At 61.5% G+C, this 57,671-nt stretch carries 48 protein-coding genes, 1 pseudogene and 1 riboswitch (1 of these 50 only partly in view); of the genes and pseudogenes, 21 read left to right on the top strand and 28 right to left on the bottom strand.

Annotated features, from left to right (window positions below; genetic code table 11):
- Window positions 1-194: 194 nt before the first annotated feature.
- Window positions 195-2,108 carry a DEAD/DEAH box helicase gene (locus tag FDM28_RS15560; RefSeq protein WP_138516752.1) on the top strand — a complete coding sequence of 638 codons (1,914 nt, stop codon included), beginning with the start codon at window positions 195-197 and terminating at the stop codon, window positions 2,106-2,108.
- Window positions 2,109-2,196: 88 nt separating this feature from the next.
- Here FDM28_RS15560 and FDM28_RS15565 read toward each other — a convergent pair whose 3' ends face one another.
- On the bottom strand, window positions 2,197-3,066 hold the full coding sequence (locus FDM28_RS15565) for an NAD(P)-dependent oxidoreductase (RefSeq protein WP_138516754.1): 870 nt from the start codon (window positions 3,064-3,066) through the stop codon (window positions 2,197-2,199).
- A gap of 116 nt (window positions 3,067-3,182) precedes the next feature.
- Window positions 3,183-4,160, bottom strand: a complete 978-nt coding sequence (locus tag FDM28_RS15570; RefSeq protein ID WP_138516756.1) for a GMP reductase — start codon at window positions 4,158-4,160, stop codon at window positions 3,183-3,185.
- A 218-nt stretch (window positions 4,161-4,378) separates the two neighbouring features.
- Here FDM28_RS15570 and FDM28_RS15575 point away from each other — a divergent pair, with 218 nt between their 5' ends.
- Entirely contained in the window at window positions 4,379-6,838 is a 2,460-nt protein-coding gene (locus tag FDM28_RS15575; protein ID WP_138516758.1) for a UvrD-helicase domain-containing protein, read from the top strand.
- 28 nt (window positions 6,839-6,866) lie between these two features.
- Window positions 6,867-7,187, top strand: coding sequence for an antibiotic biosynthesis monooxygenase family protein (locus tag FDM28_RS15580; RefSeq protein WP_138516760.1), 321 nt, complete (start codon window positions 6,867-6,869; stop codon window positions 7,185-7,187).
- A gap of 71 nt (window positions 7,188-7,258) precedes the next feature.
- On the opposite strand, the gene FDM28_RS18005 is transcribed toward FDM28_RS15580, so the two are convergent.
- The 6 genes from FDM28_RS18005 to FDM28_RS15610 form a co-directional block, all read right to left on the bottom strand.
- Window positions 7,259-7,885: a choice-of-anchor C family PEP-CTERM protein gene (locus tag FDM28_RS18005; RefSeq protein WP_138516864.1), complete on the bottom strand. Its 627-nt coding sequence runs from the start codon at window positions 7,883-7,885 to the stop codon at window positions 7,259-7,261.
- Window positions 7,886-7,912: 27 nt separating this feature from the next.
- Window positions 7,913-8,548: a choice-of-anchor C family PEP-CTERM protein gene (locus FDM28_RS18010; protein ID WP_138516762.1), complete on the bottom strand. Its 636-nt coding sequence runs from the start codon at window positions 8,546-8,548 to the stop codon at window positions 7,913-7,915.
- A 226-nt stretch (window positions 8,549-8,774) separates the two neighbouring features.
- Window positions 8,775-10,703 carry a PhoX family protein gene (locus tag FDM28_RS15595; protein ID WP_138516764.1) on the bottom strand — a complete coding sequence of 643 codons (1,929 nt, stop codon included), beginning with the start codon at window positions 10,701-10,703 and terminating at the stop codon, window positions 8,775-8,777.
- A 147-nt stretch (window positions 10,704-10,850) separates the two neighbouring features.
- Window positions 10,851-11,612: a FecR family protein gene (locus FDM28_RS15600; protein ID WP_138516765.1), complete on the bottom strand. Its 762-nt coding sequence runs from the start codon at window positions 11,610-11,612 to the stop codon at window positions 10,851-10,853.
- The gene (locus FDM28_RS15605; protein ID WP_138516767.1) at window positions 11,609-12,388 is read right to left on the bottom strand and encodes a BPSS1780 family membrane protein; all 780 of its coding nucleotides are present in this window, start codon (window positions 12,386-12,388) and stop codon (window positions 11,609-11,611) included. The genes FDM28_RS15600 and FDM28_RS15605 overlap by 4 nt, the downstream gene beginning before the upstream one ends.
- Window positions 12,385-13,380, bottom strand: a complete 996-nt coding sequence (locus tag FDM28_RS15610) for a homoserine kinase (RefSeq protein ID WP_138516769.1) — start codon at window positions 13,378-13,380, stop codon at window positions 12,385-12,387. Before FDM28_RS15610 ends, FDM28_RS15605 begins: the two co-directional genes overlap by 4 nt.
- A gap of 154 nt (window positions 13,381-13,534) precedes the next feature.
- On the opposite strand from FDM28_RS15610, the gene polA reads away from it, so the two are divergent.
- The 11 genes and pseudogenes from polA to dmeF all read left to right on the top strand — a co-directional run bounded on the left by polA (window position 13,535) and on the right by dmeF (window position 28,935).
- A complete protein-coding gene (gene polA, locus FDM28_RS15620; protein ID WP_138516771.1) occupies window positions 13,535-16,336 on the top strand; it encodes a DNA polymerase I in 2,802 nt (933 codons plus the stop codon).
- Window positions 16,337-16,448: 112 nt separating this feature from the next.
- Window positions 16,449-18,218, top strand: a complete 1,770-nt coding sequence (locus tag FDM28_RS18140; RefSeq protein ID WP_170211814.1) for a methyl-accepting chemotaxis protein — start codon at window positions 16,449-16,451, stop codon at window positions 18,216-18,218.
- Window positions 18,219-18,307: 89 nt separating this feature from the next.
- Window positions 18,308-19,216 carry a dienelactone hydrolase family protein gene (locus FDM28_RS15630; protein ID WP_138516775.1) on the top strand — a complete coding sequence of 303 codons (909 nt, stop codon included), beginning with the start codon at window positions 18,308-18,310 and terminating at the stop codon, window positions 19,214-19,216.
- Window positions 19,213-20,013, top strand: a complete 801-nt coding sequence (locus FDM28_RS15635; protein ID WP_138516777.1) for a ZIP family metal transporter — start codon at window positions 19,213-19,215, stop codon at window positions 20,011-20,013. Before FDM28_RS15630 ends, FDM28_RS15635 begins: the two co-directional genes overlap by 4 nt.
- Window positions 20,014-20,028: 15 nt before the next feature.
- On the top strand, window positions 20,029-20,430 hold the full coding sequence (locus FDM28_RS15640; RefSeq protein ID WP_138516778.1) for a hypothetical protein: 402 nt from the start codon (window positions 20,029-20,031) through the stop codon (window positions 20,428-20,430).
- A gap of 64 nt (window positions 20,431-20,494) precedes the next feature.
- Window positions 20,495-21,229 (top strand): CerR family C-terminal domain-containing protein, encoded by a 735-nt coding sequence (locus FDM28_RS15645; protein WP_138516780.1) that lies wholly within the window; start codon window positions 20,495-20,497, stop codon window positions 21,227-21,229.
- Window positions 21,226-22,665 (top strand): efflux transporter outer membrane subunit, encoded by a 1,440-nt coding sequence (locus FDM28_RS15650; protein WP_138516782.1) that lies wholly within the window; start codon window positions 21,226-21,228, stop codon window positions 22,663-22,665. The genes FDM28_RS15645 and FDM28_RS15650 overlap by 4 nt, the downstream gene beginning before the upstream one ends.
- Window positions 22,666-22,738: 73 nt before the next feature.
- Window positions 22,739-23,932, top strand: a complete 1,194-nt coding sequence (locus FDM28_RS15655; protein WP_138516784.1) for an efflux RND transporter periplasmic adaptor subunit — start codon at window positions 22,739-22,741, stop codon at window positions 23,930-23,932.
- Between the two features lie 91 nt (window positions 23,933-24,023).
- Complete coding sequence (locus FDM28_RS15660) at window positions 24,024-27,146, top strand: efflux RND transporter permease subunit (protein ID WP_138516786.1); 3,123 nt, start codon at window positions 24,024-24,026, stop codon at window positions 27,144-27,146.
- 1 nt (window position 27,147) lies between these two features.
- A riboswitch (yybP-ykoY riboswitch) is annotated at window positions 27,148-27,320 on the top strand.
- 6 nt (window positions 27,321-27,326) lie between these two features.
- Complete coding sequence (locus FDM28_RS15665; protein WP_138516788.1) at window positions 27,327-27,905, top strand: TMEM165/GDT1 family protein; 579 nt, start codon at window positions 27,327-27,329, stop codon at window positions 27,903-27,905.
- 21 nt (window positions 27,906-27,926) lie between these two features.
- Window positions 27,927-28,935: pseudogene (gene dmeF, locus FDM28_RS15670) on the top strand (CDF family Co(II)/Ni(II) efflux transporter DmeF).
- Here dmeF and FDM28_RS15675 read toward each other — a convergent pair.
- The 4 genes from FDM28_RS15675 to FDM28_RS15690 form a co-directional block, all read right to left on the bottom strand.
- The gene (locus FDM28_RS15675) at window positions 28,932-31,112 is read right to left on the bottom strand and encodes an ATP-binding protein (RefSeq protein ID WP_138516790.1); all 2,181 of its coding nucleotides are present in this window, start codon (window positions 31,110-31,112) and stop codon (window positions 28,932-28,934) included. The pseudogene dmeF and the gene FDM28_RS15675 sit on opposite strands and share 4 nt — an antisense overlap.
- A gap of 23 nt (window positions 31,113-31,135) precedes the next feature.
- Window positions 31,136-32,005, bottom strand: coding sequence for a sulfurtransferase (locus tag FDM28_RS15680; protein WP_138516792.1), 870 nt, complete (start codon window positions 32,003-32,005; stop codon window positions 31,136-31,138).
- A 3-nt stretch (window positions 32,006-32,008) separates the two neighbouring features.
- Window positions 32,009-32,896 carry a DMT family transporter gene (locus FDM28_RS15685; RefSeq protein ID WP_138516794.1) on the bottom strand — a complete coding sequence of 296 codons (888 nt, stop codon included), beginning with the start codon at window positions 32,894-32,896 and terminating at the stop codon, window positions 32,009-32,011.
- 81 nt (window positions 32,897-32,977) lie between these two features.
- Entirely contained in the window at window positions 32,978-34,159 is a 1,182-nt protein-coding gene (locus tag FDM28_RS15690; protein WP_138516796.1) for an aromatic ring-hydroxylating oxygenase subunit alpha, read from the bottom strand.
- Window positions 34,160-34,358: 199 nt separating this feature from the next.
- Between FDM28_RS15690 and FDM28_RS15695 the strand changes: the two genes are divergently transcribed.
- From FDM28_RS15695 to FDM28_RS15710, 4 genes are all read left to right on the top strand, one after another.
- Window positions 34,359-34,616, top strand: coding sequence for an exodeoxyribonuclease VII small subunit (locus FDM28_RS15695; protein ID WP_138516798.1), 258 nt, complete (start codon window positions 34,359-34,361; stop codon window positions 34,614-34,616).
- On the top strand, window positions 34,613-35,560 hold the full coding sequence (locus FDM28_RS15700; RefSeq protein WP_138516799.1) for a polyprenyl synthetase family protein: 948 nt from the start codon (window positions 34,613-34,615) through the stop codon (window positions 35,558-35,560). Before FDM28_RS15695 ends, FDM28_RS15700 begins: the two co-directional genes overlap by 4 nt.
- Window positions 35,561-35,624: 64 nt before the next feature.
- Window positions 35,625-37,520, top strand: coding sequence for a 1-deoxy-D-xylulose-5-phosphate synthase (gene dxs, locus FDM28_RS15705; protein ID WP_138516801.1), 1,896 nt, complete (start codon window positions 35,625-35,627; stop codon window positions 37,518-37,520).
- 204 nt (window positions 37,521-37,724) lie between these two features.
- Complete coding sequence (locus FDM28_RS15710) at window positions 37,725-38,804, top strand: TRAP transporter substrate-binding protein (protein WP_138516804.1); 1,080 nt, start codon at window positions 37,725-37,727, stop codon at window positions 38,802-38,804.
- A gap of 94 nt (window positions 38,805-38,898) precedes the next feature.
- Here the strand turns inward: FDM28_RS15710 and FDM28_RS15715 are convergent, their stop codons facing one another.
- From FDM28_RS15715 to FDM28_RS15725, 3 genes are all read right to left on the bottom strand, one after another.
- Entirely contained in the window at window positions 38,899-39,411 is a 513-nt protein-coding gene (locus tag FDM28_RS15715; protein WP_240792038.1) for a hypothetical protein, read from the bottom strand.
- Between the two features lie 84 nt (window positions 39,412-39,495).
- Window positions 39,496-41,043, bottom strand: coding sequence for a TRAP transporter large permease (locus FDM28_RS15720; protein ID WP_138516806.1), 1,548 nt, complete (start codon window positions 41,041-41,043; stop codon window positions 39,496-39,498).
- A gap of 57 nt (window positions 41,044-41,100) precedes the next feature.
- Window positions 41,101-41,640, bottom strand: coding sequence for a TRAP transporter small permease subunit (locus FDM28_RS15725; protein ID WP_138516808.1), 540 nt, complete (start codon window positions 41,638-41,640; stop codon window positions 41,101-41,103).
- A gap of 223 nt (window positions 41,641-41,863) precedes the next feature.
- Here FDM28_RS15725 and FDM28_RS15730 point away from each other — a divergent pair, with 223 nt between their 5' ends.
- On the top strand, window positions 41,864-42,277 hold the full coding sequence (locus FDM28_RS15730) for a universal stress protein (RefSeq protein WP_138516810.1): 414 nt from the start codon (window positions 41,864-41,866) through the stop codon (window positions 42,275-42,277).
- A gap of 43 nt (window positions 42,278-42,320) precedes the next feature.
- Here FDM28_RS15730 and crcB read toward each other — a convergent pair whose 3' ends face one another.
- The 13 genes from crcB to gyrA form a co-directional block, all read right to left on the bottom strand.
- Window positions 42,321-42,716 carry a fluoride efflux transporter CrcB gene (gene crcB / locus FDM28_RS15735; protein WP_138516812.1) on the bottom strand — a complete coding sequence of 132 codons (396 nt, stop codon included), beginning with the start codon at window positions 42,714-42,716 and terminating at the stop codon, window positions 42,321-42,323.
- Window positions 42,716-43,030: a ComEA family DNA-binding protein gene (locus FDM28_RS15740; RefSeq protein ID WP_138516814.1), complete on the bottom strand. Its 315-nt coding sequence runs from the start codon at window positions 43,028-43,030 to the stop codon at window positions 42,716-42,718. Before FDM28_RS15740 ends, crcB begins: the two co-directional genes overlap by 1 nt.
- Before the next feature lie 22 nt (window positions 43,031-43,052).
- Window positions 43,053-44,075 carry an ADP-glyceromanno-heptose 6-epimerase gene (gene rfaD / locus FDM28_RS15745; protein WP_138516816.1) on the bottom strand — a complete coding sequence of 341 codons (1,023 nt, stop codon included), beginning with the start codon at window positions 44,073-44,075 and terminating at the stop codon, window positions 43,053-43,055.
- Window positions 44,072-45,001 carry a D-glycero-beta-D-manno-heptose-7-phosphate kinase gene (rfaE1, locus tag FDM28_RS15750; protein ID WP_138516818.1) on the bottom strand — a complete coding sequence of 310 codons (930 nt, stop codon included), beginning with the start codon at window positions 44,999-45,001 and terminating at the stop codon, window positions 44,072-44,074. The genes rfaD and rfaE1 overlap by 4 nt, the downstream gene beginning before the upstream one ends.
- Window positions 45,002-45,034: 33 nt before the next feature.
- The gene (gene lapB / locus FDM28_RS15755) at window positions 45,035-46,192 is read right to left on the bottom strand and encodes a lipopolysaccharide assembly protein LapB (protein ID WP_138516820.1); all 1,158 of its coding nucleotides are present in this window, start codon (window positions 46,190-46,192) and stop codon (window positions 45,035-45,037) included.
- Window positions 46,182-46,496, bottom strand: coding sequence for a LapA family protein (locus FDM28_RS15760; RefSeq protein ID WP_138516822.1), 315 nt, complete (start codon window positions 46,494-46,496; stop codon window positions 46,182-46,184). The genes lapB and FDM28_RS15760 overlap by 11 nt, the downstream gene beginning before the upstream one ends.
- Window positions 46,497-46,524: 28 nt before the next feature.
- A complete protein-coding gene (locus FDM28_RS15765) occupies window positions 46,525-46,836 on the bottom strand; it encodes an integration host factor subunit beta (RefSeq protein ID WP_138516824.1) in 312 nt (103 codons plus the stop codon).
- 83 nt (window positions 46,837-46,919) lie between these two features.
- Window positions 46,920-48,593: a 30S ribosomal protein S1 gene (rpsA, locus tag FDM28_RS15770; RefSeq protein WP_138516826.1), complete on the bottom strand. Its 1,674-nt coding sequence runs from the start codon at window positions 48,591-48,593 to the stop codon at window positions 46,920-46,922.
- A 116-nt stretch (window positions 48,594-48,709) separates the two neighbouring features.
- A complete protein-coding gene (locus tag FDM28_RS15775; RefSeq protein WP_138516828.1) occupies window positions 48,710-50,707 on the bottom strand; it encodes a bifunctional 3-phosphoshikimate 1-carboxyvinyltransferase/cytidylate kinase in 1,998 nt (665 codons plus the stop codon).
- Entirely contained in the window at window positions 50,707-51,582 is an 876-nt protein-coding gene (locus FDM28_RS15780; RefSeq protein ID WP_138516830.1) for a prephenate dehydrogenase, read from the bottom strand. The genes FDM28_RS15775 and FDM28_RS15780 overlap by 1 nt, the downstream gene beginning before the upstream one ends.
- Before the next feature lie 20 nt (window positions 51,583-51,602).
- Window positions 51,603-52,685 carry a prephenate dehydratase gene (gene pheA / locus FDM28_RS15785; protein WP_138516832.1) on the bottom strand — a complete coding sequence of 361 codons (1,083 nt, stop codon included), beginning with the start codon at window positions 52,683-52,685 and terminating at the stop codon, window positions 51,603-51,605.
- 8 nt (window positions 52,686-52,693) lie between these two features.
- Window positions 52,694-53,833, bottom strand: coding sequence for a 3-phosphoserine/phosphohydroxythreonine transaminase (serC, locus tag FDM28_RS15790; protein WP_138516834.1), 1,140 nt, complete (start codon window positions 53,831-53,833; stop codon window positions 52,694-52,696).
- Between the two features lie 70 nt (window positions 53,834-53,903).
- Window positions 53,904-56,558: a DNA gyrase subunit A gene (gene gyrA, locus FDM28_RS15795; protein WP_138516836.1), complete on the bottom strand. Its 2,655-nt coding sequence runs from the start codon at window positions 56,556-56,558 to the stop codon at window positions 53,904-53,906.
- Window positions 56,559-56,794: 236 nt separating this feature from the next.
- Here gyrA and ompA point away from each other — a divergent pair, with 236 nt between their 5' ends.
- The gene (gene ompA, locus FDM28_RS15800) at window positions 56,795-57,436 is read left to right on the top strand and encodes an outer membrane protein OmpA (protein ID WP_138516838.1); all 642 of its coding nucleotides are present in this window, start codon (window positions 56,795-56,797) and stop codon (window positions 57,434-57,436) included.
- 69 nt (window positions 57,437-57,505) lie between these two features.
- A protein-coding gene (ubiG, locus tag FDM28_RS15805) for a bifunctional 2-polyprenyl-6-hydroxyphenol methylase/3-demethylubiquinol 3-O-methyltransferase UbiG (protein WP_138516840.1) crosses the window boundary here: on the top strand, window positions 57,506-57,671 show its beginning. The gene runs 548 nt beyond the window's last position; only the first 166 of its 714 coding nucleotides appear in the window; it begins with the start codon at window positions 57,506-57,508; the stop codon falls past the right edge of the window.

Below are 57,671 nucleotides of genomic sequence, written 5' to 3' on the forward strand. Positions count from 1 at the left end.
AACGCTAGTTAGCGGCTTGCGAGATTTGTACATCTCCCTTCATTCACCGGGCACGCTTTTTCAAAGCGATATACGCCCCCAGCACTGAAATACACCCCTTGGCGGGTCAGAGCAGGTTCCGTTTGATGGTTGATGTTTTTTAACCATTGACGGAGCAGCCGCACAACTTGCGGTGCTTTCGTGTGAGAAAAAATATGACTGACGCTTTTGAAGTGACAGGCGAATTCGCGCCTGCCGAAAACCTTTCCGTTTCCGCAACTTCTGTGGAATCCAACGCACCCACCGCCGTGGAAACAGAGGCTGTTGAAGCTGCTGCCCCTGAGGCTCCCAACGGTTTTGTGGAGCTGGGTCTGGCCCCCGCGCTGGTGCAAGCTTGTAAAGATCTGGGCTACACCCAACCTACCACCGTGCAACAAAAGGCCATTCCTTTGGCCATGGCCGGTGTGGGTTCCGAAAAAGCTGGCAAGTTTGTCGACCTGATGGTGTCCAGCCAGACCGGTTCCGGCAAGACCGCTGCGTTCCTGTTGCCCGTGTTGCACACTTTGTTGACCCAGCAAGCCGAAGCGGAAGAAGCTGAGCGCGCTGAATACGAACAAGCTTGCGCTGACGCTGCCGCCAAAGGCGAGCCTGCTCCCAAGCGCGCCAAGCGCAAAGACCCCACCAACCCCCGCAACTTCAAGGCTCCTACTCCTGGCGCCCTGATCGTTTGCCCCACCCGTGAACTGGCCCAGCAAGTCGCGCACGACGCCATCGACCTGGTGCAGCACTGCCGTGGTCTGCGCGTGGCCAACATCGTGGGCGGCATGCCTTACCAGTTGCAAATTGCCAAGCTGCAAAACGCCAACCTGGTGGTGGCGACTCCCGGCCGTTTGCTGGACCTGCAACGCTCCATGCAAATCAAGCTGGACCAAGTCCAGTTCCTGGTGGTGGACGAAGCCGACCGCATGTTGGACCTGGGCTTCTCCGATGACCTGGCTGAAATCAACCAGCTCACCATCGACCGCAAGCAGACCATGATGTTCAGCGCCACGTTCGCGCCCCGCATTCAGCAACTGGCTGCCCGCGTGATGCGTGAACCCCAGCGCGTGACTATCGACAGCCCGCAAGAAAAGCACGCCAACATCAAGCAAGTGCTGTTCTGGGCTGACAACGCCCAGCACAAGCGCAAGCTGTTGGACCACTGGTTGCGTGACACCACCATCAACCAAGCCGTGGTGTTCGCCAGCACCCAAATCGAGTGCGATGGCTTGGCCAACGACCTGCAGCAAGACGGCTTCTCTGCAGTGGCCCTGCACGGCGCCCTGAGCCAGGGTCTGCGCAACCGCCGCCTGATGGCTTTGCGTCAAGGCCAAGTACAGATTCTGGTGGCGACTGATGTGGCTGCCCGTGGTATCGACGTGCCTACCATCACCCACGTGTTCAACTTCGGTCTGCCCATGAAGGCGGAGGACTACACCCACCGTATCGGCCGTACCGGTCGTGCGGGCCGTGATGGTCTGGCTGTGACATTCGCTGAGTTCCGCGATCGTCGCAAGATTTTCGACATCGAAGCCTACAGCCGCCAGCCGATCAAGCCCGAGACTATTCCCGGCTTGGAACCCCAGCAGCGCGCTCCTGAGTCACGCCCCAGCTTTGGTGGCCGTGGCCGTGGCGGCGACTTCCAGCCTCGCGAACGCAAGTTCGGCGGCCCACGTGAAGGCGGCTTCGGTGGCGGTCAGCGCGATGGCGCTCCCCGTGAAGGCGGTTATGGCCAAGTGCGTGGTTTCGGCGGACGCCCTGAAGGCGGTGGCAACCGTGGCTTTGGCGAAAACTCCCGCGACTTCGGTGGTGCAGCCCGTGAAGGCTTCAGCTACGAACGCAAGGGTGGTTTTAACGACCGTTTTGCCGGCCAAGGCGCTCCCCGCGGTGATGCACGTCCTCCCCGTGGTGACTTCCAACCCCGTGGCGATTTCGGCGCTCCTCGCGGTGACTTTGGTGCACCCCGTGGTGATTTCGCAGCCCGCAAGCCCGCTTTCGGCAAGCCCGCCGGTTTTGCCAAGCCTGGCAATGGCGGCAAGGTGTTTGTGCCCCGTGACGCCAAAAAGCGCCCTGCACGCAACTTCGATTAATCTGACATTCGTCGGATAACAAAAAAGCCCCGCGGCGCAAGCCGGCGGGGCTTTTTTACATCAGTCCCCGCTCGTGCGGGCGCAAGGGTCAGGCCATGCCGTTGCGGCTGGCCAGCTCCACAAACAAGCCGGCATGGTCCAGGTCCGACAGGCCGTGCTCAATGCCGTCGGCATACAGTTTTTCAAACAAAGCGGTAATCGGCGCGTCAAAGCCCACCTCGGCGGCAGTGGCCAAGGCGTTACGCAAGTCCTTGATTTGCACCGTCATGCGCGCGCGCGGGGCAAAGTCGCGGTCCACCATGCGCTGGCCATGCACTTGCAGGATGCGGCTGTCTGCAAAACCGCCGGTAATGGCTTCTTTCACCTTGCCCATATTCGCGCCGCCGCGTTCACAGAGCAGCAGGGCCTCCGCCACGATGCCGATGGTGGCCCCCACAATCATCTGATTGGCGAGTTTGGTGAGTTGACCCGAGCCGATGGGGCCCACATGGGTGGGGCGGCCGAAGATTTTGAGCACCGGCATGGCACGCTCAAAGTTGGCTGCCTTGCCGCCGGCCATGATGGCGAGCGTGCCTTGCTCGGCCCCCAGCGTGCCGCCGGAGACGGGAGCGTCCAGGTAGTCCACGCCCCGCTCGCTCAGGCGGGCGGCATGGTCGCGGGCTTCCACAGGCTTGATGGATGACATGTCGACCAGCAGCGTGCCATGCCGGATGGCGTCTGCTGCGCCCATGTCAAACAGCACATGGCTGACGACACCGCCGTGGTCCAGCATGGTGATGACCATATCGGCTTCGGCGACGGCATGGATGGGGGAGGTGTGAACGGTAGCGCCGAAAGCAGAGAGCCGCTCGGCTTTGGCAGGGGTGCGGTTCCACACATGGACGGTGTGCCCGGCTTCACAGAGGCGGCGCCCCATGGGAAACCCCATGAGACCGATGCCGAGAAGTGCTATTTTCATGGTGTCAGTGTGCTCCTGCACCTGAGAATAGCGCCGCCCTGTGGGAGGGGCAGAGGGTTTGTACCGTGAAGGCTGTCGAGGCGCTGACAGCCCTCACGGCGGGCGGCCCAGCCGCCTTACATCAACAGGTGCTCGCCTGCGTTGTCGCCACCGAGCGTGACATAGTTCACCTTGCGGATGTCCATGAGCTTCTTGCCGCCGGCGTAGCTGATGGAGCTCTGCACGTCCTGCTCCATCTCAATCAGCGTGTCGGCCAGCTTGCCCTTGATGGGTTCCAGAATGCGCTTGCCTTCGACGTGCTTGTATTCGCCCTTGTTGAAGTCGCTGGCCGAGCCGTAGTACTCCTTGAACATGGCGCCATCCACTTCCACCGTTTTGCCGGGGGACTCTTCGTGGCCCGCAAACAGGGAGCCGATCATGACCATGCTCGCGCCGAAGCGGATGCTCTTGGCAATGTCACCATGGCTGCGGATGCCGCCATCGGCAATGATGGGCTTGGTGGCCACACGGGCACACCACTTGAGCGCGCTGAGCTGCCAGCCGCCGGTGCCGAAACCAGTCTTGAGTTTGGTGATGCACACCTTGCCCGGGCCCACGCCGACTTTGGTGGCATCCGCACCCCAGTTTTCGAGGTCGATCACCGCCTCGGGTGTGGCCACGTTGCCGGCAATCACAAAGCTGCCGGGCAGGTGTTTCTTGAGGTAGATGATCATGTCGCGCACGCTGTCGGCATGGCCGTGGGCGATGTCGATGGTGATGTACTCGGGCGTCAGGCCCAGGGCCACCAGCTGGTCGACAGTCGCGTAGTCCGGTTTTTTGACGCCCAGAGAGATGGAGGCGAACAAGTCTTTGGCGTGCATGTCCTGCACAAACTTGACGTTGTCCAGGTCAAAGCGGTGCATCACGTAAAAGTAGCCGTTTTGGGCCAGCCATTCGCAGATGGACTCGTCCACCACGGTTTTCATGTTGGCAGGCACCACCGGCAGGCGGAACTTGCGGCTGCCCAGCTCCACGCCGGCATCGCATTCAGAACGGCTCTCCACCCGGCATTTGCGGGGCAGCAAGAGGATGTTGTCGTAGTCAAAAATTTCCATGGTTCCCAAGCTCCTATCCAAAGTTTCAATACAAAACACTGAGCACTTGGACTGGCACCGGCCATAAAAAAACCGGGTGCCAATTGCTTGGGCCCGGTGCTTGATTGTAGAAAGGTTGCGGCCAGCGCGGTATATGAATTTGCATATGGCCACTACAACGCCATGCGCAAGAGCCAGTGGAGGGCCGGTGGCAGCGCCGGCCTTTCTACAATCGCTGCATGCATTCTTTAGCCGCCGCTGGCACCACTCCCCCCCTGTTACACAACCTGAACCCCGAGCAGCTGGCCGCTGTGACGCTGCCGGCTGAGCACGCGCTCATTCTGGCGGGGGCTGGTTCCGGCAAAACGCGGGTGCTCACCACCCGCATCGCCTGGCTGCTGCAAAACGGCTACGTGTCGCCGGGTGGCATTCTGGCGGTGACGTTTACCAACAAAGCCGCCAAGGAAATGATGACGCGGCTCAGTGCCATGTTGCCGGTGAATGTGCGCGGCATGTGGATAGGTACCTTCCACGGCTTGTGCAACCGCTTCCTGCGTGCACATTACAAAAACGCCGGCCTGCCGCAGGCCTTCCAGATTCTGGATACGCAAGATCAGCTCTCCGCCATCAAGCGGCTGTGCAAGCAGTACAAGATCGACGACGAGCGCTTTCCCCCAAAGCAAATGGCCTGGTTCATTGGCAACTGCAAGGAAGAGGGCCTGCGCCCCAAGGACGTAGTGGCCAGCGATCCGGATACGCGCAAGAAGATCGAGATTTACCAGCTCTACGAAGACCAGTGCCAGCGCGAAGGCGTGGTGGACTTTGGCGAGCTGATGCTGCGCTCTTACGAGCTGCTGCGCGACAACGCGCCTATCCGCGAGCACTACCAGCGGCGCTTCCGCCACATCTTGATCGACGAGTTCCAGGACACCAACAAGCTGCAATACGCCTGGATCAAGATGATCGCTGGCGTGGGGCAGGGCGGTAGTTTTGAGGGCGGTGGTTCGGTGCTGGCGGTGGGCGATGACGACCAGAGCATTTACGCCTTCCGCGGCGCGCGCGTCGGCAATATGACGGACTTTGTGCGCGAGTTCGCGGTGCGCCAGCAGATCAAGCTGGAGCAGAACTACCGCAGCTACAGCAACATTCTGGACAGCGCCAACGCGCTCATCAGCAATAACAGCCGCCGCCTGGGCAAGAACTTGCGCACCGACCAAGGGGCGGGTGACCCGGTGCGGGTGTATGAGGCGCCCAGCGACTTTGCCGAGGCGCAGTGGATGGTGGACGAGATGAAGCAACTCATCCGCGACGATGTGCCGCGCTCGGAAATTGCCGTGCTCTACCGCAGCAACGCGCAAAGCCGGGTGATTGAAACCGGGCTGTTCAATGCCGGTATTCCCTACCGTGTGTATGGCGGACTGCGCTTTTTCGAGCGGGCTGAAATCAAGCACGCGCTGGCCTACCTGCGCCTGTTAGAGAACCCCAACGACGACACCAGTTTTCTGCGGGTCGTGAACTTCCCGGCGCGCGGCATCGGTGCGCGCAGCATCGAGCAGTTGCAGGACCTGGCCCGCGCCACGGGCTGCTCGCTGCACGATGCGGTGAGCACACTCACTGGCCGCCCCGGCGCCGTGATTGCCGGCTTTGTGGCCAAGCTGGACGTGATGCGCGAGCAGACGGCCAACCTGAATCTCAAAGACATCATCAAGCTCATGCTGGAACACAGCGGCCTGCTGGAGCACTACCGTAACGAGCGCGAAGGCGAAGACCGCGTCGAGAACTTGGACGAACTGGTCAATGCTGCCGAAAGCTTTGTCATGCAGGAAGGCTTCGGCCGCGAAGCCCCCGGCATGGCGCCGCTGGTCAGCAGTCCCGAGGCCTTGTTGAGCCAGAGCCCGGCCAGCCAGGGTTTGAGCGGCGATGCACTGGCAGCTACGCCAGATGAATTCGGCGACACCGGCGAAACCCTCTCGCCCCTGCAGGCCTTCCTGACCCACGCCGCGCTTGAAGCGGGCGACAACATGGCCGCCGCCGGGCAGGACGCCATTCAGCTCATGACGGTGCACTCCAGCAAGGGCCTGGAATTTGACTGCGTGTTCATCACCGGCATGGAAGAGGGCCTGTTCCCCCACGAAAACTCCATGAGCGACCACGACGGTCTGGAGGAAGAGCGCCGCCTGGCCTACGTGGCCATCACCCGCGCGCGCAAGCGCCTGTACCTCAGCCACTCGCAGACGCGCATGCTGCACGGGCAGACGCGCTACAACCTCAAAAGCCGCTTCTTCGACGAGCTGCCCGAGGAATGCCTCAAGTACCTCACGCCCAAGCAGCAGGCCATGCCCTCAGGTGCCGGTATGGGTGGTGGCATGGGCGGCGGTTTTGGCGGTGGAGGCTATGGCGGCTCCGGCAACAGCTGGGGTGGCGGGGGCTATGCTACAAATTCAGGAGCTGCTCGCGCATATTCCACGGGCGCAAGAAGCACTTTTGGCACTTATTCTGCCCCGCAGAAGGAAGTGGTGCGCAAAGAAGAACCCACCGGCCTGCGCAAGGGGCAAAAGGTGTTCCACGCCAAGTTCGGCGAGGGCACCGTGCTCACGCTGGAAGGCGCCGGCGACGACGCACGCGCGCAGATCAACTTCCCCCGCCACGGCACCAAGTGGCTCGCCCTGAGCGTGGCCAAACTCACGCCCCTACCGTGACACTTTCCTTGACTTTCTGGAGGCCCCGATGAGTCCGGACATTGCCAGCACCCCACCGGCGCCGTACTACGCTGTCATCTTCACCAGCCTGCGCACTGCTGTTGATGAGGGCTATGGCGACATGGCCGAGAAGATGGTGGCACTCGCCGCACAGCAGCCCGGCTTTCTGGGCGTGGAGTCCGCGCACGAAGGGCTGGGTATCACCGTGTCGTACTGGAAAAACCTCGAATCCATCCGCGCCTGGAAGGCCCATGCCGAGCACCAGGTCGCCCAGCAGCTGGGCCACGAAAAGTGGTACGCAGCCTTCAAGACCCGCATTGCCAAAGTCGAGCGGGATTACAGCTTTTAGCGATCTCTGCGCTGGAAATAAAAAAGGCCTGTCAAAGACAGGCCTCTCGCAACAAACAGCCGCTTCAGCGCTTAGCGGGCCTTGCGTCGACGCGCTACAGCACCCATCAGGCCTAGGCCTGCCAGCAGCAATGCATAAGTTTCTGGCTCGGGGACAGCGCTTACCGAAATGTTATCCAGTGCGGGGCCAGCCGCGCCGCTGGTCAGGCTGGCAAAGCTCAGGGTCGTGCTGGTGCTTACCGCAGCAAACTGGGTGGTGTAAGTGGTCCAGCCCATGTTGGCATAAGACTTCCCCGTGGTGTCAAAGGTGTAGGTGCCCGTGGGTCCCAAGTTGACCGACAGGCCTTTGATGGCTGGGCCAGCGGCAGCGTTGCCAGCTAAGTCAAAAGACAGGGAGTAGGTTTGGCCGATCACGGTATGCAGCACCTGCGAAATCACGCCTTTGCCGAGGCCGTTCAGATCCAGGCTGTTCCGGCCATTTGAAGCGGTCCACAAAGTGCTCACCAGGTCCACCGAGCGAAGATTCACTGTCCAGCCCGTAAGACCTTGTCCTGCAGATGTAAAGGTGTCAAAACCGTTGGCAGTGTTGACAACCGATTGGGCTTCAAAGCTGCCGTTCGCCACCAAATTGGTAGATTGAGCGTGGGCCGAACCGGCTACCAGCGCAACTGCCAGAGCGATCGAATGCAAATTTTTCATAGAGGTCCCTGAGTTTTTTAGAGGCGCTTAGAACGATGCAGCATTGCGCTTGCGGCGCACTGCGGCGCCGACCAGGCCCAAGCCTGCGAGCAACATGGCAAACGACTCTGGCTCTGGAACTGCGGAGACCGAGATGTTGTCTAGCGCCATGCCGTAAGGAGACTCTTGCAATCCAGTGAAATGCAAAGTGCTTTGACCGCTCACGGCTTGAAAGACAAAGGACTTGGTGGTCCAGCCCATGTTCGCGTGGTTTTTCCCTGTAGTGTCAAATTCGTAGATAGGCTGTTGGCTCATGCCCACTTGCAGATATTTGGTCGTGTCGGGGCCGTCCGGGTTGCCGGCCATGTCGAAAGACACCTTGTATGTTTGACCGACCACGGTCGCAAAACTCTGGGAGATCGTGCCATCGTCTGCACCGCTGAGATCCAGGCTGTAGTGGCCCTGGGAGGCAGTCCAGTACTTGTTGATCAGGTCCACGGAACCTGCAGCGATGGTCCATCCAGTCAAAGCATTGCTGCCAGCGGACAGCGTGCTGAAACTGCCTGTAAAGTTGAGGCTGTTCGACTCAAAACTGCCGTTGACAATGAGGTTAGGCGCTGCAGATGCAAAAGGTGCGAGAGCAACAAAGGCCACGCCAGCCAACCATTTTTTAGTACTGTTCATCGCTTATCCCTGAAAAGATGCGCGGCCGACGGCCACTTTTCTACCCCGTGATTGTCTCGCCAGTAACCCTCTATTGGCGATAGTCCGTCCGGACTACCTTTTGACGGGATGTGTCTGTAGGCACTGAAGATCTGCGTGTCTAGCTATAAAAAAATAGCGACCTGTCCGGGGGGAGGTCGCTATTTTGGAACGATGGGGCCGCTTGCAGCCCTGTGGACACGGTGGCTTAGCTGCCGATCACGCCGCCGTCCGCCTTGCGGATCACTACGGTGGCAGAGCGTGGGCGTCCGTTGGCCTTTTTCTCGGGCCAGTTGGACACGGCGCGCGGGTTCTTGGGGTCGCTCACTTCGTTGGCAGGCTCACCGGGGTGCTGGATGTTGACGAACATGGTTTTGCCGTCTGGTGTGCCGGTAGCACCGGTGATTTCGCAGCCTGCAGGGCCCACCAGGAAGCGGCGGGCTTCGCCAGTGCGCACGTCGGCGGCCAGCATCATGTTGTTGCCGAAGTTCTTCAGGTCGCCCTTGCCCATGGAGGAGGTGGACATGTCGCACTGGATCCACAGCACGCCACGGCCATCAACCCACAAACCATCCGGGCAGGAGAACATGTCGCCCTTGATGTTGCCCTTGGCATCTGCGCGCTCCAGGGAGGGGTCGCCAGCCATGATGAAGTGGTTCCAGGCGAAGGTGGTGCCAGCGAAGTCGCCATCTTCCTTCCAACGGATGATGTTGCCCTGGGTGTTGTTCACGCGGGGGTTGGCAGCGTCCACGCCGGGCTGTTTGTCGCCACCGCGGTTGCTGTTGTTGGTCAGCGTGGTGTAGACCCAGCCTTGCTTGTCGACGGCGATCCACTCGGGGCGGTCCATCTTGGTGGCGCCCAACAGGTCGCTGGCCTGGCGTGCCTTGATCAGCACTTCGCCCTGGTCGGCAAAGCCGTTGGCAGCTGTCAACGGGCCTTGGCCGTGGGTCAAAGCAATCCACTGACCCTTGCCGTCTGCATTGAACTTGGCCACGTACAGGGTGCCGTGGTCGAGCAGGGTGGCGTTGGCAGCAGCGCCGCCGGGTTTGATGGCGTCGCGGCTGACGAACTTGTAGATGTACTCAAAGCGGGAGTCTTCACCCATGTACACCACAGCACGGTTGTCCTTGGTGACAGCTACGGTGGCGCCTTCGTGGGCTGCGCGGCCCATGGCAGTGCGCTTCATGGGGGTGGAGCTGGGGTTGTAGGGGTCGATTTCCACGATCCAGCCGAAGCGGTTGGGTTCGTTCGGGGTCTTGGTGGCATCAAAGCGGGCGTCGTGCTGGTGCCAGTTGTAGCCGCCGCCACCTTTCTTCAGGCCCCAGCGCTTGTCGTGTTCAGTGAGGCTGTCGCCGCCGCTGAAATAGTTGATGAAGTTTTCTTCCGAGGTGAGGTAAGTGCCCCATGGCGTGATGCCGCTGGCGCAGTTGTTGATGGTGCCCAGCACCACACGACCGGAGGGGTCTGCCGCTGTCTTGAGCATGGCGTGACCGGCTGCAGGGCCGCTGAGTTCCATGCGGGTGTTGGAAGTGATGCGGCGTGCCCAGGGAGAGGGCTTGACCACTTCCCACTTGCCGCCTTTTTCTTCCACTTCAAAAATCGACACGCCATGGGCGGCCTGGGACTTGCGCACTTTTTCCAGGTTCCAGTTGTCGGTGCCGTCGGTGAACAGCAGGCCGTGGTCCACATACTCGTGGTTCATGGCCAGCAGGCCGCTCTTGGAGCCTTCTTGCACAAAGTAGTGGATACCGTCGTGGTTCATGCCGAACTGGGTTTCCTGGTGCGCGGCGGTGTTGCTGGCGTCGTCCTTGAACGCGTGGTTTTCGCCGGACATGCCGACCGGGTCGCCCCAAGGGGCAATCACTTGCACGGTGTAGCCCTCGGGCACGGTCACGGTGTCGGCCGTGGACACGGCCACGCTCTTGAAGCCCAGCACAGCGCCGCCGGCCATGCCGGTGGTGGCGCAGCCGGTCAGGGCCGCAGCGCCGCCAATGGCGCTCAAGGGGGCGAAAAAGCTGCCGGCCAATGCGCCCAGGCCACCGCGCAGGATGGTGCGGCGTGCTGGGTCAGACACTTCGTGAATGCTGGGGTTGGAAGAGCTGTTGCTGTCTTCCATCAAGGAAAAGTCTTTTGCCATCGTGGTGCTCACTGAAAGTGGAATAAACGGCTCTGCCGGATGGCAGGCTGCAGCCGAGTTTTTATCCGCGTCAGATGACGGTTCAGTGACAGACTTTTGACGTGCGCGCATCCGGATGCGGCACGTGCCTCACCCCAGAGGGGGTATTCAGGTGCCTGAGGAAACAGCCGCCGGGTGCATCTGCCCGGGCTTGTCTTCCATGTAGCCCTTGCCGTCTTTCACGCCCTTTTTGCCCATGCGTTGCCAGGCGGTTTGCTGGTTGACGAGTTGGGCCAGAAACTCCAGCTCCTCATCGGTGTGGTTGATGGCTTTGGCCGGGGTGAGCAGGCGGCCTTCTTTGGCTTGTACCTCGCCCCAGAAGGCCTGGTGGTAGTCCGAGCGGCTTGTGACGCGGTCGCGCCCGGCGCTCATATCTACCGTGCCATAGCAGTTGCAGAAGTAGCTGCGGTCGCCCTGGTCGGCAAACACCTCGGTGTACACCCCGGTGCCGCGAATGCCGGCGGTCAGGGTGGGGGTGATGATGCGGCGGTTGCTGCCGCTGCCCCACACACTGATGACGGCGCCGTTGATCAGGCGCAGCACGCTCACCAGATTGAGGCTGGCGCCGCGCTCGACCGACAAGGTGCTGTTTTGCCGCACATGGAACGAGGAGTTGCCGATCACAAAAATCAGGCTGGAACCCGGGCCGGTGGTGATCTCATCCCCGGTCTGGATGGCCTGCTCGGGCCGCAAGCGGCTGCCGTTCAGCAGGGCATCGCCTACCAGTTGCACGATGTTGCTGCGGTTTTGCGCGTGGGCTGCCGCAGCGCCCCCCATGGCGGTCCAGGCAGCAGCGGCCTGCAGAAAGCTGCGGCGCTGGAACCAGGTGACTTCCGCATCGCTGCGGCCGTGGAGGGTGTGCTGTGTCATGGGGTGTCTCCGGCAGGGGCTTGAAAGCAATCGCGGAAGGTGAAGTAAAACGAGGTGAAAAACATCGCCGCCATCGCCAGTCCGACGGGAAACAGTATCACGTTGATCAGCTCCACGTTGCCCAACAGGCTCACCAGCACCGCCACAGCGGTGGCTACGCCCAAAAAGGCCGCCATCCACACCAGGCCGAACACGGTGAACGCCCAGAAATTGCGCAAGCAGGCCACCGCGCTGAAAAACAAGCTTTTGACCGGCGAAATACCATGCCAGTGCACCAGGGCCGGTGCGTGCCAGAACAGCAGCGACAGCGGCAGGTACAGCACCATGGCCACCAAGGCGGCGGTTTGGAAGTCGCCTTGCATCACCACCTCGGGCGAGAGTTCGCCGCCCAGCAGGTACACCCGTGCGAACTGGCCCCCGTCTACCGTGGCAGAAATGCCCATCAGCAAAATAAAGCCCACGGCATACAGCACGCCCAGCACCACCATGGACTGCAGCCGCTCTTTGCCCGCCCGAAAGCCCGCCAGCAAGACTTGCGGCATGGGGAACTGGCCTTGCTCCGCAATCTCGGTCGCGGCCATGAGGCCCAGGGTGGCAGCCGGTAGCAGGGCGAGGGCGATGGGGGTACCGATAACCGGCAGCAGGCTCAACGCAGACACAGCGGCCATGAACATAAAAAACAGGCCGGTGAAGGCCAGCGGCTGCTTCAAGAAGGTGCGCACACCTTGCTGGAACCACACCACTCCTTGGCGGGCGGGAACAATCTGGAGTTTCATGCGCTCTGGGTTTCCGGGTTGAACAGGGTGTCCAGTGTCAGGGGATGTGCAATGCGCTGCTGCAGCACACGCTCAAAGTGGGTCGGGTCGTGGGGTTTGAGCATGCTGGCCTCGCGGGGTAAGTACCAGTCCCACAGGCGGGAGAGCCAGAAACGCAGCGCCCCGGCGCGCAGCATGGCGGGCAGCAGCTCACGCTCCTGGGCGCTGAGCTGGCGCACGCCTTCGTAGGCTTGCACAAAGGCGCGGCTGCGCTCCAGGTCCGCACGGCCGGTGGGCAGGTCGATGCACCAGTCGTTCAGGCACACCGCCAAATCAAACAGCCAAGTGTCGGTGCCGGCAAAGTAGAAGTCGAAGAAACCACTCAGGCGGGGCTCGCCAGCGATGGTTTCAAACATCACGTTGTCGCGGAACAGGTCGGCGTGGATGGCGCCACGGGGCAGGGCGGTGTAAGCGCTTTGAGCCGCCACGTGGTTTTGGTAGGCCAGCTCGCTCTGGATCAGTGCGGCTTGTGGCGCCTCCAAGTGGGGCAGCACCACGGGCACGGTGTCGTTCCACCAGGGGAGCGCCCGCAAGTTGGGCTGTTGCATGCCGAATTCCCGGCCGGCCAGGTGCATGCGCGCCAGCATGGCGCCGACCTGGCGACAGTGCTCCACGCCGGGTGCCAGTTCACTCTTGCCTTTGAGGCGGTTGACCACCGCTGCGGGCTTGCCATTGAGGCTATGGAGCACATCGCCATCGCGGTTGGCGGCCGGGTCCGGCACCGGAATGCCATGGAAGGCCAGGTGCTTCATCAGCCGCAGGTAGTAGGGCAGCTGCTCGGCCGTGAGCCGCTCAAACAGGGTCAGCACATAGGGCGCCTGGTCGGTGGTGACGAAGTAATTGGTGTTCTCAATGCCGCCGGAGCAGCCCTCCATGGTTTGGAGAGTGCCCAGTTGCAGGGAGGAGAGGAAAGTGCTGGCCTCGTCGAGCGAGACCTCTGTGTAAACCGCCATGCCGCTAATTGTAGGGTGCCGGGGCACTCCGGTTTGAGGGAGGCCTTGCCCTGCGCGGGGCACAATATCCGCCGCCGGGCCGCCCCAAGGCGGATGCGCCCCCTCGGGGGGCAGCGACCCGCGAAGTGGCGGAGCGTGGGGGCACAATACCTTTATGACCGAATCCAAGAAAACCCTGCTGCTGGTGGATGGCTCCAGCTACCTGTACCGTGCCTTTTTTGCTGGTGGCGACAGCATGAGCGTGACGCTGCCGGACGGCACTGCCCAGAAAACCGGTGCGGTGCGCATCATGATCAACATGATGAATAGCCTGCGCAAGGAATACCCGGCCGACTACGTGGCCTGTGTGTTCGATGCCAAAGGCCCCACCTTCCGGGACGAGATTTACCCCGAGTACAAAGCCCACCGCGACCCTATGCCCGACGACCTGCGCAGCCAGATCGCGCCCATCCACGAGATCGTGCGCCTGCTGGGTTGGAAGGTGCTGGATGTGCCCGGCGTGGAAGCCGATGACGTGATCGGCACGCTGGCGGCCACCGCCGCCTCGCAAGGCATTGAGGTGATTGTGAGCAGCGGCGACAAAGATTTGGCGCAGCTGGTGAACGAGCACATCACCATCATCGACACCATGAACGGCAAGCGCCGCGATCTGGCCGGGGTGGAAGCCGAGTTCGGCGTGCCCGCCCGCCTGATGTTGGACTACCAGACATTGGTGGGTGACACCGTGGACAACGTGCCTGGCGTGGCCAAGGTCGGCCCCAAGACGGCGGTGAAGTGGCTGCAGCAATACGGCTCGCTGCAAGGCGTGGTGGACAACGCCGCCAACATCGGCGGTGTGGTGGGCGAGAACCTGCGCAAGGCGCTGGACTGGCTACCCACTGGCCGCACGCTGCTCACCATCAAAACCGACTGCGACCTCACGGGTTGGGTCGAAGGTTTGCCTGCTATGGATTCGATAGCTGCTGGCGCACAGGATACGGGCGCTCTGCGTGCTTTTTATGAGAAATACGGCTTCAAGGGGCTGGCCAAGGCTGTGGGGGGCGGTGATACCGCTGCCGCACCCGTGGCAAGTGCAGCGGCGCCCCGCAATGCAGAGCCGGGTCTGTTTGACGAGCCTGTTGAGCCGGCAGGTGCCCCCACACCGCGTGCCAGTACGCTGGAATACGAAACCATCTTCACCTGGGAGGCGCTGGACGCTTTGCTGGCGCGATTGGGCAGTGCCGCACTGACCGCGCTGGATACCGAGACCACCTCGCTGGATGAAATGCGTGCCGAGATTGTGGGCATCAGCTTCAGCACCGAGCCCGGTAAAGGCGCTTACATCCCGGTGGCACACCGCTACCCTGGCGCGCCCGAGCAGTTGGACCGCAATGCGGTGCTGGCCAAGCTCAAGCCCTGGCTGGAGAATCCCGCTGCCCAGAAGCTGGGCCAGCACATCAAGTACGACCGCCACGTGTTTGCCAACCACGGCATCGAGGTGCAGGGCTACGCCCACGACACCATGCTGCAAAGCTATGTACTCGAAGCCGACAAACCGCACGGCCTGAGCAGCCTGGCCCAGCGCCACCTTGGCCGCAGCGGCATCAGCTTTGAAGACCTGTGCGGCAAAGGCGTGAACCAGATCAGCTTTGACCAGGTGGACATTGCCAAGGCCGCTGAATACGCTTGCGAAGACTCGGACCAGACGCTGGACGTGCACCTGGCACTCTGGCCGCAGATTGAGGCCAACGACAAGCTGAAATTCATTTACGAGCTGGAGATCGCCAGCAGCGAAGCCCTGTACCGCATTGAGCGCAATGGCGTGCTGATCGACGCGCCTACGCTGGCAGCCCAAAGCCACGAGTTGGGCCAGCGCATTCTGCAACTCGAGACCGAGGCCTACGAGATTGCCGGTCAGCCCTTCAACCTGAGCAGCCCCAAGCAGCTGGGCGAAATCTTCTTCGACAAGCTGGGCATGCCAGTGGTGAAGAAAACTGCCACCGGTGCGCGCAGCACTGATGAAGAGGTGCTGGAGAAGCTGGCCGAGGATTACCCCTTGCCCGCCAAGCTGCTGGAGCATCGCGGCTTGGCCAAACTCAAAGGCACGTACACCGACAAGCTCGCCCTACTCGCACTGCCGCGTACGGGGCGGGTGCACACCCATTACGCACAGGCGGTGGCGGTCACCGGGCGCTTAAGCAGCAACGACCCCAACCTGCAAAACATTCCGATCCGCACCGCAGAAGGCCGCCGCGTGCGCGAGGCCTTTGTGGCACCGGCAGGCTGCGTGATTGCCAGCGCCGATTACAGCCAGATCGAGCTGCGCATCATGGCGCACATCAGCGACGACCCGGCGCTCTTGCGTGCCTTCCATGATGGGCTGGACGTGCACCGTGCCACTGCGGCCGAGGTGTTCGGTGTGCCGGTGGACCAGGTCACCAGCGAGCAGCGTCGCTATGCTAAGGTCATCAACTTCGGCTTGATTTACGGCATGAGTGCGTTCGGACTGGCACGCAACCTAGGCATCGACAACACGGCCGCCAAAAACTACATCCAGCGCTACTTCGAGCGCTACCCGGGCGTGAAGACCTATATGGAAACCACCCGGGCGCTGGCCCGGCAGCAGGGCTATGTGGAAACCGTGTTCGGCCGGCGCTTGCAGTTGGCCGGCATCCAGTCGGCCAAGGGGGCGCAACTGGCGGGGCTGGAGCGGGCGGCGATCAATGCGCCCATGCAGGGCACGGCGGCTGACTTGATTAAGTTGAGCATGGTCAAGGTGCAGCAAGCTTTGGATGCACACAATCGGGGCATCAAGATGATCATGCAGGTGCATGACGAATTGGTGTTTGAAGTGCCGGAGGCGGAGGTGGACTGGTTGCGCACCAAAATTCCGCGTTTGATGGCGGGTGTGGCGGAGCTCAAGGTGCCTTTGTTGGCCGAAGTAGGGGTTGGCCCCAATTGGGACAAGGCCCATTAACGCCGAGTATGAGTTAAAGCACACTTTCAGCAAATATTTGTTGAAAGTGTTAAAAATTAGTAGATAATCGATGTATTCGATTTAATAGGGGTGTCGTATGAGACTCAGTGGAATGAAAATCGCGACCAAGCTCTGGTCGTTCATCGTGTTGACCATCGTGGCGATTTGCGCAGTGACCGTGGCAGGCCTGGCTCGTACTGCCACCAGCTTGACCGAGGCGCGTATCGAGCAGGGCAATGCGGAGAGCCTGGTGCAAATCACCACCGAGTGGAACGGCCTGACCATGACCAATGCGGCACGCACCACCGCGGTGCTCATGAGCCAGGGCACCACCATTCCCGACGCCTTCAAAGAGCCGATTGCCGCCACCACGGCCAAGGTGTCTGAGCTCCAAAAGAAGATCGAAGAAATGCCCTTGGGTGACGACGACAAGGCGCAGATGAAAAAAATCGCCGAGTTGCGCAAGGCCATGATTGCGGTGCGCGAAAAGGCCCGCGACGCCAAAAAGGCCGGCGACGAGGCCGGCGCAGCCCAAATGCTCAAAGCCGAGTTCGAGCCTGCCATGGCGGCCTACATTGCGGGGCAAGCGCAAATGGTGGAGCTGCAAAAGCAGCACCTGCAGCGCATCGACAAAGAGGTTCTGGAGCGCCGCACGGCCAACATCACCAGCATTTTGGTGAGCTTGGCGGTGATTGTGATTCTTGCCGTGGCGGCCACCGCGTGGCTGGTGCGCTCTATCCGCGAACCACTCGATTTGGCCAACAGCCTGGCTTCCCGCATTGCCGAGGGCGACCTGACCCACTCGGTGCACTCCGACCGTACCGACGAATTCGGCCAGCTGCTGCACTCCCTGGAGGCGATGAATATTTCTCTGGGCCGCATGGTGTCTGAAATCCGCGGTGGCACCGACAGCATCGCTATTGCCAGCGCCGAAATTGCCACCGGCAACAACGACCTGGCCCAGCGCACCGAGCAAACCTCCAGCAACCTGCAAGCCACCGCCTCCAGCATGGACGGTTTGACCAACACCGTGCAACACAGCGCTGAAAGCGCCCGCCAAGCCAGCTCACTGGCGGCCAACGCCTCCATGGTGGCGCAGCGTGGTAGCGAAGTGGTGACCCAAGTGGTGAGCACCATGCAAGAGATTGATGCCAGCAGCAAGAAGATTGCGGACATCATCAGCGTGATCGATGGCATCGCCTTCCAGACCAACATCCTCGCGCTGAATGCGGCGGTGGAAGCCGCCCGCGCAGGCGAACAGGGCCGTGGCTTTGCGGTGGTGGCATCGGAAGTGCGCTCGCTGGCCGGCCGCAGTGCTGAGGCTGCCAAGGAAATCAAGGCGCTGATCGGCACCTCGGTGGACAAGGTCGAGTCGGGCACTCTGTTGGTGAACGATGCCGGCTCCACCATGGAAGACATCATGCAATCCGTGCGCCGCGTGGCGGACGTGGTGGGTGAAATCACCGCCGCTGCCAATGAGCAGAGCAGTGGTATCTCTGGTGTGAACCAGGCCATCGGTAACCTCGACCAGATGACCCAGCAGAACGCTGCACTGGTGGAAGAGAGCGCCGCCGCTGCCGAGAGCCTGCGTGAACAGGCGGACCGCATGAAGCAGGCCGTCGCGGTGTTCAAGGTCAATGGCAGCATGGGAGGCCCCGTGATGGCGGCAGCGCCGGTGCGCTCCGGCAAGCCCAGCCCGGATTTCAAAGGCCCCGAGCGCCGCACTGGCCAGGCCAGCGGTCCCCAAGCCCGGGCCCCCAAAGCCACAGCACCGGCACCTGCCCCCAAAGCAGCCGTTGCACCAAGCTTGCAAAAACCTGTCGCCGTAGCCTCAAACCGCCCCACACCGGCTGGTGGAGACGACGATTGGGAAACCTTCTAATAGTGATTGCTCAAGTTTTCCTGTAGTCTGCATGAGGCCTCGCGAGTGCCTACACTCGCGGTTGGTTTTCTTAAAACATGGAGACACGCATGCTGGAAAATTTGAAGAGCGAATTGGATTCTTTGCGCCCCGGTCGCACCACAGAGGCCGGTGCGACACGCCGCACCGCCCTGAAGGCCGCACTCGGTGTGGGCTACGCAGCCACTGCGATGCCCATCATGGCGCAAACCGCCATCAAAACATCGGCAGATGGCCTCATCGCTGGCGAGCAAATTTACGATGTGGAGGGCTACACCGTGCCCTTCTACTACGCAGCACCCGCTGGCGGCACGGACTTGCCGGTAGTGCTGGTGGTGCAGGAAATCTTCGGCGTGCATGAGTACATTGCCGATACCTGCCGCCGCTTTGCCAAAGCTGGCTATCTGGCCATTGCTCCTGATCTGTATTCCCGCCAGGGCGATGCCTCCAAGTACACCGACATCGGCAAGTTGCTTGCAGAGGTCGTCTCCAAAGTGCCGGATGAGCAAGTCATGGCGGATCTGGATGGCGCGCTGGCTTGGGCTGCAGACAACGGCGGCAATTTGAAAAAATTGGCGATCACCGGCTTCTGCTGGGGCGGCCGCATCACCTGGCTCTACGCTGCGCACAACAAAGATGTGAAGGCCGGTGTGGCTTGGTACGGCCGCTTGGTGGGCACGCCCTCCGAGCTGACGCCCAAGAACCCCGTCGATATCGCCGCCTCGCTGCACGCACCGGTGCTGGGCTTGTACGGAGGTAAAGATACCGGTATCCCGCTGGACACCGTGAATGAAATGAAAAAGGCGCTGGCCGCAGCAGGCAAAAAGGGCAACAAAGCCGCCAAGGCTTCGCAGTTCGTGGTGTACCCCGATGCAGGCCATGCCTTCCACGCGGACTACCGCCCCAGCTACCGCGAAAAAGAAGCCGCCGATGGTTTCAAGCGCGCGCTGGCCTGGTTTAAAGCAAAGGGTGTTGTTTGATTCTTTTGGCTATTGTGGCCGGCACTTTGGTGGCCGGCATAGGGAGTGTGTGGCTGGCGGCGGCACTGAGTTTTGGTGCACTGGCCCGCTACACCCAGCATATGTTGAGCTTGGCGGCGGGGGCCTTGTTGGCCACCGCCTTCATGCATTTGCTGCCCGAAGCGTTCGAGAGCCAGGCTGGCGCCCATGATTTGTTTCTGGTGCTGCTGGTCGGGCTCGTGTTTTTCTTTTTGCTCGACAAGGCGGAGCTGTGGCATCACGGCCATGAGCACCACCATGGCGACCATGGTCATGGTCATGCGCACGAGGGCCATTCCCATGGGCATGCGCACGCGCATGACAAGCCCGCTGGCAGCTGGGCGGTCCTGACCGGTGACAGCGTGCACTGTTTTGGCGATGGAGTCTTGATTGCGTCTGCCTTTGTGGCGGATGTGCGCTTGGGAGCCATCGCGGCCTTGGCGGTATTGGCCCACGAGGTGCCGCACCACATGGGCGATTTGATCGTGCTGCGCGCGGGCTCAAGCAACAAGCGGGCGGCGCTGGTCAAGGTCACTCTGGCGGGTGCGGTGACTGCGCTGGGTGGCATCGTGGGCTACTGGCTGGTCGACCAGTTGCAAGACTATCTGCCCTACTTTTTGGCAGTGGCGTCCAGCAGCTTCATCTATGTGGCTTTGGCGGATTTGATTCCCCAGCTGCAAAAAAGGCTGACGGCCCGCGAAACGGCGGCGCAAATCGCGTGGCTGGGGGTGGGCATCGGGCTGGTCGCTTTGGTGAGCAGCCTCGGGCACGGCCACTAGGCCGCCTGCCTGCACATGGCACAGCCTGTGGTGTGGGAGATGGCGTTCGCGGACTCTGAGGTCCGCGCAGTGCAGCGCCATGGCGCCGATGTGCATCTGCTCCTTTCCGCCGCGTTTGCCACACAGCTGTTGCCCTCCGGCGAGCGCGTTTCCGGTTATTTGCAAGGCGTGAGTCTGGTGCTTCAGCAGTGTGAGCCCGTGCCGGCGCTGGATGGCTTGTTCGGCCGACTGCGGAGCGGTCGCGTGCGCCTTAATGCTGGTGAAAGCCTGGCCGTCATGGCGCTGCCGGGCACATGGCAACAGCCCCTGACCTTGGAGTTGGAGCCTGCGCAGGGCGGCTTGCGAGTAGTGCAAGCACAAGGCCTGGAATGCCGCATGGAGCCGGGCGGGGTGTTCCGCGAATCCTTGTTTTGTTGACCTGATATCCTGATGCGGGTCATAGTTTAATCAAACGTTTGATTTAACTGGTTAGAATCGGCGCATGTCGATTCCTTCTCCCGTGACCTCTGAGGCCCCCGCGCCCAAGCCCATGCGCAGCGATGGCGTGGAGGCGCGCAACCGCCTGCTGGATGCCGCGTTGGCTCTGTTTGCCGAGCACGGCTTTTCCAAAACGTCCATCCGTGAAATTGCCCAGGCCGCGCAGGCCAATGTGGCCGCCATCAGCTACTACTTTGGCGACAAAGCGGGTTTGTACCGTGCCGTGTTTTCCGATCCGCGCACCAACCCGCCGGTGCCTCCCGAGGCCCTGGAGGGCGAGGGCGTGTCGCTGGAGCAGGGCTTGCGCGGCATGTACCTCAGCTTTCTGGAGCCCTTGAAGCAAGGCCATGTGCGCCAGCAGCAGTACATGAAGCTGTGCTTTCGCGAAATGCTGGAGCCCACGGGCGCCTGGCAGCATGAAATCGAGGCCAACATTGCCCCGGCCCACCACGCGCTCACGCGCACGCTGTGCCGCCATGCAGGGGTTGCGGAGGTGGATGACGATATCCACCGCCTTGCCTTCACCCTCAGTGGCTTGGGGGTCATGCTGCATGTGGGCAATGACTTGTATGCGCAGATACGTCCCGGCCTGGTGAACACCCCCGAGGCACTCGATGTGTACCTGGACCGGCTCGTGTCCTACGCGCTGGTGCTGGCAGATGCCGAAGCTCTGCGTCGCCGCGCGGTAACCCCGGCTTCCCCCCATTCCCCTGTATCCACCTCATCCCACGCCCCATGAAACCCATGCACTTACGAACCCTCGCGACCGCATCCGTGGCACTGGCGCTCAGCGCTTGCGCCATCGTTATGCCGCCTGCCAAAGTAGACGCCGCGCCCGCCATGCAGTGGCAGGCCCCCTTGCCTCACCAAGGCGCCGTAGGCTCGCTGGCCCAGTGGTGGCAGCAGCAGGGCGATCCGCTCTTGGTGGAGCTGATTGATGCCGCACAAGCTGTCAGCCCCAATGTGGCCCAGGCACTGGCGCGGGTAGAGTCCGCCCGCGCGCAGCGCACCACCGCCAATGCCGCCTTGCTACCCAAGCTGGATGCGAGCGTCAGCGCCAGCCGTGGTGTGAGCCAGCCCGATGTGCCGGTGGCCACCAGCCAGTCAGTGGGCCTGCAAGCCAGCTGGGAGCTCGACCTGGTGGGCGCCAACCGCGCCGTCAGCAATGCGGCGGACGCGCAGTTTCAGGGCACCCAAGCCCAGTGGCACGATGCCCGCGTGTCGGTAGCCGCCGAGGTCGCCAACACCTATTACAGCTACGCCACCTGCACCCAGTTGCTCGGTGTGGCGCGCAAAGACGCAGCGTCCCGCCAGGAAACCGCACGTCTGACCGAGCTCAATGCCAAAGCCGGTTTTGCGGCACCTTCGGTAGCCGCCTTGGCTCGCGCCAGCGCTGCCGATGGCAGCAGCCGCGTGACCCAACAACAGGCTGCCTGCGACTTGGATGTGAAAGCCCTGGTGGCCCTGACCGGCTTGTCGGAGCAGGATTTGCGACAAAAATTGGCTGTGGCGCCCATGGAGCGTGCGCAAGCAGCTCCTGTTTCCATAGCAAGCGTGCCGGCGCAAACCCTGACCCAACGTCCCGATGTGTTTGCAGCTGAGCGCGACGTTATCGTCGCCAGCGCCCAAGTGGGCAGTGCCAAAGCCCAGCGTTACCCGCGCCTGACCCTGAGCGGTTCGGTGGGTGCGCTGCGCTACAGCAGCATGGGCCGCGAGACGAATCTGGACACCTGGTCCTTTGGCCCCTTGGCGGTCACACTGCCCTTGTTTGACGGCGGCCAGCGCAAGGCCAATGTGGTGTCTGCCGAAGCGGCCTATGCGCAAAGCGTCTCGGTTTACCGCGGCAAGGTGCGCCAGGCCGTGCGCGAGGTGGAAGAGGCACTGGTCAACCTGCAAAGCACCGATGCCCGCAAGCAAGATGCTGCTGTGGCCACCGCCGGCTACGCCGAGTCGCTCGCAGCCACCCAGGCCCGCTACGGCCAGGGCTTGGCCAGCTTGGTGGAGCTGGAAGATGCACGCCGCAATGCGCTGGCTGCGGAGTCGGCCCAGCTCTCACTGGGGCTGGAGCGCAACCGCGCTTGGGTGTCGCTCTATCGCGCTCTGGGGGGCGGCTTCGAGCCGGACCGCCTAAACGCGGACGCCACCTCAAGCGCCGCCGATCAGCCACGCCCCTAACCCCCACATAACTCGCGCACAGCTCCCGCATAACCCCCCGATTTTTTGTTGTCACCTCTTTGAGAGCAAAGCCATGAACCAACTTCACTTCAAACCCCTGACCCTGGGTCTCCTGACCGCCAGTGTGCTGACTCTTGCCGGCCTTGGCCTGTTTGCCACCCGCACGCAGGCGGCTGATGCCCCCAAGGCCGCTGCGGCGCCCAAAGCCGCGCTGACCGTATCCACGGTGCAGGCCAAGAGCAGCCAGCTGCCCGTCAAGCTGTCCGCCAACGGCGGTGTCGCCGCTTGGCAGGAAGCCAGCGTGGGCTCAGAGGCCAGCGGCCTGCGTGTGGCCGAGCTGCACGTGGGCGTGGGCGATAGCGTGAAGCGCGGCCAGGTGCTGGCGACCTTTGCCTCTGAAAGCGTGCAAGCCGATGTAGCACTGGCACGTGCCAGCCTCAACGAAGCGCAGGCCAATGCGGCGGAAGCGCTGGCCAACGGCGACCGTGCGCGTGCGGTGCAGGGCACCGGCGCCATCAGCGCCCAGCAAATCAACCAGTACCTCACGCAAGAGGCCACCGCCAAGGCGCGCGTGGCGTCTGCCCAGGCGCAGCTGGACGCCCAGCTGCTGCGCCTGAAGCAAACCCAATTGCTCGCGCCCGACAGCGGCATCATCTCTGCCCGCAGCGCCAGTGTGGGGGCAGTGGTGGGTGCTGGCACGGAGATGTTCAAGCTCATCCGCCAAGGGCGGCTGGAGTGGCGGGGTGAAGTGACCTCGGCGGAGTTTGCCCGCATCAAACCCGGCATGACGGTGCTGGTCACCTCTCCCGGTGGCGTGCAGGCCAAAGGCAAGGTGCGCATGCTGGCGCCTACCGTGGATGCTGCTACCCGCAACGGCCTGGTGTATGTGGACTTGTTGGCAGCATCGACGGCCGGCCAGTCGCTGGGTGGCGCATTCAAGCCCGGCATGTATGCCCGTGGTGAGTTTGAGTTGGGCAGCACCGGCGCATTGACGGTGCCACAAACCGCAGTCGTCGTTCGCGACGGTTTCAGCTACGTGTACCGCGTGGGCACTGACAGCAAAGTCAGCCAACTCAAGGTGCAGACCGGCCGCGTGGTGGGTGAGCAGATCGAAATCCAAAGCGGCGTGAAGCCCGAAGACAAGCTAGTGGTCAGCGGTGGCAGTTTCCTGAGTGAAGGCGACACCGTGAAGGTGGTGGACGCTGCAGATTCCAAGCCAAAAGCGGCTGTAGCGCCCGCAGCGCCTGCGCAAGCAGCTACGAAATAAGGAGCAAGCACATGAGCCCCCACATTCACTTGCGTTCATTGCCCCCCGAGGGGGCGCCCGCCTCCTTTGAGGCGGCTCGGCAGGAGGCGGTATGAACGTCTCCTCGTGGTCGATCAAAAACCCCATACCGGCGGTCATGCTCTTTGTGATGCTGACCTTCGCCGGCATGCTGGCTTTCAACAGCATGAAGGTGCAGCAGTTCCCGGATCTGGAGCTGCCCAACATCACGATCTCGGCCAGCCTGCCCGGCGTAGCGCCGGCCCAGCTGGAAACCGAAGTGGCCCGCAAGCTGGAAAACGCGATTGCGTCCATCCAGGGCCTGAAAAACATCTACACCAAGGTGCAGGACGGCGGGGTTTCCATCACCGCCGAATTCCGCTTGGAGAAGCCTACGCAAGAAGCGCTCGACGAAGTGCGTAGCGCCGTGCAGGGCGTGCGCAGTGAGCTCCCCAGCGATGTGCGCGATCCGGTGATCAACAAGGTGAACCTGTCGGGCGCGCCCATTCTGGCGCTCACCATCCGCTCGTCCAAGATGGATGACGAAGCGCTGAGCTGGTTTGTGGACAACACTGTTTCACGCCGCTTGCTGGGTGTGAAAGGCGTGGGCTCAGTGGTGCGCGTGGGCGGGGTGACCCGCGAGGTGGAGGTCGCCCTCGACCCCATGAAGCTGCAAGGTCTGGGCGCTACCGCTGCCGACATTTCGCGCCAACTCAAACAGGTGCAAACCGAGAGCGCAGGTGGCCGCGCTGACCTGGGTGGTAGCGAGCAGCCCATGCGCACACTGGCTACCGTCAAAACCGCTGAAGAGCTGGCCAATCTGGAGTTGACACTGTCCAACGGACAGCGTGTGCGCCTCGACCAAGTAGCCACCGTCAAAGACACGATTGCCGAGCCCCGCGCAGCCGCGCTGCTCAACGGTGTGCCGGTGGTGGGATTTGAGATCACCCGCAGCAAAGGTGCCAGCGAGGTGGAAGTCGGAGCCGCAGTGAATGCAGCTTTGGACGAACTCAAGGCCCAGCACCCCGACATCGAGCTGACCCAAGCCTTTGACTTTGTGAAGCCGGTGGCTGAAGAGTTTGATGCCTCCATGACCATGCTCTACGAAGGCGCTTTGCTGGCGGTGATTGTGGTGTGGCTGTTTTTGCGCAACGTCCGCGCAACCTTTGTGTCCGCCGTGGCCTTGCCGCTCTCGGCCATTCCGGCCTTCATCGGCATGGCGTACCTGGGCTTTTCCATCAACACCGTGACGCTGCTCGCGCTCTCATTGGTGATCGGCGTGCTGGTGGACGACGCGATTGTGGAGGTCGAAAACATCGAACGCCACCTGAACATGGGCAAGACGCCGTACCAAGCGGCCATGGAAGCGGCGGACGAGATCGGCTTGGCCGTGGTGGCGACGACCTTCACCCTGATTGCAGTGTTTTTGCCCACCGCCTTCATGAGTGGTATTCCGGGCAAGTTCTTCAAGCAGTTCGGCTGGACGGCCGCACTCGCGGTGTTTGCCTCGCTGGTGGTGGCCCGGGTGCTGACGCCCATGATGGCCGCTTACATCATGAAGCGCAGCCCGCGCGAACACAAAGACCCGTTCTGGATGGGCGCCTACATGCGTGCCAGCCGTTGGGCGCTGAGCCACCGATGGATCACCATGGGTGCAGCCGCAGCATTCTTTGTGGGCTCCATCATGCTGATCCCCCTGTTGCCCACCGGCTTCATTCCGCCGGACGACAACTCGCAGACGCAGGTCTATATCGAGTTGCCACCGGGCTCGACCTTGAAGCAAACGCGCGATGCGGCGGAGCATGCCCGCCAGTTGCTGGGCAAGGTTGATCACATCCAGAGCATTTACACCACCATCGGTGGTGGTGCAGCAGGCTCCGACCCTTTCGCGCCTCCGGGAACCACCGAGGTCCGCAAGGCCACGCTCACGGTGTTGCTGACAGAGCGCGGCAAGCGCCCGCGAAAACAAGGCATTGAAAACGCCATCCGCGCGGCCATGGCCGAAGTGCCCGGCATCCGCAGCAAGGTGGGCTTGGGCGGCAGTGGCGAGAAGTACCAGCTGGTGCTGACCGGCGAAGACCCTCTGGCCTTGGCCAGTGCTGCCGCTGCGGTGGAGCGCGATTTGCGCACCATTCCCGGCTTGGGCAGCATTACCTCCAGCGCGAGCTTGATCCGCTCTGAAATCGCAGTGCGCCCCGACTTCGCCAAGGCTGCGGACTTGGGTGTCACCAGTGCCTCTATTGGCGAGACCTTGCGCATTGCGACGGTGGGTGACTACGACACATCACTGGCCAAGCTCAACCTTAGCCAGCGGCAAGTGCCGATTGTGGTGAAGCTGGATGACTCCGCGCGACAGGATCTGGACTTGCTGGGCCGGCTCGCGGTGCCAGGCGTCAAAGGGCCTGTCATGCTGAGTCAGGTGGCGACGCTCGAAGTGGCCGGTGGCCCCGCGGTGATCGACCGCCTGAACCGCTCACGCAACATCACCTTTGAAGTCGAGCTCTCCGGCGCGCCGCTGGGCGATGTGACAGAGGCCGTGCAAAAGCTGCCCTCGATCACCAACCTGCCGCCCGGCGTGAAGCAGTTGGCGCTGGGTGATGCCGAAGTCATGGGCGAGCTGTTTGCCAGCTTCGGCCTGGCCATGCTGACCGGGGTGCTGTGCATTTACATCGTGCTGGTCTTGTTGTTCAAGGACTTCTTGCAACCCTTCACCATTCTGGCGGCGCTGCCACTGTCCTTGGGTGGCGCGTTTGTGGGCTTGCTGGTGGCCAATCAGAGCTTCTCCATGCCGTCCCTTATCGGGCTCATCATGCTCATGGGCATTGCGACCAAGAATTCCATCTTGTTGGTGGAGTACGCGATCCTGGCGCGCCGGGGTAGCGATGGCAGTGATGGTCACCCCGTTGCCGCGCCCATGAGCCGGTTTGACGCGCTCATTGACGCCTGCCACAAGCGTGCGCGGCCGATTGTGATGACCACCATCGCCATGGGCGCCGGCATGGTGCCCCTGGCCGTGGGCTGGGGTGCTGCAGACAGCAGCTTCCGCAGTCCAATGGCAGTTGCGGTGATCGGCGGACTGATCACGTCCACCGTGCTCAGCCTCTTGGTGATCCCATCGGTGTTCACGGTAGTGGACGATCTGGAGCACCTGCTGGGCCGCATCAAGCGCTGGGTGCTGCGCGAAAAGCCGGCGGCGGAAACGATGCCGCTACAATAGAGCCCTCGTCATTGGGGAGTAGCCTCTCTTGCACCGCAAGAGGCTCGCGTCAACATACTGGGTCCGCAGACCCTGGCGCCAGCAGTTCAGTCTTGGCAAGACCTTTGACCACCGCACATCCGCCTTGGCCGGTGATGTGCCGTGGTCATTTGTCTTTTACCGGCCTTGGAACTCGCTCTCATGGAATCCTTGCTCGTCTCTACCGGTGTGGTCGCTCTGGCCGAAATCGGTGACAAAACCCAACTCCTTGCCTTCATCCTCGCTGCGCGCTTCAAAAAGCCCTTGCCCATCGTGCTCGGCATTCTGGCGGCCACCATCGTCAACCACGGTTTGGCGGGCGCCCTGGGCGCCTGGATCACGTCAGCCATCAGCCCTGAGGTATTGCGCTGGGTGCTGGGCGCGTCTTTCCTCGGCATGGCTGTCTGGACAATGATTCCCGACAAAATTGAAGACGAAGAAACCCAGATCGCCAGCCGTTTCGGCGTGTTTGGTGCCACGCTGATCACTTTCTTCCTGGCCGAGATGGGCGACAAGACCCAAATTGCTACCGTGGCCATGGCCGCCCACTATGCTGCGCCGGTGATGGTGGTGATCGGCACGACCCTGGGCATGCTGATTGCCGATGTGCCTGCGGTGTTTGCGGGTGACAAGTTGGCCAACAAAATCCCGATGAAGCTGGTGCACTCGATTGCGGCCGGCATTTTCGCCTTGCTGGGTATTGCGACCTTGCTGGGAGCCGGCTCCCGTTTTGGTTTTTAAACACGACGGGGCATTGCAGCCATGAACCCTAACAACGCCGTGGGCCCCCTCCACGACCATGTGTTTGACGACAGCAATCCGGTCGCCGAGCGCAGCACCCGCATCGTGATGTGGATCACGCTGGCCATGATGGTCATCGAGATCGTGGCGGGCTGGTGGTACAACTCCATGGCTTTGCAAGCTGATGGCTGGCACATGAGCTCCCACGCGGTGGCCATTGGCCTGAGTGCCTTTGCCTATGCGGCCGCCCGGCGTTACGCCCGCGACCCGCGCTTTGCCTTCGGCACCTGGAAGATGGAGGTGCTGGGCGGCTTTGCCAGTGCCATCGCCCTGTTGGGGGTGGCCGGGGTGATGGTGGTGGGCTCGGTCCAGCGCTTGCTGGCGCCCGAGCCGATCCATTACCAGGAAGCGATAGTGGTGGCTGTGATCGGCTTGCTGGTGAACCTCGTTTGCGCGTGGATTCTGGGTCAGGCCCATCATCACGGGCACGAGCACGGGCATGGTGGCCATCACCACGGTCATCACGGACATGAGCACCTCCATGGACATGACCACGCCCACGGTGGATCGCATGCGGACCTGAATCTCCGGTCTGCCTACCTGCATGTGGTGGCGGACGCTGCGACCTCGGTATTGGCCATTGCAGCTTTGCTGGGGGGGCTGGATGTTCGGCTGGTCGTGGCTGGACCCGGTCATGGGTGTGGTGGGGGCAGTGCTTGTGGCGGTGTGGGCCAAGGGCCTGATTGCAGACACCGGCAAGGTGCTGCTGGACCGAGAGATGGACCACCCGGTGGTGGACGAAATCCGTGAAGTCATGGAGGCCGATGGCGGGCTCACCCGCGTTACCGACCTGCATGTGTGGCGCGTGGGTAAAAACGTTTACTCCTGTGCCGTGGCCGTTTACACGCAGGATGCGGGCTTGACGGTGGTGCAGCTGCGCGAGCGGCTGGCCGTGCATGAAGAAATCGTGCACAGCACGATTGAGATTCACCACCAGCCCGCCGCGACGGTGGCAGGGGCGAAGGCCTAGAGTTCGTCCACCCGGGGTTCGGGCGCCTGCAGGGGCAGGGTGATGGTGATGGTGGTGCCCTGACCCAGCACCGAGCTCACCTCCAGTTGCCCGCCCAGGGTGGTTTTGACGAGGTTTTCCACAATCGTCATGCCCAGGCCGGTGCCGCCGCGGCCGATGCGGGTGCTGAAAAAAGGCTGAAACATCTTCTCCAGCGTTTCCGGTGCAATGCCCCGCCCGTTGTCGGCACACACCAGCGTGACCCGGCTATCGGTGGCACTGGCGCTGACCTGCACCGTGCCTTGCTCCATGCCTTCAAATGCGTGGAGGTAGGCATTATTGATGAGGTTGATAAGCACCTGCCCCAGGGGACCGGGGTAGCTGTCCATGGCGATGCCTTCGGGCACGTCCAACTCCACCCGGTGGCGCTGGCGGCGCAGGCTGGGGGTGAGTGTGTCCATGATTTCACGCAGGCAGTCCTGCAAGTCGAAGCGGCGCCGCTGCTCGCTGGCCTGGTCGGCGGCCACTTGCCGGAAGTTCTTGAGCAGGGACACTGCACGCTCCAGGTTGCGCAGCAGCAGGGCGTTGCCATCGCGCACCTGGCTGACGAACTGGGTCAACTCCGAGCGCCGCAGGGTGCCGGCTTCCAGCTGTTGCTCAAACTGGGCGGCCTGCGCGCTCAGGGTGCTGGCCGTCATCATGCTGTTGCCCATGGGGGTGGCCATTTCGTGCGAAACGCTGGCGATCAGGGTGCCCAGGGTGGCACGTGCTTCGCTGCGGGCCAGGGCATCCTGCATCTGGGCTTCCAGCGAGGCGTTGAGCGCGTGGATGCGCATTTCTGCCTCTTTTTGTCGTGTGACCTCCAGGTTGATGCCGGCCACCTTGGTGGGGGTGCCGTCGGCATCCCGCTCCACCACATGGGCGCGGGAGTTCACCCACATCCAGGCGCCGTCTTTCTGGCGCATGCGGTATTCGTACTCGAACCGATCGCCTTGCAGTGCAGCCAGCCCGGCAAAAGTGGCCGAAATATGGTCGCGGTCGTCGGGGTGCACAAGCGCCATCCAGCTGGTGAGTACGTTGTCGCCCAACTCCTCGCGGCTGTAGCCGCTCACCACATGCCAGCGCTCGCCGACGCTCAAAAAGCGCTGCTGCAGGTTGTATTCCCAAATGGCGACGCCGGTGCTTTCCACCACCTCTTGCAGACGGTATTGCTCGGCCAGCAATTCGTCGCGCAGCGCCTGTTCGTGGGCGCGGGCCATTTCGGAGCGTCGGCGGCTGCTCTGGCTGCGCACCAGCAGCACCGTCAGCAGGAGAGTCATCACGAAGCCCAGCAGCAGTGCCAGCGTAGCCTGGCGCATGCCGGGTGTCTCGGCGGCATGGGCGCTGGGGTGGAGCAGGATGCTCCAGGTTCGCGAGCCGAAGCTCAACTCCATGAGGTAGTCCATCGCAGCCTTGTGGCCGCTTTCCTGGTCATGCCCGCGCACATGCTCCTGATGCTGCAAGGTGCTGAAGAGTGTGACGGGCTTGTCGCTCTGGCTTTCGTCGATCAGCAGCAGATCGCTGCCGGACGCCTGGGCCTGGTAGGCCGCGTTGCGGGTGAGGGCCGATACGTCGACCAGCGCATTGATAAAGCCGATGTGGCGGTTGATGCTGTCTGACCCGCTGCTGCGTTGGTACACCGGCACGGACAGCGCTACGGCCGCCTGGGCCGGTTCGGCCGGATTCAGGTCTGCGGGAAAGGGGGCGGTGGCCACCGGCATGCCGACTACACGGGCGTCTTTTTGCGCCTCTGCAATCTGGGGGCGGGCACTGTGGACCCACGTGTGCAGGGCCGGGGGGTGGATGAAGCCGGTTTCCCCGTCCTGTTTTTGCCACTGAATGGCGGCCAGCCCGGGGTGGGTAGTTTTCATGCGGCTGGCATACACCTCGAATTGCGCAGCACTCATGCCGGGTTGCATTTCCGCCATCAACGCCGCACCGCGAATGGCTTCAATGGTGCTGGTGGCATCGTGGTCCAGGGCCGCCACCACGGTTTCGGCCAGGGCGCTGCGCTGTTCGTAAATCCGCAGGGTCTGGGCCTCCCTCAGGTTGCTGAAAACTGCTGCCGTGCACAGCAAGCCAGCGCCCAATACCGCCAGCACCATGACCATGTCGGTGGCCAGGCGTTTGGCGTTGGAGCTGAGTGGCAACGGCGTCATGAGGCCGCAGTGTAAGCGGCTGCTCAGCCTTGCGCCACCGGGCAGTCAGGCCGGTTGCACCACTCGCTCCAGCTGCCGGCAAACAGGGCGCTGCCGTGCAATCCGGCAATCTCCATCGCCAGAATATTGGGCACCGCGCTCACACCGCTGCCGCAGTGGTGCACCACATGGCCGGGCTGGCGTGAGCCCAGCAGGGCCTCGAATTCGGTGCGCAACACCTCGGCAGGTTTGAAGAAGCCGTCTGCACCGAGGTTGCTGCTGAACACCCGGTTGAGGGCGCCGGGAATGTGGCCGGCCACTGGGTCGATGGGCTCTACCTCGCCCCGAAAGCGTGGTGCGCCGCGGGCATCGAGCACATGCTGGGTGGGTTGGCCTAGGTGGGCCAGCACCTGGTCGCTGCTCCGCAAAGCCACCAGCGGGTCGGCCACCGCAAAGGTGGTTGGCGCGCGCGCCGGTTCATCGCCACGGTGGACCGCACCACCAGCCGCTTGCCAGGCTTGGAAGCCACCATCCAGCACCGCCACGTGGGCATGGCCCAGCCACTTGAGCATCCACCACAGGCGGCCGCAGTAGTTGGCGCCTTGGCGGTCATACACCACCACTTGGTCGGTGTTGTGCACGCCGATGCTGCTCAGCCAGGCGGCGAATTTTCCCCGCGAAGGTAACGGGTGGCGCCCGCCGGACAGTGCGCCGGTGACGGCCGGGTCGCCTTTGGCGCTCAAGTTGTTGTCCAGATGGGCGTAGAGGGCGCCTGCAATATGGCTCTCAGCGTACTGTGCGGGGCCGATCTCCGGCTTCATCAAATCGCAGCTGCAATCAAACACCACCAGCGGGGCGCCACGTTGCTGGAGGGCCTGCAGTTCGGCCACAGAAATCAGGGTGGTAAAGGACATGGGTCAGTGTTCCTCGGCAGGAGTATTGGGGAGCAAGCGGGTGCGCAAAATGGTAGCCAGCACACCGCTGGATACGATAACCGCAATGCCCACCCAGCCGATGGTCGGGATCTGGTCGCCGAACAGCACCAGACTGAAGATCACCCCAAAGACAATGCCCGAGTACTGCATGCTGGCTACCACCAGGGTGGCGCCTTTGCGGTAGGCGCGGGTCATACACCACTGGCCCAGTGACGCCAGAATGCCGATGGGCACCACCCACGCACCATCTTGCCAGGCGACCTCGCTCCAGGGCGTCATGCCGGTGAAGGCCATGCCCACTGCGCCCACCACGGCACTGCCGACCGAGAAATAAAACACGGTGCGCTCTTCGGGCTCGCCGGCTTTGCCCAGCGCGGTCACCTGCATGTAGGCCAGTGCCGCGCCCAGCCCGGAGAGCAGGCCGATCAGCCCGGCAAACAGCTGGTTTTGGTCGATGGTGGGGCGCAGGGTCATCACCACGCCCACAAAGCCCATCAGCACCGTGCCCAAGAGTGCGCCCTGCGGTTGCTGCTTGCCGTAGAGCAAGGCGCCACCCACCACAAAGGCAGCCACCCAGACGCCGCTCATGTAGTTCAAGGTCATGGCGGTGGCCAGGGGCAGGTGGGCAATGCAATAGAACCAGCTGCCTAAAGACAACACGCCGATGGTGCTGCGCCACACATGCATCAGCGGCACTGGGGTACGCAGGCTGGAGCCACTGGCCCGCACCACAATGCCCATGAACACAATGCTCACCAGGCCCCGGTAAAACACCAGCTCAAAGGTGCCGAAGCTGTGGGAGGCGAACTTGATGCCCACCGCCATCAGCGCGAACCAGAACGAGGCCAGAACCATCCAGAGAGCTTGCATAGGTTTTTAGTAATAAAAATAGCTGCTAGCGCCCATGGAATGTGCGCGAGCAGCTATGGTTTTGATAGTGAGCTGTCCGGGTTACCGGCCTACTGCATGGCCCAGTTTGGCGCGGTACCACTCGTGGAAGTGCTGCATGCCGTCTTCCATGGGGCTTTGGTAGGGGCCCACTTCGTTGTCGCCGCGGTCAAACAAGGCGCGGCGGCCGGCGTCCATGCGCTCGCCAATCTCGTCGTCTTCGATGCAGGTTTCCATGTAGGCCGCCTGCTGGGCTTCGACGAATTCACGTTCGAAGGCCGCAATTTCTTCGGGGTAATAGAACTCCACCATGTTCATGGTTTTGTTCAGGCCCATGGGGAAGAGGGTGGACACGGTCAGCACATGGGGGTACCACTCCACCATGATGTGGGGGTAGTAGGTGAGCCAGATGGCGCCGTACTGCGGGGGCACGTTGTTGCGGTAGCCCAGCAGGGCCTTGTGCCAGCGCTCGTAGGTGGGGCTGCCGGCCTTGCCCAGGCGGTTGGCCACGCCCACGGTTTGCACCGAGTAGTTGTCCTTGAATTCCCAGCGCAGGTCGTCGCAGGTCACAAACTGGCCCAAGCCGGGGTGGAAGGGGCCTACGTGGTAGTCCTCCAGGTACACCTCGATAAAGGTCTTCCAGTTGTAATTGCACTCGTGCATCTCCACTTTGTCGAGCACATAGCCCTCAAAGCTCAGGTCGGCGCGCGGGCCCATGTTCGCCAGTTGGGCGGCCACGTCCACACCGCCGTTGCCGGATGCATCGCGGGTGTCTTCAAACAGCAAGCCATTCCATTCCTGCAACTTGTAGTTGTTGAGGTTCAGGCAGGGGTCGTGGGCGAAGTGGGGCGCGCCGATCAGCGTGCCGCTTTGGCTACCGTTCTGGCCGGCGTGGGCGCCGCTGTAGGTCCAGCGGTGCAGCGGGCACACAATGTTGCCGCTTTGCACGCTCGTGTTGTTGTGGGTCAGCGAACCGCGGCCCTTGAGCATCACGGCCTGGCGGTGGCGGCACACGTTGGAGATGAGTTCGATCCCGCCTGCATTGCGCACCAGTGCACGCCCCTCGTTTTCCTGCGGCAGGGCGTAGTAGTCCCCGACGTTGGGGACGCTCAAAGAGTGCCCCACGTAGCGGGGCCCTTGCTGAAAGATACTTTGCATCTCAAGCGCGTAGAGCGCCGGGTCAAAGTAGCTCGAAACTGGTAGTTGGCTGTTCGCCTGCTGCAGTCGAAGACTTAAATCAGACATGGGTGACCTGACCTAAAGACTCCCCACAGGGGGATGCACCAAAGTGCGCGGTAAATGGGAGCCGTCCAACCCAGAAGCGGGTGGCCGGAGGCGGGAGGGCGGATTGTACCCGTAGCCCGCCCGAACGCCCCACCCCCTGTGACCCGCGCACCACAGCGATGCGCCTAAAATCCGTCTTTACCTAACTTTTGCCTCTCCCATGCCCAAGGCCAGTGCCCCCACTCTTGATGCCGCCAACGCTGCACCCCCTCTGCCCAGTACGTATGAGGAGGCCATGGCCGAGTTGGAGCGCTTGGTGGCGCGCCTGGAGTCCGGGGATTTGCCCCTGGACCAGCTCCTGAGCGGCTACCAGCGTGGCGCAGCCCTGCTGCAGCACTGCCGCGAGAAGCTGCAGGCGGTGGAAGACCAGATCAAGGTGCTGGACGATGGCGTCCTCAAACCCTGGAAGTCCGCATGAGCGCGCTGCAGCCGCCAGAGGTGGCCTTTGACTTGAACACCTGGATGCAGGCCCGCCTGGACCGCGTGGAGCGTGCGCTGGAGCAATGGATTACCGCCGATGCGCCCCAGGGCGTGGACCACGGCGCCCCGGCCGCGCTGGTGGACGCCATGCGCTACGCCGTGCTCGACGGCGGCAAGCGCCTGCGCCCCCTGCTGGTGCTGGCAGCGCACGAAGCCGTGGCGGCCGAGGGCGGTGGCTGCGATGCGGCCGCCTTGCGGGCGGCCTGCGCAGTAGAGTTGATCCACGCCTACTCACTGGTGCACGACGATATGCCGTGTATGGACAACGATGTGCTGCGCCGGGGCAAGCCCACGGTGCATGTGCAATTTGGCGAGGCCAGCGCGCTGCTGGCAGGAGACGCCTTGCAGGCTTTGGCGTTTGAATTTTTGACCCCGCAGGATGACTCGGTGCCCTGCACCACGCAGGCCAAGCTGTGCGGGTTGTTGGCGCGGGCTGCCGGCAGCTCCGGCATGGCGGGTGGCCAGGCTATCGACTTGGCCAGCGTGGGCCTGCCGCTCACGGAGAACCAGCTGCGCGAAATGCACCAGCTCAAAACCGGCGCTCTTTTGCAAGGCAGCGTGGTCATGGGTGCGCAGTGCGCCTGCCCATCGCCCCGGGTGCTGACGGCGCTGGAGGCTTATGGTGCGGCCATCGGCCTGGCTTTTCAGGTGGTGGACGATATTCTGGACGTGACGGCCGACTCCGCGACCTTGGGCAAAACCGCCGGCAAAGATGCGGACAACGACAAACCCACCTATGTCTCGCTCATGGGGCTGGAGGCCAGCCGCGCCTACGCCATGCGCCTGTACCAACAAGCACTGGATGCGTTGGAGGCCAGCGGGTTGACCGACACCGCGGCCTTGCGCGCCCTGGCCGGCATGGTGGTGCACCGGGCTCACTAATTTTGATGAAATTGGCCTCTGGCGCTCACAGAATGTGCGCGAGCAGCTACTAAAAGAATAGCAAATGTCACACCCCACTCCCTCTGCAAATTCTCTGTTGTCCACCATTGACGACCCGGTGGCGCTGCGCCAGTTGCCGCGCGCGCAACTGCGCACCTTGGCTGACGAGCTGCGGACGTATCTGCTGGAGAGCGTGGCGAAAACCGGCGGCCATTTGAGCTCCAACCTCGGTACGGTGGAGCTGACGGTGGCACTGCACTATGTGTTCAATACGCCTGATGACCGCATCGTGTGGGACGTGGGCCACCAGACCTACCCCCACAAAATCCTGACCGGCCGGCGTGACCGCATGCACAGCCTGCGCCAGTTCGGTGGGCTCTCTGGCTTTCCTCGCCGGGACGAAAGCGAGTACGACACCTTTGGCACCGCGCACTCCAGCACCTCGATTTCGGCCGCGCTGGGCATGGCACTGGCGTCGCGCATCAAGGGTGAAGACCGCTACTCGGTGGCCGTGATCGGCGATGGCGCGATGACCGCCGGCATGGCCTTTGAGGCCCTGAACAATGCGGGCGTGGAAGACTGCCGTCTGCTTGTCATCCTGAACGACAACGACATGAGCATCAGCCCCCCCGTGGGTGCGCTCAACCGCTACCTGGCCCAACTCATGAGCGGCCAGTTTTATGCGGCGGCCAAAAGCGTGGGCAAAAGCGTGCTCAAGGGCGCGCCGCCCTTGTTTGAGCTGGCCAAGCGTCTGGAAGAGCAGGCCAAGGGCATGGTGGTGCCGGCCACGCTGTTTGAGAAATTCGGTTTCAACTACATTGGCCCTATCGACGGGCATGACCTGGATTCGCTGATCCCAACGCTGGAAAACATCAAGCACCTCAAAGGCCCACAGTTTTTGCACGTCGTCACCAAAAAAGGCCAGGGCTACAAGCTGGCCGAGGCCGACCCGGTGGCCTACCATGGCCCGGGCAAATTCGATCCGGCCGTGGGTCTGGTGAAATCCACCGCCGTGGCCAAGCCGACGTTTACCCAGGTCTTCGGCCAGTGGTTGTGCGACATGGCGGCCGCCGACCAGCGCCTAGTGGGTATCACGCCTGCCATGCGGGAAGGTTCGGGCATGGTGGAGTTTGAAAAGCGCTTTCCCCAGCGCTACTTTGACGTGGGCATTGCCGAGCAGCACGCTGTCACTTTTGCCGGTGGCTTGGCCACTGAGGGCTTGAAGCCGGTGGTGGCGATTTACTCCACCTTTTTGCAGCGCGCCTATGACCAGTTGATCCACGACGTGGCCTTGCAAAACCTGCCTGTGGTGTTTGCGCTGGACCGCGCAGGTTTGGTGGGCGCCGATGGCGCGACGCACGCGGGTGCTTACGACATTCCATTCCTGCGCTGCATTCCAAACATCAGCATTGCCTGCCCGGCGGACGAAAACGAGTGCCGCCAGTTGCTGAGCACCGCCTTTGCACAGAACCACTCGGTGGCGGTGCGCTACCCGCGTGGCAGTGGTGCTGGCGTGCCGGTGGGTACCTCGCTGGAGGGCTTGCCCTTTGGCAAGGGGGAGGTGCGCAAGCAAGGCCGTACGATCGCTATTTTGGCGTTCGGTACTTTGCTGTACCCGGCCATGGCTGCTGCCGAAGCACTGGGCGCCACTGTGGTGAACATGCGCTGGGCCAAGCCGCTGGACACCGAGTTGCTGCTGCAAGTGGCTGCCAGCCACAGCGCTTTGGTGACGGTGGAAGAGGGTGCCACCATGGGCGGTGCGGGCGGTGCAGTGATGGAGGCTTTGCAGGCCGCTGGTCGTGATATTCCGGTGCTGCAACTGGGCCTGGCCGACGAGTTCATTGAGCACGGTGATCCTGCGCATCTCTTGAAGCTGCAAGGGCTGGATGCGCAAGGCATCGAGGCCTCGATCATGCAGCGTTTTGGTGCATTGCTGCCCGGCGTCGCACAGGCCGCGTAAGACTGCCGTCAGATACGCAGACAGCTTCCTGCCGCTGGCTTGCAGGAAGCTGAATAGCTACGGGAATAGGCCCCTCTGTCGAGGGAAAACCCCCACGATTCAGGCCCCCTGCATTCCTACAATCGCGCTTGACTCATACAGTCCTTGCGGTACCGACTCCTCGTGCCGCGAGCTGGTTACAACACAATTACCGGAGTAAAGCGAATGGATCGTCGTTCAATTATCAAAAACGCAGGTATCGCCGGCGTCTTGGCTGCTGGTGCAGCTCCCGCAGTGCATGCCCAGGCGGCAGTGCGCTGGCGTCTGGCATCCAGCTTCCCCAAGGCGCTGGATACCATCTTCGGTGCGGCTGAAACTTTCGCCAAGCATGTGAAAGAAATGTCGGGCGGCAAGTTCGAAATCTCGGTGCATGCCGCCGGTGAAATCGCACCCGCGTTCGGCGTGGTCGATGCGGTGCAACAAGGCTCCCTGGAGTGCGCGCACACGGCTCCCTACTACTTCTTCGGCAAGAACGAAACTTTTGCTTTGGGTTGCGCGATTCCCTTCGGCCTGAACAGCCGCCAGATGACAGCCTGGATGTACCAAGGTAACGGCTTGAAGCTGATGCGCGAGTTTTACGGCAAGTACAACATCATCAACTTCCCCATGGGCAACACCGGCGCACAAATGGGCGGCTGGTACCGCAAGGAAATCAAGTCCTTGGCTGACTTGAAGGGTCTGAAGTTCCGTACCGGTGGTTTCCCCGGCCGCGTGATGGAAAAATTGGGCGTAGTGCCACAAAACATTCCTGGCGGTGAAATCTACACCGCGCTGGAAAAAGGCACGATTGACGCGGCCGAGTGGATCGGACCTTACGATGACCAGAAGCTGGGCTTCAACAAGGTGGCACCGTTCTACTACTACCCCGGCTGGTGGGAAGGCGGTCCCCAGTTGGACCTGTTCATCAACCAGAAGGCCTACGAGGCGCTGTCCCCCGAAAACAAGGCCATCGTGACCAACGCTGCGGCTTACGCCCACGTGGACATGCAAGCCAAGTACGACGCCCGCAACCCCGGCGCGTTGAAGCAATTGGTGGGCGGTGGTACCAAGCTGCGTCCCTTCCCCAACGATGTGTTGGTGGCGGCATTCAAGGCCTCGGAAGAGACCTATGCTGAGCTGAACGAGAAGAACGAAGACTGGAAGAAGATTTACGCGGATTACTCCAAGTTCCGCGCCGAGTCCAACCTGTGGTTCCGCTTTACCGAAGCGAAGTTCGATTCCTTCATGCAAGCCCAGAAGCTGTAAACAGGCTCTGTCCACAAAAAACCGCGCCTTGGCGCGGTTTTTTTATGGGGCTTTGGAAAGGCGGTCTTGGGCGTAGCGGGTGCTGGTAGCCAGTTCAGTGCGGGTTGCGCAGTGCGGCCAAGGCCAGCTCCAGGCGTTTGAATTCGTCCAGCATGGCGGGGTCTGCTGCATAGAAGATGAATAGTTTGCCGCCGAAATTCTTGGTGTAAAACCGTGGCGCAATCAGCCACTCCAGCCCGCGAATACGAATGACCTTGGCGTAGGCCAGGTTGTCCAGCTCGATGCGCTTGGTCCACATCCACGATTGCTCAATGGCCGTACTGCTCAACCGGGTGGTGCCGGTCAGCACAAACCACACGGTGTATGCCATCAAGCCCCAGGGTAGCCACAACCAGCTCACCACGGTGCTGCTGGCTTGCCCCTGCTGGGCGAGTTGGTGCATCTGGAAGGCCCAGAGGCCGGCTAAGCTCAACATAGCCAAAGCGATGCCTTTGAAGACGATGCTGTAGGCCGCCGCCTTCATGGCGCCGCCTTGTGGGGTGAATACCAGTTTGGCGGGGGGCGGGGGCGCGGTGGTCGCGTCGGTTTTCATGTCGGTGTCGTTCATCAATCTCTTCTCCAAATAAAAACCCCGACTCGGGAGTCGGGGTTGATGTCCCCGGGTGACGGGGAGTATCCGGCAAGTGCTGCGTTATTTTTTGAACAGCTCGTCCAGCTTTTTCTGCTCATCTTCCTCGGCTTTGGCAGCAGCTTTAGTCGCGTCTTCTGAGCCTGCTACAGGGGCTGTTTCGCCGGCTTTGAGTTCTGCCGTGGGCATGGGGTCTTCGACTGGCATTTCAATTACGACCTTGTCGATGTCGATTTCCACTTTTTCATCGAGGAACATGGTCACCGACTGGGGCACAAAGATCACCACCACCACCAGAATGATCTGCATGATCACCCAGGGAATGGAGCCGAGGTAGATGTCGTTGGACAGCACCGGTTTGGAGATACGTTTGTCTTTGAACAAGGTATCCGCAATGCCGCGCAGGTAGAACAGGGCGAAGCCGAATGGCGGGTGCATAAAGCTGGTTTGCAAGTTCACGCACAGCAGCACGCCGAACCAGATCAGGTCGATGCCCATCTTGTCCGCCACCGGTGCCAGCATGGGCACGATGATGAAGGCGATTTCAAAGAAGTCCAGGAAAAACGCCAGGAAGAACACAAACACGTTCACCACAATCAGGAAGCCCACCTGACCGCCAGGCAGGCCGGTCAACAGATGCTCGACCCACTTGGCACCGTCTACGCCCTGAAACACTTGGCTGAACACGCGCGAGCCGATCAGGATGAACACCACCATCGCCGTCAGGCGCATGGTGCCGGCCATGGCTTCCCAGATCAGGGCGGGGGTCAGGCGCTTGGACATGGCGGCCAGAATCAAGGCGCCCACCACGCCCATGGCACCGGCTTCGGTGGGTGTGGCAATCGCGGTGTTCTGGAAGGGCAGACCGCCCATGGAACCCAGCACCGCGAAGATCAGCAAGGCGGAGGGAATGATGCCGCGCAAGCACTTGGACCACAGGGCCCAGCCGTCCAATGTGCGCTCTGTCTTGGGGATGCCAGGCAGGTAGGAAGGCTTGATGCGGGACAGTGCAAAGGTGTAGGCCGCAAACATCAACACTTGCAGGATAGAGGGGCCCCAGGCGCCTTTGTACATATCACCCACGGGCTTGCCCAGTTGGTCTGCCAGTACCACCAGCACTAGCGATGGCGGTACCAGCTGCGTGATGGTGCCGGAGGCTGCCAGCACGCCGGTGGCGTAGCGCATGTTGTAGTTGTACTTCATCATCACCGGCAGCGAGATGAGTGCCATGGCAATCACCTGGCCCGCCACGGTACCGGTAATGGCACCCAGGATAAAGCCCACGATGATGACCGAGTAACCCACGCCACCGCGGACGGGGCCGAAGAGCTGGCCCATGGAGTCCAGCATGTCTTCTGCCAGACCGCACTTCTCCAAGATGGTGCCCATGAAGGTGAAGAAGGGAATGGCGAGTAACAACTCGTTGTTCAGAATCGAGAACAGCGAGATTGGCAGGTTGCCCATAAAGGCAGCGGGGAACCAGCCCATTTCAATGGCATAAAAGCCGCTGGCCAGGCCCAGCGCAGCCAGTGAGAAGGCGACCGGAAAGCCGATCAACATAATCACTACCAGGCCCGCGAACATCAGCGGGGGAAAGTGTTCCATTTGCATAAGTGAATCCAGTGTGTCTTGGGGGTACGAAGGTGCTTAAAGCGCTGGGTGTGCGACTTATTGCAATGGTTTTTCGTAGTGGGTGTCCATGGCGTATTTGCCTTGCAGGTAGCCCACGCGTTTGATGATTTCAGCCACCCCTTGCAGCCACACCATCGCAAAGCCAACGGGCATGGCCAACACGGCAGGCCAGCGGATCAAACCACCGGCGTTTTGGGACATTTCGCCCGAGACGTAAATGCCCCAGAAATACTGGGCCGTCAGGTAAGCCAGCAGCCCGATCACAGGCAACAGGAAAACCACCAGGCCGAACAGGTCCACATAGACCGGACGGTTGCCTTTGAGCTTGCCGTAAATCAGGTCCACCCGCACGTGCTCATTCACCTTGAGCACAAAGGGGGCACCCACCATCACCGTGTAGGCAAACAGGTACCACTGGATTTCAATCCACCCATTGGAGGTGAGGTCGAACCCGTATCGGATAAACGCATTGCCGGCACTGATCAGCGCGGCAAATAGCACGGTCCACGAGGCAAAAAGGCCCAGTTTGTTGCTGACCCAATCAATGCCTGAGGCGAATTTCAAAAGAGCATTCACAAGCAATCTCCAGTTGGTCTTGTTCGAGCGGAGATGCGGACAGCCATCCGCATTCAACCTTGGCATAGTGCCCTAAAACCCCTGTAAAAAGCCTGACGCAACTTCTTGGTGTTTACCCTTAAAACGGGCGGCCTCTAGCTTGTTGATCTAGGTCACACCGCTGGAAATCGCTTGGCTCTACATTCGCCAACAGGATTTGTTTCACGCAACTGTTGGAGACTTTATGTTCAAACACCTACTTTTGCCCACGGATGGTTCTGAGGCCTCTGCACGCGCATTGGCCAAGGGCGCGGAGCTGGCCCGGTCGCTGGGCGCAGCCGTCACCCTGGTGAGTGCGGTGGAGCCCAGTGCTTACCGTTTTGAAGACCTGGCCGGCCAGCAGGCCGCGCGTGATGCGGCGCAGTTCTGGCTGAATGCGGCCTCCGCGATTGTTCGCCCCTTCGGGATTGAGCCGCAGCAGCGCATCGTGCAAGAGCGCAGTGTCTGCCAGAGCATTCTGAAAGCTGCGCAGGCGTGTGGCGCTGATGTGATTGTCATGGGCACCCACGGTGCCGGTGCCTTGGAGCGTTTGCTGGTGGGAAGCCAGACACAAAAGGTGTTGGCACAAACGCATATACCGGTGCTGGTCCTGCGCTGAGTGGGTGTAGTATATAAAGAAATAAGCCGCTAGCGCACGTCCTTCATGCGCGGGTAGCTATAAAAAATGTAGCAGATCGCATGCCGGCGATGGTCAGCGCCAAGGAGCCCAGCAGGTGCACACTGGCCGTGCCCAGGGCGAGTGCATAGCGCTGTTGGCCCAGCATGGCCACCACTTCGGCGGAAAAGCTGGAGAAGGTGGTGAGCGCGCCCAGAAAACCGGTGACCAGTGCTAGGCGCCACGCCGGGTCGAGCTGCGGCAGGGCTTGAAACACCGCTACACACACACCGATCAGGTAACCGCCTATCAAGTTGGCTGCCAGCGTTCCCCAGGGCAGGACGGTGCCCGCAGTCGCCGCCGGGTTCAGCCACAAACCTAGTTGCCAGCGGGCCAGCGCGCCCGCGCAGGCGCCAAGGCAGATAGCGAGTACGGCCGGCACTATGGAGTCTCCGGGGCGTAGGGGGCGCCGTTCACAGTCAGCCCTTGAGCAGACAGCTTGGTCGCAGTCGCCGGTTTGATGCCTTTGACCCGCGCCATGAAGTCTGCCCAGTTCTGAAAAAAACCTGCTTCACGCGCTTGCAGAATCCGGGCAGTGCTGCTGGGGCCCAGCCCGCGCAAGCCATCCAACTGCGCTTCGGTAGCGGTGTTGAGCTCGGTGGCCTGCGCCAGGCTGCACGCCAGCAAAGCCATAACGCTGCCCGCACGGCGTAGCCACTGGCGCAGTGGCGAGAGGCTGAAAGTGGCGTGCTGCATACAGGCGCTCCGGTAGCGGGGGTCAGGCCTTGCGGCTGGCCAGCCAGTCCACATACTTGCTGACCCCGGTTTGCACATCGGCAAACGCGTGGTCGCAGCCTGTGGCGCGTAAAGCTGTCAGGTCGGCCTGGGTGTAGCACTGGTACTTGCCACGTAAGGCGTCGGGGAAGGGGATGTACTCCACCAGGCCTTGCTGGGCAATGTCGGGCAGCGGCAATGCAGATTCGCCGCGCAGGCGGCGCATGGCATTGACCACGGAGCTGGCGACGTCGTTGAAAGGTTGCGCACGGCCGGAGCCGAGGTTGAAAATGCCGCTTTGGTTGGGATGGTCGAAGAACCAGAGGTTGACGGCGACCACGTCATCAATGAACACAAAGTCGCGCATTTGGCCGCCTTGCGGGTAGCCACCGTATTCCCCAAAGAGCTTCACTTTTCCTTCGGCGTTGAACTGGTTGAATTGGTGGAAGGCCACGCTGGCCATGCGCCCCTTGTGCTGCTCACGCGGACCGTACACATTGAAATAGCGGAAGCCCACGACTTGGTGGGTGCGGCCGGCCAGGGTGCGCTCGAAGTTGTTGCCACACTCGCGGCGCATGCGCTGGTCGAACAGCAGTTTGGAGTAGCCATACACATTGAGCGGACCTTCAAACGCCGGGTCTTCGCGGAAGGTGTCCGAGCCGCCATAGGTGGCCGCGCTGGACGCGTAGAGCAGGCGGGCGCCTCGCTTCTGGCAGGCTTGGAAGAGGTGCCAGGACAGCGTGTAGTTGTTCGCCATCATGTACTTGCCGTCCTGCTCCATGGTGTCGCTGCAGGCGCCTTCATGGAACACGGCTTCGACCTGGCCGTAGTGGCCGGCGGCGAACTCGTCGTAGAAGGTGTCCATGTCGACATAGTCGGCAATCTTGAGATCGACGAGGTTGCGGAATTTGTCGCCTTGTTTGAGGTCGTCCACCGCAATGATGTCGGTCATGCCACGGGCGTTCAGCCCGGCAATGATGTTGCTGCCAATGAAACCGGCTGCGCCGGTCACTACGATGCGTGTCATACAAAAAGCTCCTCATAAGACACCGTGGCGGTGCCGAATTTCCCGACCACAATGCCGCCGGCGCGATTGGCCAAGGGCACTGCTTCGCGCAGCGTCATGCCGGCGCCCACCAGGCTGGCCATGGTGGCAATCACGGTGTCGCCAGCGCCGGTCACATCAAATACCTCGCGCGCTTGTGCGCTCACGTGCAGGTGGCCCTGCGCATCAAACAGGGTCATGCCTTCTTCGCTGCGGGTCAAAAGCACTGCATCCAGTTGCAGCTGCTGGCGCAGGGCATGGACCTTGGTGTGCAGCTCATCTTCACTATTCCACGCACCAATGACTTGCTGAAGCTCCGCCCGATTCGGTGTGATGACGGTCGCGCGTTGGTAGCGCGAGTAGTCGCTGCCTTTGGGGTCGATAAAGATGGGCTTGCTGGCGGCACGGGCCTGCTCGATCATGTCGCTCACGTGGGCGAGACCGCCTTTGCCATAGTCGGAAAACAGGATGGCATCATGCTCCGCCAAGAGGCGCGTGAAGGTGGCGGTTTGGGTGGCCAGCACTTCGCTCTTGGGGGTGTTTTCAAAATCCAGACGGATGAGTTGTTGCTGGCGCCCGATCACCCGCAGCTTGACGGTGGTCTTAAGGTCGGTATCGCGTCCGAAGTGGGTGCGTATGCCGGTTTTGGCGACCAAGGCTTCGAGCTTGTGGCTGGCCTCGTCGGCACCAACAACCGTCAATAGTGACGCCTGTGCGCCCAGTGTGGCCGCGTTGAATGCCACGTTGGCTGCACCGCCGCAACGCTCTTCTTCGTGGGTGATGCGCACCACGGGCACGGGTGCTTCCGGCGAGATGCGGTCGACCGCGCCATACCAGTAGCGATCCAGCATCACATCGCCCACGACCAACACGCGGGCTTGGGCCAATTGTTCTTTTGTCATCGTCATCGTCATCGTTGTCATATTAATGGCCGGAGAGGGTCACAACTCCTCGACGCGCCGCGCCGGGTAGCTGTCCCACGCCTGGCATCCCGGGCATTGCCAGAAGTGCACTTTGGCTTCAAAGCCGCAGGCGGCACAACGGTAGCGGGTCAGCGGCTTGACCGCGTGGTCCAGCGCACGCTGCACTTGGGGGTGAAAGGCTTCACGCTCCAGTTTTTCGCCGGCAATCCACTTGGTTGCGGCCACCAAGGAGGGCTCTTTTTCGAGGTGCCGTGCATACCAATCGCGCGCGGTGGGTGTGAGCTCGCTGGTGCTGGCTTCCAGGCTCACGATGGCGTCCAGCACATCCAGAGAAGGTAATTCTTGGTACGTGGCTTTTAGCAACTCCAGCGTGGGCGCAATCTGGCCGACTGCGATAGCGCTTTGCGCCAATAAGGGGGCAATCAGCGGAATGGCCGCAGGCGAGGCATGTAGCGCTTCGGTCAATACCGTGCAGCTTTCCGCGGCCTGTCCATTTTTGCTGAGCAGTGCCGCCAAGTCCATGCGGGGGCGGGGTACGTGGGGGGCGCTGGAGATGGCTTGTTGAAGCAGGCTCTGCGCTGCTGCAGCGTCGCCTTTGGCGAGCAGTGCGGCGGCTTGTTCGCACAGGTAGTGGGCCAAGCGGCCGGTAAAGCTGCCTTGGTCCGATGCTTCCAGTTTGCGGGCGATACCAGCGGCATGTTCCCAATCGCGTGAGCGCTCGTAATTGGCCAGCAGCGCCAAGCGTGCCTGGGCTTCAAACCGGGTGCCTTCGAGCTTGAGCAAAGCCTCTTCGGCACGGTCCAAGAGGCCGGCTTTCAAGTAGTCCAGCGCCAGAGCGTGTTGGGCGCGATGGCGATCGTCTTCGCTCAAGTCACCGCGGGACAGCAGGTGCTCATGGACGCGCACGGCGCGTTCGTATTCACCCCGCCGGCGGAACAGATTACCGAGTGCAAAGTGAAGCTCAGAGGTGTCCGGGTCGCTCTGGACGGCTTCGATGAAGGCATCGATGGCCTGGTCTTGCTGCTCGTTGAGCAAAAAGTTCAGGCCTTTGAAATAGGCCTTGGGGGCCTGGCGGTTCTCCAGACGCAGTTGCCGCAGGTCCAGCCGGGAGGCCAGCCAGCCGAGTACAAACGCAATCAGCAAGCTGATGAGCAAAAGGGAAATATCAAAGTCCATGCGGGGGCACTAAAGGCGAAGCGTTGGTTTCGGCTGCGAGTGTGGCGCGGGCTGAATCGGCATCGGAGCGGGCCCTGCGCGCCGCCTTGCGGTGTCTCCACCAGCGGGGCACCATGCCCAGCACGCCGATCAGCAGTCCGGTAGCAAATGCACTCAAGACCACCAGCACCATGGGCGCAGTCCAGCGGGTGCCGAAGAAAAAGTGCACCGTGACATCGCCCTGGTTATTCAAGGCGAACGCGAACAGGGTAAAAAAAATGGCCGCTTTAAGTAGCCACTTAAAGAGCCATGCGATCTGTTTCATTCATCTCCTCGTTGTCGAGGGATTCTACTCAGGGATTTGCTTTGCTTTCCAGCTCCGCTGTGCGTGTGTCCACCGCTTCACGTAAAGCTTTTCCCGGCTTGAAATGGGGAACGCGTTTTTCAGGAATGGCCACACTTTCGCCACTGCGGGGATTGCGGCCCATGCGGGGAGGGCGACGGTTGATGGAGAAGCTGCCAAAACCGCGAATTTCAATGCGGTGACCACGGACCAGGGCGTCATTCATGGCGTCCAGAATGGCTTTCACGGCGAACTCGGCGTCGCGGTGGGGCAGTTGGCTGAAACGGTTGGCCAGTTCTTCAACAAGGTCGGAGCGGGTCATGAAGTTTTGTAAAAGCGACAAGGAAGAAAAAACGACCGGTGCAGTCAAGCAACCGGTCGTTCAATCAGGCTAGCAACAATGGATTAGTTGTTGTCCAACTTGGCGCGCAGCAAGGCGCCCAGGCTGGTGGTACCGGCGCTACCGGTGTTCTGGTTCAGAGAAGCCATGGCTTCGTTCTGGTCAGCCATGTCCTTGGCCTTGATGGACAACTGGATGTTGCGGGTCTTGCGATCCACGTTCACCACCACAGCAGTCACTTCGTCGCCTTCTTTCAGCACGTTGCGTGCGTCTTCCACGCGGTCACGGCTGATTTCGGAAGCGCGCAGGTAACCGATGATGTCTTCACCCAGGTCGATTTCAGCGCCCTTGGCGTCCACAGTCTTGACCTTGCCGGTCACGGTCTGGCCCTTGTCATTCACAGACACGAAGGTCGTGAAGGGGTCGGAATCCAACTGCTTGATACCCAAGGAGATGCGCTCGCGGTCCACGTCCACGGCCAACACGATGGCTTCAACTTCTTGGCCCTTCTTGAATTCGCGCACGGCGGTTTCGCCGGATTCGTTCCAAGACAGGTCAGACAGGTGCACCAGGCCGTCGATACCGGCAGCCAGACCCACGAACACGCCGAAGTCGGTGATGGACTTGATCGGGCCCTTCACGCGGTCGCCGCGCTTGGTGTTCTGAGCAAATTCTTGCCAAGGATTGGCCTTGCACTGCTTCATGCCCAAGGAGATACGACGCTTGTCTTCGTCGATTTCCAGAACCATGACTTCGACTTCGTCACCCAGGGCAACGATCTTGGAAGGAGCCACATTCTTGTTGGTCCAGTCCATTTCGGACACGTGCACCAGACCTTCGATACCGGGTTCGAGTTCCACAAACGCGCCGTAGTCGGCGATGTTGGTGATCTTGCCGAACATGCGGGTACCTTGGGGGTAACGGCGGTTCACGCCCATCCATGGATCGTCGCCCATTTGCTTCAGACCCAGAGACACGCGGTTCTTTTCGGTGTCGAACTTCAGGATCTTGGCAGTGATTTCTTGACCGGCAGTCACTACTTCGGAAGGGTGACGGACGCGGCGCCATGCCATGTCAGTGATGTGCAACAGGCCGTCGATGCCGCCCAGGTCCACGAACGCACCGTATTCGGTGATGTTCTTGACCACGCCTTGCACCACAGAGCCTTCTTTGAGGGTGTGCATCAGCTTGGCGCGTTCTTCGCCCATGGAAGCTTCCACGACAGCGCGGCGGCTCAGCACCACGTTGTTGCGCTTGCGGTCCAGCTTGATAACCTTGAATTCCAAGGTCTTGTTTTCGTACGGAGACAGATCCTTGGTAGGACGTGTGTCAACCAGCGAACCGGGCAGGAATGCGCGGATGCCGTTGACCAGAACGGTCAGGCCGCCCTTGACCTTGCCGGAAGTAGTGCCGGTGACGAATTCGCCGGATTCCAGGGCCTTTTCCAGGCTCATCCAGGAAGCCAGACGCTTGGCCTTGTCGCGGGACAGGATGGTGTCGCCGTAGCCGTTTTCCACGGAGTCGATAGCCACAGACACGAAGTCGCCCACTTGGACTTCGATTTCGCCCTTGTCGCTCTTGAATTCTTCGATTGGCACGTAGGCTTCAGACTTGAGGCCGGCGTTGACAACGACGAAGCTGTGCTCGATGCGGACGACTTCAGCGGTGATGACTTCACCGGTGCGCATTTCCGAGCGTTGTAGCGATTCTTCAAATAGGGCTGCGAAAGATTCAGACATGAGTTTTGCGGTTGGTACCGCGGGGTTAAGTTGTTGAACCCCACAGCTTCTGGTGTGAACCGGTGCGCTGACGCGCGAGGGAAGCAATGGGGGCCAGGGTGCTTTTCAGGCCGGGGCTAGAAAGGCTGTTTGCTTTGCCACCAGTTTTGTACGGTTTCAACAGACGCATCGACTGTCAAATCCGAGTTGTCTAGCAGCAAGGCATCTTGTGCGGGCTTTAAAGGAGCGACGGTGCGGGAGGAATCCCGTGCGTCGCGCGCCTCTAGGTCTGCGCGAAGACTGTCAAGTGTAGCGGGAATGCCCTTTGAAATCAACTGCTTATAGCGGCGCTCCGCGCGGCAGGCGGCGCTGGCAGTCAGATAGACCTTGAGCGGTGCATCGGGAAAGATGACGGTGCCCATGTCCCGCCCGTCGGCTACCAAGCCGGGCAGCTTGCGAAAACCACGCTGCAAATCGATCAAAGCTGCGCGAACGGCCGGAAAGGCCGACACTTTGGATGCATTCATGCCCGCCTCCTCGGTGCGGATGGCTTCGCTGACATCCTCGTGGGCCAGCCAGATGTGGCTACCTTCAAAATGGATAGGCAGGCTGCGCAGCAGGTTGACGATGGCTTGTTCATGGGCCAGATCTAGCGCGATGCCGGCGCGCGTGGCCGCCAGCCCGGTGATGCGGTAAAGCGAGCCGGAGTCCAGAAAGTGGTAACCCAGCTTTTCTGCCAGCACGGCGGCCAAGGTGCCTTTGCCGGAGGCCGTAGGACCATCGACACAGATGACAGGAATAGCCTGTGTATCTGCCGTGGCCACCGAAAACAGCGCCTCAAAATAGTCGGGGAAGGTTTTGGCCACGCACTTGGGGTCTTCAATCCGCACGGGCAGTTGGGCGGGGTTGAACGCAGCCAGCGAGAAACACATGGCGACCCGGTGGTCGTCATAGGTGTGGATGCTGGCAGCCTTCCAGTCGGCTGTTATGGCGGGCGGCGTGACCTGGATGAAGTCCTGGCCTTCGACGACCGTGGCGCCCAGTTTGCGCAGCTCGGTGGCCATGGCGGCAATGCGGTCGGTTTCCTTGACGCGCCAGCTGGCAATGTTGCGCAGGGTGGTCGTGCCATCGGCATACAACGCCATCACCGCCAGGGTCATGGCGGCGTCGGGGATGTGGTTGCAGTCCAGGTCGATGGCCTTGAGGGGCCAGGCGCCGCGCTGGATGTGCAGCCAATTCGGGCCGCTTTCAATCTTGGCGCCCATGGCTTGGGCTGCTTCCATGAAGCGGATGTCGCCCTGGATGGAGTCGGCGCCTACACCTTGAACTTTGATGCCATTTTGACCGCTAGCGCCCGTAGACAGTGCGCCGAGTGCTATGAAATAGCTAGCGCTGGAGGCATCGGCCTCCACATGAATGTCACCCGGCGAGCGCAGCTTGGCACCTGCGGGAATGGTGAAGCGCTGCCATCCATCACGCTGCACCTGCACTCCGAAGCGGGCCAGCAGGTTCAGCGTGATTTCGATGTAGGGTTTGGAAATCAGTTCGCCCACCACCTCGATCACGATGTTCTTGGCCGCCACCAGAGGCAGGGCCATGAGCAGAGCGGTGAGGAACTGGCTGGACACATCGCCGCGTACCCGGATGGGGGCGTCGAGCTTCAGTTGGGCGGTGCCTATGCGCAGGGGGGGAAAGCCCTCGTTGCCCATGTAGTCAATGCCGCAGCCCAGCTGGCGCAAAGCGTCTACCAGGTCGCCAATGGGTCGCTCGTGCATGCGGGGAACTCCGCTGAGTTCGAAGTCGCCACCCAGTACCGCCAGCGCAGCAGTCAAGGGGCGCATGGCTGTGCCGGCGTTTCCGAGGAACAGCTTGGCAGAACCGTTCGGCAGCTTGCCACCCAAGCCGGTGATGCGCACGATGGCGCCCGACTCTTCGACTCCGCAGCCCAAGGTACGCAAGGCCACCAGCATGACGCGGGTGTCATCGGAGTCCAGCAGATCGTGGATGGTGGTGGTGCCCTCGCTCATGGCGGCCAGCAGCAGCACGCGGTTGGAAATGCTTTTGGAGCCGGGCAGGGTGACCGCGCCAGCGGCATGGGCCAAAGGGGGCAGGTCGAGGAATGCGGTGGAGAACATTATTTGTTGTGCTTGGTCGCCATGGTCCAGTTGGCGCGGGTGGAGCTGGCTTGCTCAATGAGGCCTTCCAGCGCATCGCCGTTGCCGCTGGAGATCATCAGCTCCATGGCTTGGAGGGTGCGTTGGAAAATTTTGCTTTGCTCCAACAGCTCTTCGCGGTTGGAGATCATGATGTCGCGCCAGATTTTGGGGTCACCCGCCGCGATGCGGGTGAAATCCCGGAAGCCCGGTCCGGCGAGCGACAGGTAGTCTTGACCCTGAGGCTGGCTGGTGATGCCGTTCATCAGTGCGAACGCAATCAGGTGCGGCAGGTGGCTGACGGCGGCAAAGGCCGCATCGTGCTGCTCAGGGGACATCTTGAGCACGCGGCAGCCCAAGGCGGTCCAGACATCGACCGCTTTTTGCAACTGGACGGTCAGGGTGCGCTCGATCGGAGTCAGGATGATCTGCTTGCCCGCATACAGGTCCGGATCGGCATGCTCGACGCCCGAGAGTTCTTTGCCTGCAATCGGGTGAGCCGGCACGAAGGAGCCGATGTGCTCCCGCAGGCCCCGGCGGCCAGCATCAATCACGTCGCGCTTGGTGGAGCCCACATCCATGATGAGCATGCTGGGCGTTACCAGGTGCTTGATAGCTTTGAAGGTGGATTCGGTGGCCGACACCGGCACGGCGATCAGCACAATGTCGGCGCCGGATACGGCCAGCAGCGCCGAAGGGGCTTCGATGTCAATCACGCCCATTTGGCGCGCGCGCTCGGTGGTGGAGGGTGATTTGCTGTAGCCGACAACGCGCTTCACCAACCCCGCGCGCTTGAGCGCCAGGGCAAAGGAGCCGCCCATCAAACCGCAACCAATCAGACCGAGTTGTTCAAACATAAGGGTGTCCTGCAGCCAGCTCAGTCTGCCAAGGGGTAGGTGCCCAGCACCTTGTAGAAGGCACAGAGACCGGCAAGATCTTTCAGCGCAGCCGCCACGTGGGGTTGCGAGGGGTGGCCTTGCAAATCAATGTAGAAGTAGTACTCCCACTGGCCGCTGCGGGCCGGGCGGGACTCGAACCGTGTCATGGACACGCCGTGTTGTTTCAGGGGCACTAACATGTCGTGGACTGCCCCAGGCTTGTTGGGCACGGACACCACCAAGCTGGTGCAGTCCTTGCCCGAGGCCTGTGGAGCCGGCAGCACGCTGGGCAGGCACACCACGACAAAACGGGTGCGGTTGAATGCTTCGTCCTGGATGGCGTGCGCAGCGGTATGCAGGCCGAACTCGGACCCCGCGCGCTCACTCGCAATGCCTGCCCACGCAGGGTTGGTGGCTGCCAGACGCGCGCCCTCGGCGTTGCTGGAGACGGCGCGCCGCTCGGCATGGGGCAAATGGGTGCTGAGCCACTGCTGGCATTGGGCCAAGGCCTGCGGGTGCGCGAGCACGACCTCGATACTTTCCAGCGATGGGGTGCTGCGCAGCAAGTGGTGGCGCACCAGCAGGCTGATTTCGCCCACGATGTGCAGCGGGGAGTTCAGCAGCAGATCGAGCGAGCGCGTGACCACGCCTTCGGTGCTGTTCTCCACTGGCACCACGCCAAACTCGGCCGAGCCTGCCGTCGCCGCATGGAACACTTCGTCAAAATTGGCGCAGGGCACATGGGTGATGCTGGAGCCAAAAAAGCGCAGTGCAGCCTCTTCGCTGAAGGTGCCTTTGGGGCCCAAGTAGGCCACGCGTTGCGGTGCTTCCAGTGCCCGGCAGGCGGACATGATTTCGCGCCAGATCACGGCCACACTGCTGTTTTTCAACGCACCGTCATTCGCGGTTTGCAGGGTCTGGATCACCTGGGCTTCGCGTTCGGGGCGGAAAACGGCGGAGCCTTCCACCTTTTTGATTTCGCCCACTTCATTGGCCAATGCCGCACGGCGGTTCAGCAGGGCGAGGAGTTCGAGGTCCAGCGCGTCAATCAGGACTCGGAGTTCAGGGAGGGTTCGTGCCATGGTGTGTCTCAGCCGTGGGTGCGCTCGAACTCGCGCATGTAGGCCACCAGCGCCTGCACGCCTTCCAGCGGAATGGCGTTGTAAATGCTGGCGCGCATGCCACCCACCGACTTGTGTCCTTTGAGTTGCAGCAAGCCCGCTTCTTTGGCGCCAGCCAGGAACGCGTCGTTCAGGCTCTCATTGCGCAGGAAAAAGGGCACATTCATACGCGAGCGCGCATTGCGCGCCACGCCGTTGATGTAGAAGCCGGTGGCGTCAATCGTCTCGTACAGCAGCTCGGCCTTGGCGATGTTGCGGGCCTCCATGGCCGCGACCCCTGTCAGCCCATTCTCGCCTTGGCGCTTGAGCCACTTAAACACCAGGCCGGCCATGTAGATCGAGTACGTGGGCGGGGTGTTGTACATGGAGCCGTTGTCGGCCACGGTTTTGTAGTCAAACGCGCTGGGGCAAATGCTTTGGGCATGGCCCAGCAGGTCTTCGCGCACTACCACTAAGGTCAGGCCTGCAGGCCCAAGGTTCTTCTGTGCACCGCCAAAGGCGAGACCCACGCGGCTCCAGTCCACGGGGCGGGACGCGACGTGAGAGGAAAAGTCGATTATCAATTCCGCTTGGGAGCCCAGCGCCTTCAGGTCGGGCAGGCTTTGGAACTCGATGCCATTGATCGTTTCGTTGCTGCAGATGTGCACATAGCTGGCCTCATCGCGCAGCTCCCAGCTCGCCGCAGGAGGAATGGCGGTAAAACCATCGGCCTTGCCCGTAGCGGCGAGGTGGGCGTTGCAATACTTGCCCGCTTCCTTGAGCGACTTTTCACTCCAGCTGCCGGTAACCACGAAGTCCGCGGCGCCGTTGCCACTGGTGGCGCGCAGGCGGCTCAGGTTCATGGGCACGATCGCGTTTTCAGCTAGGCCACCACCCTGCATGAACAGGATCTTGAAGTTCGCCGGCACCGCCAGCAGCTCGCGCAGGTCGGCTTCCGCTGCTTCGTAGATGCTCAGGAACTCTTTGCCACGGTGGCTCATTTCCATCACACCCATGCCGCTGAGGCGGCCGCTGGCGTCGGGCCAGTTGAGCATCTCGGCGGCGGCTTGTTCCAACACTTCGGCTGGCATGGCGGCCGGTCCGGCCGAGAAGTTGTAGGGTCGTTGCATCAGTGGCTTTTGGGATGAAATCGTGCTTTGGCGCCTATGGAGTGTGCGGGAGTAGCTATCAAAATGATAGTTACTCAGCGGCGGGCGCATCTCCTTCGGTACCGGCGGCTGTGTCGTCGCCTTCACCTGCATCGGTCGGGTTGGCGTCGTTTTCCACGATGCGCTGCAGACCGCTCAGCTTGGAGCCTTCGTCCAGGCCGATAAGCGTCACGCCTTGGGTCGCACGACCCATTTCACGGATCTCACTCACACGGGTGCGCACCAACACGCCCTTGTCGGTAATCAGCATGATTTCGTCTTCGGCGTGCACCAAGGTTGCGGCCACGACCTTGCCGTTGCGCTCGGATTGCTGGATGGCAATCATGCCCTTGGTACCGCGGCCATGGCGGGTGTATTCGGTGATGTTGGTGCGCTTGCCGTAGCCGTTTTCGGTGGCAGTGAGCACGCTTTGTTGCTCGTCTTCAGCGACCAGCATGGCGATCACGCTCTGGCCTTCATCGAGCATCATGCCGCGCACGCCGCGGGCGTTACGACCCATGGGGCGCACATCGTTTTCGTCGAAGCGCACAGCCTTGCCGCCGTCGCTGAACAACATCACGTCGTGCTTGCCGTCGGTCAGTGCTGCGCCGATCAGGAAGTCGCCTTCGTCGAGGTCCACGGCAATGATGCCGGCCTTGCGCGGGTTACTGAATTCGTCGAGCGCAGTCTTCTTAACCGTGCCCATGCTGGTGGACATGAACACATACTGGTCGGCAGGGAAGGTGCGCTTTTCGCCGGTGAGTGCCAGCACCACCGTGATTTTTTCGCCCTCTTGCAAGGGGAACATGTTGACGATGGGGCGGCCGCGGGAACCGCGCGAGCCCTGCGGCACTTCCCAGACCTTGAGCCAGTACAAGCGGCCGCGGTTGGAGAAGCACAGGATGTAGTCGTGGGTATTGGCTACAAAGAGCTGGTCCACCCAGTCATCTTCTTTGGTGGCGGTGGCCTGTTTGCCCCGGCCGCCGCGCTTCTGGGCACGGTACTCATGCAAGGGCTGGCTCTTGATGTAGCCGCTATGGCTCATCGTGACCACCATGTCGGTGGGGGTGATCAGGTCTTCGGTAGACAGGTCGAACGAGGAGTGTTCGACCAGGCTGCGGCGCGCGCCGATCTTGGTCTGGCCGAATTCCTGTTTCACATGGCCCAATTCTTCGCCAATGATCACCGCCACGCGTGCGGGCTTGGCCAGGATATCCAGCAGGTCTTCGATCTCTGCCATCACGTCTTTGTACTCGGCAACGATCTTGTCTTGCTCCAGGCCGGTCAGGCGTTGCAAGCGCATTTGCAGAATTTCCTGCGCTTGCGTTTCTGACAGGCGGTACAGGCCGTCGTTGCCCATGCCGAATTCTTTTTCCAGGCCTTCGGGACGGTAGTCATCCGCATTCACTACTCCACCGTCGGCACGGGTGCGGGTCAACATTTCGCGTACCAGCTTGCTGTCCCAAGGGCGGTTCATCAGTTCGGTTTTTGCCACCGGTGGGGTGGGCGATTCGCGGATGATGCGGATGAAGTCGTCGATGTTGGCCAGAGCCACCGCCAAGCCTTCCAGCACGTGGCCGCGCTCGCGGGCTTTGCGCAGGTTGAACACGGTGCGGCGTGTCACCACCTCACGGCGGTGGTTCAGGAAGACTTCGATCAGGTCCTTCAGGTTACACAGCTTGGGCTGGCCGTTCACCAATGCCACCATGTTGATGCCGAAGGTGTCTTGCAGCTGGGTTTGCTTGTACAGGTTGTTGAGCACCACCTCGGGCACTTCGCCGCGCTTGAGCTCGATCACTAGGCGCATGCCGGATTTGTCGGACTCGTCCTGGATGTGGCTGATGCCTTCGATCTTCTTCTCGTGCACCAGCTCGGCCATGCGCTCTTGCAAGGTCTTTTTGTTGACCTGGTAGGGCAGCTCGTCCACGATGATGGCTTGGCGCTGGCCCTTGTCGATGTCTTCAAAGTGGCAGCGTGCGCGCATGACCACGCGGCCACGACCGGTGCGGTAGCCGTCTTTCACACCCTGGATGCCGTAGATGATGCCGGCGGTGGGGAAGTCCGGTGCCGGAATGATGTCCATTAGGTCGTCGATGGAGGCTTCCGGGTTCTTCAGCAAATGGAGGCAAGCGTCCACCACCTCGTTGAGGTTGTGGGGGGGAATGTTGGTGGCCATACCCACCGCAATACCGCCCGAACCGTTGACCAACAGATTGGGGATGCGGGTGGGCATCACCAAGGGTTCTGTTTCGGAGCCGTCGTAGTTGGGCCCGAAGTCCACGGTTTCCTTGTCCAGATCGGCCAGCAATTCGTGGGCGATTTTTGCCAAGCGGATTTCGGTGTAACGCATCGCCGCAGCGCTGTCGCCGTCCACCGAGCCGAAGTTGCCCTGGCCGTCCACCAGCATGTGACGCATGGAAAAGTCCTGCGCCATACGGACGATGGTGTCGTACACCGATTGGTCGCCGTGCGGGTGGTATTTACCGATGACGTCGCCCACAATACGTGCGGACTTTTTGTAGGCACGGTTCCAGTCGTTGTTGAGCTCATGCATCGCATAAAGCACACGGCGGTGCACGGGCTTCAAGCCATCACGCGCATCGGGCAGGGCGCGGCCCACGATCACGCTCATGGCGTAATCGAGGTAGCTGCGGCGCATTTCCTCTTCAAGACTGATGGGCAGTGTTTCTTTGGCGAACTGGGTCATGGGTGGTGTCTGTCTATCAACGTCGAGGACAACCTGCGATTCTACGGCCGCACGCATGTCGCCTGATTGCAACAACTACTTCGGGCAAACCCAGATACCGGAACTAGTTGGCAGCGGTTCTTAGGCTCGAGTCTGTGCTATGGCACAATGTTGTGAACGTCTTTGGTGCATCAGCGTAAGGGCGTCACAAAATCATTCGCAGCTCGCTGCAGTCTCTGCCGTAAAAGGAAGGTCCCATGAAACAACTGAACAAAGTAGCAGCCCTGATCGCTACCGCCGTATTGGCTACTGCCGCTGGCGCCCAAGAAATCCACAACTGGCGCAACGCTTCCGGCGAAGTCTGGAAAAACGTTGATGGCCAATGCTGGCGTGATGCTAGCTGGACTCCAGCTACCGCTGCCGCTGGTTGCGATGGCGCTTTGGTTGCTCCTAAGGCTGCCGCTCCTGCTCCCGCAGCACCTGCTGCCGTAGCTCCCGCAGCTGCAGCGCCTGCCGCCGCAGCGCCTGCTGCTGCCGCAGCTGCCAGCAAAGTGACTTACGCTGCAGATGCATTCTTTGACTTCGACAAAGCAGTGTTGAAGGCCGAAGGCAAGGCTAAGTTGGATGACTTGGTTTCCAAGGTTAAAGCCATCAACCTGGAAGTCATCATCGCTGTGGGTCACACCGACGCAACTGGCGACGATGCTTACAACCAGAAATTGTCTGTTGCTCGTTCTGAAGCTGTGAAGGCCTACTTGGTGTCCAAGGGCATCGAAAAGAACCGCGTTTACACCGAAGGCAAGGGCGAGAAGCAACCTGTTGCTGACAACAAGACCAAAGAAGGTCGCGCCAAGAACCGCCGCGTGGAAATCGAAGTGGTTGGTACACGCGCCAAGTAATCTGTTCTCTTGAATAATTAGAAAGAACCCGCTCCGGCGGGTTTTTTCTTGTCCCTACACAATCCATGTATGCAAACCACACTCAACGCCGATCCTGCTGAACTTGCCAAATTTTCTGAGCTTGCCCATCGTTGGTGGGACACAGAAAGCGAGTTCAAGCCTTTGCACCAGATTAATCCTTTGCGTTTGGCATGGATTCAAACCTTTGTGCCATTGGCAGACAAGACCATGGTGG

Origin of the sequence: Rhodoferax bucti, from assembly GCF_005876985.1 — a bacterium.
Taxonomy (GTDB): domain Bacteria; phylum Pseudomonadota; class Gammaproteobacteria; order Burkholderiales; family Burkholderiaceae_C; genus Allorhodoferax; species Allorhodoferax bucti.

Bases quoted from the DNA above. Each gene is read 5' to 3' on its own strand.
- dxs (WP_138516801.1), top strand. From the start codon at position 35,625: ATGTCACACCCCACTCCCTCTGCAAATTCTCTGTTGTCCACCATTGAC.
- FDM28_RS15605 (WP_138516767.1), bottom strand. From the start codon at position 12,388: ATGAAACTCCAGATTGTTCCCGCCCGCCAAGGAGTGGTGTGGTTCCAG.
- FDM28_RS15660 (WP_138516786.1), top strand. From the start codon at position 24,024: ATGAACGTCTCCTCGTGGTCGATCAAAAACCCCATACCGGCGGTCATG.
- ompA (WP_138516838.1), top strand. From the start codon at position 56,795: ATGAAACAACTGAACAAAGTAGCAGCCCTGATCGCTACCGCCGTATTG.
- FDM28_RS15685 (WP_138516794.1), bottom strand. From the start codon at position 32,896: ATGCAAGCTCTCTGGATGGTTCTGGCCTCGTTCTGGTTCGCGCTGATG.
- FDM28_RS15680 (WP_138516792.1), bottom strand. From the start codon at position 32,005: ATGTCCTTTACCACCCTGATTTCTGTGGCCGAACTGCAGGCCCTCCAG.
- pheA (WP_138516832.1), bottom strand. From the start codon at position 52,685: ATGGCACGAACCCTCCCTGAACTCCGAGTCCTGATTGACGCGCTGGAC.
- FDM28_RS15565 (WP_138516754.1), bottom strand. From the start codon at position 3,066: ATGAAAATAGCACTTCTCGGCATCGGTCTCATGGGGTTTCCCATGGGG.
- FDM28_RS15675 (WP_138516790.1), bottom strand. From the start codon at position 31,112: ATGACGCCGTTGCCACTCAGCTCCAACGCCAAACGCCTGGCCACCGAC.
- polA (WP_138516771.1), top strand. From the start codon at position 13,535: ATGACCGAATCCAAGAAAACCCTGCTGCTGGTGGATGGCTCCAGCTAC.
- rfaD (WP_138516816.1), bottom strand. From the start codon at position 44,075: ATGACACGCATCGTAGTGACCGGCGCAGCCGGTTTCATTGGCAGCAAC.
- FDM28_RS15570 (WP_138516756.1), bottom strand. From the start codon at position 4,160: ATGGAAATTTTTGACTACGACAACATCCTCTTGCTGCCCCGCAAATGC.
- FDM28_RS15650 (WP_138516782.1), top strand. From the start codon at position 21,226: ATGAAACCCATGCACTTACGAACCCTCGCGACCGCATCCGTGGCACTG.
- FDM28_RS15715 (WP_240792038.1), bottom strand. From the start codon at position 39,411: ATGAACGACACCGACATGAAAACCGACGCGACCACCGCGCCCCCGCCC.
- FDM28_RS18005 (WP_138516864.1), bottom strand. From the start codon at position 7,885: ATGAAAAATTTGCATTCGATCGCTCTGGCAGTTGCGCTGGTAGCCGGT.
- FDM28_RS18010 (WP_138516762.1), bottom strand. From the start codon at position 8,548: ATGAACAGTACTAAAAAATGGTTGGCTGGCGTGGCCTTTGTTGCTCTC.
- FDM28_RS15630 (WP_138516775.1), top strand. From the start codon at position 18,308: ATGCTGGAAAATTTGAAGAGCGAATTGGATTCTTTGCGCCCCGGTCGC.
- FDM28_RS15610 (WP_138516769.1), bottom strand. From the start codon at position 13,380: ATGGCGGTTTACACAGAGGTCTCGCTCGACGAGGCCAGCACTTTCCTC.
- rfaE1 (WP_138516818.1), bottom strand. From the start codon at position 45,001: ATGACGATGACAAAAGAACAATTGGCCCAAGCCCGCGTGTTGGTCGTG.
- rpsA (WP_138516826.1), bottom strand. From the start codon at position 48,593: ATGTCTGAATCTTTCGCAGCCCTATTTGAAGAATCGCTACAACGCTCG.
- FDM28_RS15575 (WP_138516758.1), top strand. From the start codon at position 4,379: ATGCATTCTTTAGCCGCCGCTGGCACCACTCCCCCCCTGTTACACAAC.
- FDM28_RS15580 (WP_138516760.1), top strand. From the start codon at position 6,867: ATGAGTCCGGACATTGCCAGCACCCCACCGGCGCCGTACTACGCTGTC.
- FDM28_RS18140 (WP_170211814.1), top strand. From the start codon at position 16,449: ATGAAAATCGCGACCAAGCTCTGGTCGTTCATCGTGTTGACCATCGTG.
- gyrA (WP_138516836.1), bottom strand. From the start codon at position 56,558: ATGACCCAGTTCGCCAAAGAAACACTGCCCATCAGTCTTGAAGAGGAA.
- FDM28_RS15780 (WP_138516830.1), bottom strand. From the start codon at position 51,582: ATGTTTGAACAACTCGGTCTGATTGGTTGCGGTTTGATGGGCGGCTCC.
- FDM28_RS15665 (WP_138516788.1), top strand. From the start codon at position 27,327: ATGGAATCCTTGCTCGTCTCTACCGGTGTGGTCGCTCTGGCCGAAATC.
- FDM28_RS15695 (WP_138516798.1), top strand. From the start codon at position 34,359: ATGCCCAAGGCCAGTGCCCCCACTCTTGATGCCGCCAACGCTGCACCC.
- FDM28_RS15600 (WP_138516765.1), bottom strand. From the start codon at position 11,612: ATGACACAGCACACCCTCCACGGCCGCAGCGATGCGGAAGTCACCTGG.
- lapB (WP_138516820.1), bottom strand. From the start codon at position 46,192: ATGGACTTTGATATTTCCCTTTTGCTCATCAGCTTGCTGATTGCGTTT.
- FDM28_RS15740 (WP_138516814.1), bottom strand. From the start codon at position 43,030: ATGCAGCACGCCACTTTCAGCCTCTCGCCACTGCGCCAGTGGCTACGC.
- FDM28_RS15720 (WP_138516806.1), bottom strand. From the start codon at position 41,043: ATGCAAATGGAACACTTTCCCCCGCTGATGTTCGCGGGCCTGGTAGTG.
- FDM28_RS15655 (WP_138516784.1), top strand. From the start codon at position 22,739: ATGAACCAACTTCACTTCAAACCCCTGACCCTGGGTCTCCTGACCGCC.
- FDM28_RS15640 (WP_138516778.1), top strand. From the start codon at position 20,029: ATGGCACAGCCTGTGGTGTGGGAGATGGCGTTCGCGGACTCTGAGGTC.
- FDM28_RS15775 (WP_138516828.1), bottom strand. From the start codon at position 50,707: ATGTTCTCCACCGCATTCCTCGACCTGCCCCCTTTGGCCCATGCCGCT.
- FDM28_RS15710 (WP_138516804.1), top strand. From the start codon at position 37,725: ATGGATCGTCGTTCAATTATCAAAAACGCAGGTATCGCCGGCGTCTTG.
- FDM28_RS15765 (WP_138516824.1), bottom strand. From the start codon at position 46,836: ATGACCCGCTCCGACCTTGTTGAAGAACTGGCCAACCGTTTCAGCCAA.
- FDM28_RS15690 (WP_138516796.1), bottom strand. From the start codon at position 34,159: ATGTCTGATTTAAGTCTTCGACTGCAGCAGGCGAACAGCCAACTACCA.
- FDM28_RS15645 (WP_138516780.1), top strand. From the start codon at position 20,495: ATGTCGATTCCTTCTCCCGTGACCTCTGAGGCCCCCGCGCCCAAGCCC.
- FDM28_RS15595 (WP_138516764.1), bottom strand. From the start codon at position 10,703: ATGGCAAAAGACTTTTCCTTGATGGAAGACAGCAACAGCTCTTCCAAC.
- FDM28_RS15760 (WP_138516822.1), bottom strand. From the start codon at position 46,496: ATGAAACAGATCGCATGGCTCTTTAAGTGGCTACTTAAAGCGGCCATT.
- FDM28_RS15560 (WP_138516752.1), top strand. From the start codon at position 195: ATGACTGACGCTTTTGAAGTGACAGGCGAATTCGCGCCTGCCGAAAAC.
- serC (WP_138516834.1), bottom strand. From the start codon at position 53,833: ATGCAACGACCCTACAACTTCTCGGCCGGACCGGCCGCCATGCCAGCC.
- FDM28_RS15700 (WP_138516799.1), top strand. From the start codon at position 34,613: ATGAGCGCGCTGCAGCCGCCAGAGGTGGCCTTTGACTTGAACACCTGG.
- FDM28_RS15730 (WP_138516810.1), top strand. From the start codon at position 41,864: ATGTTCAAACACCTACTTTTGCCCACGGATGGTTCTGAGGCCTCTGCA.